At 43.6% G+C, this 57,671-nt stretch carries 63 protein-coding genes (2 of these 63 running past the window's edge); 56 read left to right on the top strand and 7 right to left on the bottom strand.

Features of this window, described 5'->3' with window-relative positions; genetic code table 11:
• A protein-coding gene (locus V6R21_RS07570; protein ID WP_334242338.1) for a helix-turn-helix domain-containing protein crosses the window boundary here: on the bottom strand, window positions 1-237 show its beginning. It extends 315 nt beyond the left edge of the window; 237 of the gene's 552 nt are visible here — the first part of the coding sequence; it begins with the start codon at window positions 235-237; its stop codon lies beyond the left edge, outside the window.
• A 166-nt stretch (window positions 238-403) separates the two neighbouring features.
• Between V6R21_RS07570 and V6R21_RS07575 the strand changes: the two genes are divergently transcribed.
• A complete protein-coding gene (locus V6R21_RS07575; protein WP_334242340.1) occupies window positions 404-709 on the top strand; it encodes a hypothetical protein in 306 nt (101 codons plus the stop codon).
• Window positions 710-1,088: 379 nt separating this feature from the next.
• The gene (locus V6R21_RS07580; RefSeq protein WP_334242342.1) at window positions 1,089-1,994 is read left to right on the top strand and encodes a hypothetical protein; all 906 of its coding nucleotides are present in this window, start codon (window positions 1,089-1,091) and stop codon (window positions 1,992-1,994) included.
• Here V6R21_RS07580 and V6R21_RS07585 read toward each other — a convergent pair.
• Complete coding sequence (locus V6R21_RS07585) at window positions 1,929-2,288, bottom strand: hypothetical protein (protein ID WP_334242343.1); 360 nt, start codon at window positions 2,286-2,288, stop codon at window positions 1,929-1,931. The two genes, V6R21_RS07580 and V6R21_RS07585, sit on opposite strands and share 66 nt — an antisense overlap.
• A gap of 120 nt (window positions 2,289-2,408) precedes the next feature.
• Between V6R21_RS07585 and V6R21_RS07590 the strand changes: the two genes are divergently transcribed.
• The 44 genes from V6R21_RS07590 (at window position 2,409) to V6R21_RS07805 (ending at window position 36,422) form a co-directional block, all read left to right on the top strand.
• Window positions 2,409-3,455: a nucleoid-associated protein gene (locus V6R21_RS07590; protein ID WP_334242345.1), complete on the top strand. Its 1,047-nt coding sequence runs from the start codon at window positions 2,409-2,411 to the stop codon at window positions 3,453-3,455.
• 265 nt (window positions 3,456-3,720) lie between these two features.
• Window positions 3,721-3,969, top strand: a complete 249-nt coding sequence (locus tag V6R21_RS07595; RefSeq protein ID WP_334241893.1) for a hypothetical protein — start codon at window positions 3,721-3,723, stop codon at window positions 3,967-3,969.
• On the top strand, window positions 3,966-5,426 hold the full coding sequence (locus V6R21_RS07600) for a hypothetical protein (RefSeq protein ID WP_334242347.1): 1,461 nt from the start codon (window positions 3,966-3,968) through the stop codon (window positions 5,424-5,426). The genes V6R21_RS07595 and V6R21_RS07600 overlap by 4 nt, the downstream gene beginning before the upstream one ends.
• A gap of 18 nt (window positions 5,427-5,444) precedes the next feature.
• Window positions 5,445-5,717, top strand: a complete 273-nt coding sequence (locus V6R21_RS07605; protein ID WP_334242349.1) for a hypothetical protein — start codon at window positions 5,445-5,447, stop codon at window positions 5,715-5,717.
• A 62-nt stretch (window positions 5,718-5,779) separates the two neighbouring features.
• Window positions 5,780-6,448 carry a winged helix-turn-helix domain-containing protein gene (locus V6R21_RS07610; RefSeq protein ID WP_334242351.1) on the top strand — a complete coding sequence of 223 codons (669 nt, stop codon included), beginning with the start codon at window positions 5,780-5,782 and terminating at the stop codon, window positions 6,446-6,448.
• A 207-nt stretch (window positions 6,449-6,655) separates the two neighbouring features.
• Entirely contained in the window at window positions 6,656-6,835 is a 180-nt protein-coding gene (locus tag V6R21_RS07615; RefSeq protein ID WP_334241885.1) for a hypothetical protein, read from the top strand.
• A gap of 116 nt (window positions 6,836-6,951) precedes the next feature.
• A complete protein-coding gene (locus V6R21_RS07620) occupies window positions 6,952-7,452 on the top strand; it encodes a hypothetical protein (protein ID WP_334241883.1) in 501 nt (166 codons plus the stop codon).
• 25 nt (window positions 7,453-7,477) lie between these two features.
• The gene (locus tag V6R21_RS07625) at window positions 7,478-7,870 is read left to right on the top strand and encodes a hypothetical protein (protein WP_334242353.1); all 393 of its coding nucleotides are present in this window, start codon (window positions 7,478-7,480) and stop codon (window positions 7,868-7,870) included.
• Window positions 7,867-8,163, top strand: a complete 297-nt coding sequence (locus V6R21_RS07630) for a hypothetical protein (protein WP_334242355.1) — start codon at window positions 7,867-7,869, stop codon at window positions 8,161-8,163. The genes V6R21_RS07625 and V6R21_RS07630 overlap by 4 nt, the downstream gene beginning before the upstream one ends.
• 3 nt (window positions 8,164-8,166) lie before the next feature.
• Complete coding sequence (locus tag V6R21_RS07635) at window positions 8,167-8,460, top strand: hypothetical protein (RefSeq protein ID WP_334242357.1); 294 nt, start codon at window positions 8,167-8,169, stop codon at window positions 8,458-8,460.
• A 25-nt stretch (window positions 8,461-8,485) separates the two neighbouring features.
• Entirely contained in the window at window positions 8,486-8,707 is a 222-nt protein-coding gene (locus tag V6R21_RS07640) for a hypothetical protein (RefSeq protein WP_334242359.1), read from the top strand.
• Window positions 8,708-8,720: 13 nt separating this feature from the next.
• Window positions 8,721-9,206 (top strand): hypothetical protein, encoded by a 486-nt coding sequence (locus tag V6R21_RS07645; protein ID WP_334242361.1) that lies wholly within the window; start codon window positions 8,721-8,723, stop codon window positions 9,204-9,206.
• Complete coding sequence (locus tag V6R21_RS07650; protein ID WP_334242363.1) at window positions 9,193-9,507, top strand: hypothetical protein; 315 nt, start codon at window positions 9,193-9,195, stop codon at window positions 9,505-9,507. Before V6R21_RS07645 ends, V6R21_RS07650 begins: the two co-directional genes overlap by 14 nt.
• Before the next feature lie 120 nt (window positions 9,508-9,627).
• Window positions 9,628-9,813, top strand: coding sequence for a hypothetical protein (locus V6R21_RS07655; protein WP_334242364.1), 186 nt, complete (start codon window positions 9,628-9,630; stop codon window positions 9,811-9,813).
• 32 nt (window positions 9,814-9,845) lie between these two features.
• A complete protein-coding gene (locus V6R21_RS07660; protein WP_334242366.1) occupies window positions 9,846-10,160 on the top strand; it encodes a Thoeris anti-defense Tad2 family protein in 315 nt (104 codons plus the stop codon).
• A gap of 64 nt (window positions 10,161-10,224) precedes the next feature.
• Complete coding sequence (locus tag V6R21_RS07665) at window positions 10,225-10,599, top strand: hypothetical protein (protein ID WP_334242368.1); 375 nt, start codon at window positions 10,225-10,227, stop codon at window positions 10,597-10,599.
• A 107-nt stretch (window positions 10,600-10,706) separates the two neighbouring features.
• Window positions 10,707-11,210 (top strand): hypothetical protein, encoded by a 504-nt coding sequence (locus tag V6R21_RS07670; protein WP_334242371.1) that lies wholly within the window; start codon window positions 10,707-10,709, stop codon window positions 11,208-11,210.
• 102 nt (window positions 11,211-11,312) lie between these two features.
• Window positions 11,313-12,524: a head maturation protease, ClpP-related gene (locus V6R21_RS07675; RefSeq protein ID WP_334242373.1), complete on the top strand. Its 1,212-nt coding sequence runs from the start codon at window positions 11,313-11,315 to the stop codon at window positions 12,522-12,524.
• Window positions 12,525-12,550: 26 nt separating this feature from the next.
• Entirely contained in the window at window positions 12,551-13,555 is a 1,005-nt protein-coding gene (locus V6R21_RS07680; protein WP_334242375.1) for a hypothetical protein, read from the top strand.
• A gap of 54 nt (window positions 13,556-13,609) precedes the next feature.
• Window positions 13,610-14,230, top strand: a complete 621-nt coding sequence (locus tag V6R21_RS07685) for a hypothetical protein (RefSeq protein WP_334242378.1) — start codon at window positions 13,610-13,612, stop codon at window positions 14,228-14,230.
• Window positions 14,230-16,746, top strand: a complete 2,517-nt coding sequence (locus V6R21_RS07690) for a phage tail protein (protein WP_334242380.1) — start codon at window positions 14,230-14,232, stop codon at window positions 16,744-16,746. The genes V6R21_RS07685 and V6R21_RS07690 overlap by 1 nt, the downstream gene beginning before the upstream one ends.
• A 13-nt stretch (window positions 16,747-16,759) precedes the next feature.
• Window positions 16,760-17,116 carry a hypothetical protein gene (locus V6R21_RS07695; RefSeq protein WP_334242382.1) on the top strand — a complete coding sequence of 119 codons (357 nt, stop codon included), beginning with the start codon at window positions 16,760-16,762 and terminating at the stop codon, window positions 17,114-17,116.
• A 76-nt stretch (window positions 17,117-17,192) separates the two neighbouring features.
• Complete coding sequence (locus tag V6R21_RS07700; RefSeq protein WP_334242384.1) at window positions 17,193-17,813, top strand: hypothetical protein; 621 nt, start codon at window positions 17,193-17,195, stop codon at window positions 17,811-17,813.
• A gap of 66 nt (window positions 17,814-17,879) precedes the next feature.
• Window positions 17,880-18,434 carry a hypothetical protein gene (locus V6R21_RS07705; RefSeq protein WP_334242386.1) on the top strand — a complete coding sequence of 185 codons (555 nt, stop codon included), beginning with the start codon at window positions 17,880-17,882 and terminating at the stop codon, window positions 18,432-18,434.
• Window positions 18,434-19,078, top strand: a complete 645-nt coding sequence (locus V6R21_RS07710) for a hypothetical protein (RefSeq protein WP_334242388.1) — start codon at window positions 18,434-18,436, stop codon at window positions 19,076-19,078. The genes V6R21_RS07705 and V6R21_RS07710 overlap by 1 nt, the downstream gene beginning before the upstream one ends.
• Entirely contained in the window at window positions 19,068-20,732 is a 1,665-nt protein-coding gene (locus V6R21_RS07715) for a hypothetical protein (protein ID WP_334242390.1), read from the top strand. The genes V6R21_RS07710 and V6R21_RS07715 overlap by 11 nt, the downstream gene beginning before the upstream one ends.
• A gap of 236 nt (window positions 20,733-20,968) precedes the next feature.
• The gene (locus V6R21_RS07720) at window positions 20,969-21,178 is read left to right on the top strand and encodes a hypothetical protein (protein WP_334242392.1); all 210 of its coding nucleotides are present in this window, start codon (window positions 20,969-20,971) and stop codon (window positions 21,176-21,178) included.
• Window positions 21,175-22,494 (top strand): hypothetical protein, encoded by a 1,320-nt coding sequence (locus V6R21_RS07725; protein ID WP_334242394.1) that lies wholly within the window; start codon window positions 21,175-21,177, stop codon window positions 22,492-22,494. The genes V6R21_RS07720 and V6R21_RS07725 overlap by 4 nt, the downstream gene beginning before the upstream one ends.
• Entirely contained in the window at window positions 22,481-23,470 is a 990-nt protein-coding gene (locus V6R21_RS07730; RefSeq protein ID WP_334242397.1) for a DUF6712 family protein, read from the top strand. Before V6R21_RS07725 ends, V6R21_RS07730 begins: the two co-directional genes overlap by 14 nt.
• Window positions 23,467-24,063 (top strand): N-acetylmuramoyl-L-alanine amidase family protein, encoded by a 597-nt coding sequence (locus V6R21_RS07735; RefSeq protein WP_334242399.1) that lies wholly within the window; start codon window positions 23,467-23,469, stop codon window positions 24,061-24,063. The genes V6R21_RS07730 and V6R21_RS07735 overlap by 4 nt, the downstream gene beginning before the upstream one ends.
• Window positions 24,064-24,094: 31 nt before the next feature.
• Window positions 24,095-24,769: a DUF6549 family protein gene (locus V6R21_RS07740; RefSeq protein WP_334242401.1), complete on the top strand. Its 675-nt coding sequence runs from the start codon at window positions 24,095-24,097 to the stop codon at window positions 24,767-24,769.
• A complete protein-coding gene (locus V6R21_RS07745; protein ID WP_334242403.1) occupies window positions 24,766-25,041 on the top strand; it encodes a hypothetical protein in 276 nt (91 codons plus the stop codon). The genes V6R21_RS07740 and V6R21_RS07745 overlap by 4 nt, the downstream gene beginning before the upstream one ends.
• Entirely contained in the window at window positions 24,995-25,324 is a 330-nt protein-coding gene (locus V6R21_RS07750) for a hypothetical protein (protein ID WP_334242405.1), read from the top strand. Before V6R21_RS07745 ends, V6R21_RS07750 begins: the two co-directional genes overlap by 47 nt.
• Before the next feature lie 144 nt (window positions 25,325-25,468).
• Complete coding sequence (locus V6R21_RS07755; RefSeq protein ID WP_334242407.1) at window positions 25,469-26,086, top strand: hypothetical protein; 618 nt, start codon at window positions 25,469-25,471, stop codon at window positions 26,084-26,086.
• The gene (locus tag V6R21_RS07760; RefSeq protein WP_334242410.1) at window positions 26,083-26,613 is read left to right on the top strand and encodes a hypothetical protein; all 531 of its coding nucleotides are present in this window, start codon (window positions 26,083-26,085) and stop codon (window positions 26,611-26,613) included. The genes V6R21_RS07755 and V6R21_RS07760 overlap by 4 nt, the downstream gene beginning before the upstream one ends.
• Window positions 26,610-28,736: a SprB repeat-containing protein gene (locus tag V6R21_RS07765; protein ID WP_334242411.1), complete on the top strand. Its 2,127-nt coding sequence runs from the start codon at window positions 26,610-26,612 to the stop codon at window positions 28,734-28,736. Before V6R21_RS07760 ends, V6R21_RS07765 begins: the two co-directional genes overlap by 4 nt.
• Window positions 28,733-29,701, top strand: a complete 969-nt coding sequence (locus V6R21_RS07770) for a hypothetical protein (protein ID WP_334242413.1) — start codon at window positions 28,733-28,735, stop codon at window positions 29,699-29,701. The genes V6R21_RS07765 and V6R21_RS07770 overlap by 4 nt, the downstream gene beginning before the upstream one ends.
• A 233-nt stretch (window positions 29,702-29,934) precedes the next feature.
• Complete coding sequence (locus tag V6R21_RS07775; RefSeq protein WP_334242415.1) at window positions 29,935-30,171, top strand: DUF5678 domain-containing protein; 237 nt, start codon at window positions 29,935-29,937, stop codon at window positions 30,169-30,171.
• Window positions 30,172-30,741 (top strand): retroviral-like aspartic protease family protein, encoded by a 570-nt coding sequence (locus tag V6R21_RS07780; RefSeq protein WP_334242418.1) that lies wholly within the window; start codon window positions 30,172-30,174, stop codon window positions 30,739-30,741.
• A 221-nt stretch (window positions 30,742-30,962) separates the two neighbouring features.
• The gene (locus V6R21_RS07785) at window positions 30,963-31,235 is read left to right on the top strand and encodes a hypothetical protein (RefSeq protein ID WP_334242420.1); all 273 of its coding nucleotides are present in this window, start codon (window positions 30,963-30,965) and stop codon (window positions 31,233-31,235) included.
• Entirely contained in the window at window positions 31,232-32,428 is a 1,197-nt protein-coding gene (locus tag V6R21_RS07790; RefSeq protein ID WP_334242422.1) for a hypothetical protein, read from the top strand. Before V6R21_RS07785 ends, V6R21_RS07790 begins: the two co-directional genes overlap by 4 nt.
• A gap of 91 nt (window positions 32,429-32,519) precedes the next feature.
• A complete protein-coding gene (locus tag V6R21_RS07795; RefSeq protein WP_334242424.1) occupies window positions 32,520-32,900 on the top strand; it encodes a hypothetical protein in 381 nt (126 codons plus the stop codon).
• Between the two features lie 6 nt (window positions 32,901-32,906).
• Window positions 32,907-35,927: a phage tail tape measure protein gene (locus tag V6R21_RS07800; protein ID WP_334242426.1), complete on the top strand. Its 3,021-nt coding sequence runs from the start codon at window positions 32,907-32,909 to the stop codon at window positions 35,925-35,927.
• Window positions 35,928-36,041: 114 nt separating this feature from the next.
• Window positions 36,042-36,422: a hypothetical protein gene (locus V6R21_RS07805; protein WP_334242428.1), complete on the top strand. Its 381-nt coding sequence runs from the start codon at window positions 36,042-36,044 to the stop codon at window positions 36,420-36,422.
• Between the two features lie 362 nt (window positions 36,423-36,784).
• On the opposite strand, the gene V6R21_RS07810 is transcribed toward V6R21_RS07805, so the two are convergent.
• The 5 genes from V6R21_RS07810 to V6R21_RS07830 all read right to left on the bottom strand — a co-directional run bounded on the left by V6R21_RS07810 (window position 36,785) and on the right by V6R21_RS07830 (window position 42,353).
• Window positions 36,785-37,945 carry a site-specific integrase gene (locus V6R21_RS07810; protein WP_334241681.1) on the bottom strand — a complete coding sequence of 387 codons (1,161 nt, stop codon included), beginning with the start codon at window positions 37,943-37,945 and terminating at the stop codon, window positions 36,785-36,787.
• 752 nt (window positions 37,946-38,697) lie between these two features.
• Complete coding sequence (locus V6R21_RS07815; RefSeq protein ID WP_334242429.1) at window positions 38,698-39,315, bottom strand: helix-turn-helix domain-containing protein; 618 nt, start codon at window positions 39,313-39,315, stop codon at window positions 38,698-38,700.
• 779 nt (window positions 39,316-40,094) lie between these two features.
• On the bottom strand, window positions 40,095-40,850 hold the full coding sequence (locus tag V6R21_RS07820) for a TIGR02757 family protein (RefSeq protein ID WP_334242431.1): 756 nt from the start codon (window positions 40,848-40,850) through the stop codon (window positions 40,095-40,097).
• A 55-nt stretch (window positions 40,851-40,905) separates the two neighbouring features.
• Entirely contained in the window at window positions 40,906-41,760 is an 855-nt protein-coding gene (locus tag V6R21_RS07825; RefSeq protein WP_334242434.1) for a lysophospholipid acyltransferase family protein, read from the bottom strand.
• A gap of 92 nt (window positions 41,761-41,852) precedes the next feature.
• Window positions 41,853-42,353, bottom strand: coding sequence for a tetratricopeptide repeat protein (locus V6R21_RS07830; protein ID WP_334242436.1), 501 nt, complete (start codon window positions 42,351-42,353; stop codon window positions 41,853-41,855).
• A gap of 637 nt (window positions 42,354-42,990) precedes the next feature.
• Between V6R21_RS07830 and V6R21_RS07835 the strand changes: the two genes are divergently transcribed.
• The 10 genes from V6R21_RS07835 to V6R21_RS07880 form a co-directional block, all read left to right on the top strand.
• Window positions 42,991-44,478, top strand: coding sequence for a Na+/H+ antiporter NhaC family protein (locus tag V6R21_RS07835; RefSeq protein WP_334242438.1), 1,488 nt, complete (start codon window positions 42,991-42,993; stop codon window positions 44,476-44,478).
• Between the two features lie 220 nt (window positions 44,479-44,698).
• Window positions 44,699-44,947, top strand: coding sequence for a GlsB/YeaQ/YmgE family stress response membrane protein (locus tag V6R21_RS07840; RefSeq protein ID WP_334242440.1), 249 nt, complete (start codon window positions 44,699-44,701; stop codon window positions 44,945-44,947).
• A 110-nt stretch (window positions 44,948-45,057) separates the two neighbouring features.
• A complete protein-coding gene (locus V6R21_RS07845; protein WP_334242442.1) occupies window positions 45,058-45,852 on the top strand; it encodes a class I SAM-dependent methyltransferase in 795 nt (264 codons plus the stop codon).
• Window positions 45,853-45,954: 102 nt separating this feature from the next.
• Window positions 45,955-46,395: an SRPBCC family protein gene (locus V6R21_RS07850; RefSeq protein ID WP_334242444.1), complete on the top strand. Its 441-nt coding sequence runs from the start codon at window positions 45,955-45,957 to the stop codon at window positions 46,393-46,395.
• An 11-nt stretch (window positions 46,396-46,406) separates the two neighbouring features.
• A complete protein-coding gene (locus V6R21_RS07855; RefSeq protein WP_334242446.1) occupies window positions 46,407-47,009 on the top strand; it encodes a hypothetical protein in 603 nt (200 codons plus the stop codon).
• Between the two features lie 251 nt (window positions 47,010-47,260).
• Complete coding sequence (locus V6R21_RS07860; protein WP_334242448.1) at window positions 47,261-47,605, top strand: hypothetical protein; 345 nt, start codon at window positions 47,261-47,263, stop codon at window positions 47,603-47,605.
• Between the two features lie 85 nt (window positions 47,606-47,690).
• Window positions 47,691-48,173, top strand: coding sequence for a GyrI-like domain-containing protein (locus tag V6R21_RS07865; RefSeq protein WP_334242450.1), 483 nt, complete (start codon window positions 47,691-47,693; stop codon window positions 48,171-48,173).
• A 333-nt stretch (window positions 48,174-48,506) separates the two neighbouring features.
• Window positions 48,507-50,159 carry a tetratricopeptide repeat protein gene (locus V6R21_RS07870; RefSeq protein ID WP_334242452.1) on the top strand — a complete coding sequence of 551 codons (1,653 nt, stop codon included), beginning with the start codon at window positions 48,507-48,509 and terminating at the stop codon, window positions 50,157-50,159.
• A gap of 493 nt (window positions 50,160-50,652) precedes the next feature.
• Window positions 50,653-50,778: a hypothetical protein gene (locus V6R21_RS07875; RefSeq protein WP_334242453.1), complete on the top strand. Its 126-nt coding sequence runs from the start codon at window positions 50,653-50,655 to the stop codon at window positions 50,776-50,778.
• A 38-nt stretch (window positions 50,779-50,816) separates the two neighbouring features.
• Window positions 50,817-57,671 carry the 5' portion of a S8 family serine peptidase gene (locus V6R21_RS07880; RefSeq protein ID WP_334242455.1) on the top strand. 657 nt of this gene lie beyond the right edge of the window, so 6,855 of the gene's 7,512 nt are visible here — the first part of the coding sequence; the start codon lies at window positions 50,817-50,819; its stop codon lies off the right edge, out of view.

Below are 57,671 nucleotides of genomic sequence, written 5' to 3' on the forward strand. Positions count from 1 at the left end.
TGTTACTTTTTCTGCTTTATTTGAATACATCATTTTCCCTCTCCCTGTAATTAACCAATCCATGTTTAATTCTGGATGAGCTTCTGAAATTTTCATCAAATAATTAGTATTAGGGACTTTTTTTCCATTTCTCCAATCATAAATAGCTGATAGAGAGGTTTCTGTTATTTTAGAAAGTTGATCTACAGATAGATCTTTTTCTAACATGAACAATGTTAATCGTTTACCAAATTCCATATGGATATTAGTTTTAAGACTAATTTTTAGTCTTTAGATTTGTGTATTATTATTCAGTTTAATATCATTGTACAACTTAAAACGAATAAAAACATATTTTCACATCGTTTTACATTGTAAAACAAAGATATACAATTTAAGCTGAATTTTCTAACCTACATCTATAATGACTAAACCACAAATACCAAAACCTAATAAGGTTCATACAGGATTTAAACTAGAGCTTCCATTAAAGATGTATGTAGAAGAAGCTTCAAGTGTATACGGGAAGGAGTCATTGACTGGATACATCAAATACCTAATTAAAAAAGACTTAGTGAAAAATAAGGATAAGCCTTTTGCTCAAGAGTTCTTCAAAGAAGCTCAAGAGTTCGGCCTACTTGGATTCGATGTATTTGATCCAGAAGAATCTGAAGAAATGGATGTAATCATTTCTTCACCCCCTAGAGATAGAGTTTACTCGGGATTTTAATATAAGCACAGCAAAGAGAGGAACCATGTTGTTCCGTGGGAGCGTTTCCTGCCTGTGCGCAAGCAATTGATAGGTTAATAAATTAGGTTAAACATATTACATACCCGGGCTTTTGCCCGGGGCTTGTTTCCTAATCAAGCCCACTCAGAAGAAATCAATTTAAGGTTCATAGTAGAAAGAAGACAGTCAGTTTTTTGGGTTACTGACTAATTCAACGAAAGCCAACGGCTCTGAAGTTCTGAGCCGCTGCTTCAGCACCGAACAGATCCCAGAGCTGGGGGCAGTACCCGGCTGGTGCTCATAAACTATACACTAAGATTGGATTGAGTTCCGCTACCCTCCCCCAGTTTTGGGGGAGGTTTCAAAAACTGATATAAGAATGAACCCTACAGAGTATAAAAGGACCACAAGGGCAGCAAATGCATTGGTACACAAACTCAACGAGTTTCTAAGCAGCTTCGATATTGAAAGTAGAGAGCATAATCAGGTTTTCAATGATAGGGTTATGTTCCCTGAAGAAGAGACATTCAATTGTACCCTGCAGGATAAGAACAGTTGGAAATTCCATATCCACCTTAAGCGGAATCAAGGTTACATCAGATTTAAGCTTTCAGTTTCAATCGGAAACGGAGACGTATTCAGCAAGACGCTGTTTATACAGAAGATCGAGACGGCTCAGGAGGCGATCAGCCTACTCCAAAACGAGAAGCTGTTTAATCAGCAGTTTATAAAGCAGGTACCGGTAATCACGAAGCCGAACCGCAAAAAGCTTAAGAAAGAGGTCTATCAGTACCTAAGAAAGCATTGGCAGAATAGGCACCTGATCAGCAAGGACAAGGACCAGGTAATGGGCACATTCAGGCTAGCGGAAGGGCAACTATATATCATAGCCAATTTCCCATCGATAGAATACCCAATATTGAAGGTAGTCCTATTATCCGGGAAATGCATGCTTGAGATTATCGAAGGCATTCGGTTCACAAGCCTTGAGGAGATGATCAAGCTGATCGAGACAAGCGAAGAAGTTTTCTCAAACCATCTACTGTCCTTTATGGATCCGGAGGCAACGGACTTCAGCCAAATGTCCAACCAGCAACTCGTTGATTATATATTCAAGCACAACAAGCGACTGGCGGACATTTGCTCTAAAGACCAGATAAATAACCGGATTTACGATGACCGGGCTGACCTGATCAGATTGGCTAAGTCAACAGAACACTCAATTAAGCCTAAACTGGTCGGTGATATCGACAACACGGTTAATGGAGCGAATAAGCCCTGCTGAATCCGTAGCTAAATCAATTTGCTGACGTTCTTCCTCAATAATAGCCCGTTCTTTATCGGTCAAATTAAACTTGAGGAATTTGTCAGCAGCCTGCAAGAGGTTCTTTTTAACATTGGCAAAAAGCACAGGAGTTGGTTTAAGAATTTTAGCAGCACTTTCTCCCTGCTCTGACCAAATAAGGTTTCTCATGGTAGACATATCCAATTTCAAATTGGAGCCATCATAACGTTTACGAAAAGCCCTGGTCATAAAGGCTTCATAGTTATAACAAGCTTGTTCTTCAAGTTCATTCATAGGTTATCTGTTTTGTGTGAAAAATGTGTTTTAAGTGGTTTTAAATTACACAATTACAGGATAATCTGAAACACGGAGCGGGGCGTTTGTCCTGCTCCATTTCAAACCCGAAAAATAGCAATGAACGATTTTAATTCTGTCAAACTCAAAAACCTGATCCTGCACATTGTAGGTAATAAGGTTCAGGAAGAGCCACTCTTTCTTCAAGAGGAATTGCCATTCAAGGAGTATGAGCTATTCTACAAGGAAATGCTCCATTACTTCCTAAGGCCAATCAACTCTAGTGCACGTTACCAGTTTTTTGATGAGTCTGGCGACCTCAAGTTAAACGAGATGTATGGCTTTGCTAAAAGGATTTTTGAAAACCCTGAAGAGTTTAAGGTGCAGTCAGAGAATATGGCCAAGCACCTCTATAATACTTCTACCCATCCCCGTATCAAAGGCGGTGAATTATATATCGTGTATCTGGAAGATTTCATCGTGGACGGCGATGTAGTGGATGGTATCGGGATTTTCAAGGCAGAGAAAAAAGATGGGTTTATGACAGTAAACCCTTGGACTGATGGCATAAAGCTACTCTATAGAAAAGGCAGCAGCAAAATTGATAGAGCCTGCATTATCCTAAATGACCGAAAAGAAACTGGATTTAAAATCCTGCTCAAGGAGGAAAGCAAAAAGTCAGTCGAATCGGGATACTGGAGTGAAAGCTTCCTACGGGTGGAGCAAATCGCTGATAGTCATTTGCACACAACCAACTACCTGCAGCTTTGCCGTGGTTTTGTAGCAGATGTTTTCAATGAGGATCATAATGTAGAGAAGCCAGAACAAATAGCTTTCCTGCAAAGAAGTTTGAACTACTTCGGTACTCGAGATGAGTTCAATGTAGTGGAGTTCGAAAATGAGGTACTGGAGGAGCCGGATGTGATCGATTCTTTCATAGAGTTTAGAAAGGACATCAGCGAAAAATACGATATCGAGGTATATCCCGAGTTCCATATATCAGCCGATGCAGTCCGAAAGGCAAGGAAAGACTTCAAGTGCCTGATCAAGCTGGACAGCGGCAAGGTGCAGATTGCAGTGAAAGGCAACGAGGAGTACATCGAGAAGGGCTTTGACAACGAGCGGAACATGAACTATTACACGGTGTATTTCCACGAAGAAGACTAGAAAAAAAGCCACCCCATGGTAGGAAGGTGGCTTATAGATCATCGTCTAGGTTACTAACTAAAAAGAAGAATTTCAAGATAAGAAACTGATAACCAAAAGGCAATAAAAAAGCCATCCAACAGATTTGGATGACCTTAGTAAGATAACAACGGTCAATATCAGTCGATATATTCATTAACCACTCAAAAGATAATAGTTTTCTTTTCCCACAAAAAAAGGCGACAGCCAATTTGGGAGTGCTGTCGCCTTAAAAGAATTTTGAACTATGCGCAATTTAGAACAAAACCAAGAAAACGCCAAAAACCTTACACTGATCAGGGAGCAATCCCGGTTAGGTGCCGTACAAAAGCTCCGGCAAGACCTAGGAGCCAGCATCAAGGAGAGTCAGGGGCTGGACATCCTCACCGGCAGGCAAACAGGGCAATACATAATGCCTAGCCTGCTGGCCAACAGCATCTACCACTTCCTTGGACAGATTGAATCAGATACCCAAAACCGACTAGAGAAACTATGAAACCAAATCAGTCAAGACATTTCATTACGCATGTAAGCGAAAACGATAAAGTGAACCTGATCAGGGAGCGTTCACTGGAGGCATTAAGAGCCCGACCAGATGCCCTGGTCTACAAGCCATTATACAACCTCGCAGGAGGCTTCTCATACCTGGTGCAAGGTATCAGTGCATTGCTGGCTGCCATATTTGTCTACTACCAAGTCTCGGAAGTCGTGGGCCAGCATTTGGATAGTGAGTACTTAACGCAAGCAATCGGGTATGCAGCCGCAGCGCTACTGGTATTCTTTATCGAATACATCAAACGTGAAAGTGCCCAGATCATTCAGGAAAAGCTTTTCAACGAAGGCATAGCGCCGATGTTTTTTTCTGTGTTACTATGTGGGTTTATTGTCCTAAGTATCTCCGCCTCTTTCCTAGGCGGAGATTACTGGGGAGAAAAGATCCAGAACCAAGCCGAGCAAATCGAAAGCGATTACCGCCGCCAGCGTTCGGAAGTCAACGGCATGTACCAACAGCTGATCGATGCAGAGCGCAAAGCTCTCGAGGACTTCAAGCAGTCAGTGTCCTATAAGGGTAAGATCAATATGTATAACAAGACGATCGCCCAGACTATCCGCAACCACGAGAACGAAATCATAAGACTCCGACAAAAACAGGATAAAGATTTGTCCTCCCTCAATTCAGAAGAAGCCACCACATTAGCAACGAATAGTTCTTCCGTTCGCAGCAATTCAAATAAAGCTGGAGCGGTAGCCATTATCTGCGACATCGTTTTCCTGATCTGCTTTTATGCCCGGTATCGCTACCAGACCAGCAGAGCACAGGAAGCCAAGGCAGAGCAGGTATTGCAAACAGGGTATTACGATAGCCGACCACTTGACACTTATACTTGGAATCAGTATCCGGTTTTCAGGCAGCCGCACCAGTTGACTGCTGAGAAGCAGACACAGGCTCCCGGACCGGAACCCTCCAAGTTGCCACCTCCACAAGAACAGGAGGAAAAAAGGCAAATCGGGTTTCATGCGAATCTGGAACGAATCATTTCAGAAAAGCAGCGACTGGAAGAAATGCTTGAAAAGTACAAAAGTGTAGAGTCAAACCCGTACCCGCAGCACCAACACGATGACACGGTAAATAACACGGTGACACGGTCTGATAATCAGCAAGTACACGGTAACTCGGTAAAGTTACACGGTAGTTTACACGGTGACACGGTAGGTTTACACGGTAACTCGGAAGCAGAAGACGGCGACGGAAAGTACAAAATACATTGCAAGTGCTGCGGCAAGGAAGCTTGGAAGCGCAGCCCCCGGGCAGAGTTCTGTACAGACAGTTGTCGCTTCAAGTACAACAACGAGCACCGACCTAGCAAGCGATACGGTGACACGACAGAAAACGGAAGAATCAACTTTGAATCAGCAACGAGTACACGGTCCATCAGGCCCGATACTCGGTAAGCAAGAAAGGTTTGAAAAATGGCATCACAATACAGAGCACCGCAAATATTAAGGGAAGGCAACTTCACCACAGCCAAGGTGGATCGCCCAACCTGCAAGGTTTACATCCTGACAGCAAAGCTGCTGCGTGGTATGTCAGCCTACCTGGACAAAAAGGTAGTTCGCAACCAGTTTGAGTCAAAACTTGAATACATGTCTGTACAGGAGATGGAGAAGGCCCTGGAGCTGATGCAACAAAGCGAAGAGGCTTGTCACAAGTTTGTCTCAAAGTATGGATTCAGTAAAAACTAATTGCATAAAAAAGACCTCCGTTCTCGCCGACCAAAGCAAACGGAGGTCATAAATAAACTCATATGAGCTTAGTAGTAAGAATTTTTACGCCCGGGGACGTCCCGCAAAATAAGAAAGGGAAGTATCAAAAGCCAAGAAATTTTCACCAAAACAGTTACCATATCTTCTATGGGTATGTCAACAAGCACAACGAGAAGTTTGATTACGAGACCCGCAAGCTCAAGATACGGGGCGGTCTGCTGGCTACACTCAGAGCCTTGAATCAGCGTTTCCTGACCATCTACGAGGCCAGTACCACGCATGGCAAAATGCGCTATAAAGAGCCTGAAATTGATCACGGTTGGTTCGAGACTTCCAATGCCTTGCTGGGCAATGCTACCCATCAGTCTCCCCGAACAGTTGCCCGCCATATCCAAAGGCTGGTAGAGATGGGTGTGATCGAAAAGAAAAGGATTGGCTGTGAACAATACCACAATTACTCCATCAAGCTTTGTGACGACCTGATCCGTGACGTGATCCAGTTTGCCGAAGCCGAGCTGGAGGTAAGACGTGAACTGGAGTTGGATGGACCTCTTAACAAGGAGCAGGAAGAACGCATCCTGGACAAGACCGAAACCAAGGCTAAAACGCATTTCCCTGAGCTAAACGAACACACCGAAAAGGATGAAAATACCATCGAAAATGTTGTGAATAAGTTGGCCAGTCGAATGTTGATAAACCGCCGGGAATGATGATTTTTTTACAACACTAGGACAAAATGACCTATAAAATCTATTTAGTCTCTTAAGAAACAGAAAAGACAGAAAAGACAGAAGAGGTCTCTAAAGGGCAAATGTGAATATGTGGATAACTCAAACCCCAGCAGGGCAGGCAACGATCAAATTGAAATGTTGCAATAACGCAATGGCCCACTCGCTCCGCTCGAAAAAAGGCTTTAAATGTGGCGTAGTGAGTCCCCAAAAGGGAAGAAGCCAACGCCCAGAGGTCAGCAAGGTCAAAAAGTTCCTACACGTGGCTACAACGGCAAGGACAAGGGTGATCTGACACAGCAGTGGTCGTCCAGCTATATGCACTGCCGTGGGTATCTGAGAATGGAAACGAGAGGGAATAGCCCGTGAACTAAAAACTTAGTTGATAAAGCAAAAAAAAAAGAGGGTCAAGCCTGCAAGCACCCCTCTAATTTCAAAACAATGATCCCGCCAAAGGATCAACAAACCAAAAATACAAAAAAACAATGAATATCGCCAAAACTCAAGCAGTTAGACAACAGGAGGTTCAGAGAATCCTGATGAAGAGAAGTAAAAGGGACAGCCTTTTCCGCATGTGGGTATTGAAAAGAAATGGAGAAAAACAGGTTTTCTACTCCTACGACTTCAACACCGAGCGCCGCAAGGCCCTCCATTCAGCCCATAGACCCAATGAATTCAATGGTTTCAACCAACTGATCAAGCTTGCTGAAAAGATCCACAACAAAGACGGCGTAGAGGTTGCCATCATCTACCACAACCAACACCCATCACGCCCGATGCTCGCCGATATCCGCAAGGATTTCTTCCAACCGAAGCTAAACGGGAACCAAAAGAAAGACCTGCTCGAACAGCTGGAGAAGCAGAAAGCCAAACTCTGGACAGACTACCAGCAGCTACTCGAGCACGGAGCCCCAGACGAGAAGCTCGACGCTTTGATGGAGGAATATGAGAAGATCAACCTCCAAATAGATGATATAACAGCTTAATACTCACCCAAAATAATCGCCGACCATGATTATCAACATCGAAAATAACCTGAATTACATCAAGCAACTGTCTGACGGAGTGAAACGCTTCGACAGTGTAAAACCCTTTGACAGTGCCTTCCATATGTCCATGTGGATGGAAGAAAATTGCCTCAAGTGCCAGAAGTGCTTTACGGCACACCACCCAGATCATGAGCTGCCGCAATTTGAGGAAAGTAAGGAGCTGGTCCGCAAAGGACAGGAGTGTATTGGAAAACTGGCCATGGATATGATGATCAATCAGCCAACCATTCCGGAGGAAATTGGGAAAATGATCGGTTACGAAAAGCACATACCCTCGAAGTGCGCCGCCTTCAAACAACTGGAGGAGGCCAAGGAGCAGACGGATAACCCTAACCAAATGACGCTTTTCGGATGAGCAAGTTAAGATTCCAACTCAAGCTAAAGTCTGGCGACATCATACTGATACGCCAGATGCTTTCCCCGTTAGCCACCATCTATATGTGGAACAAGCCGGAAAGTCTGGACGATGCCGTACTGCTGGAACTTTACCAGCAACTGGTTCGGGTTCCTGCAGAACAAAAGCAGGTAACCATCCGGCACAGCGAAGCCATAGTGCTCTATGAACATATGCGCTCTTACCGAATGACATCTGGGCCACTTAACCAGGTACGAAACGATATTATTAATCGAATTGACAAAACCCTTTAGAAAATGTACTACATCATATCCCTTTGCCATACCTCCAGACATGAGAAATTCCTTACACTTTGGAGACCAAATAATGCAGGTTATTGCTACTCCAAAGAACAAGCTGGAGTATATGAATCACCCGAAGAAGGCTATCACGATTCTGATAGCAACATGCCTATTAAAGTTGAAGATGCCGAAAAACTATTCCAACACTTGCCATACGATAATGTAATGAAATACATGATCCCGAATACAAGAGAGGTTTGGAAATCCCTCAATGTAAAAATGACCAAACACGGCCTTGTGAAATCTTAAACTAAACGAATAAACCCTTTAGAATATGGCTCAATACATTGATGAGCAAGGTACAATAGGAGACATTGAACATGAATTCACTGACAGTATTATCTGTCCATACTGTGGGTTTGAAGAGCAAGAATCATGGGAATATCATCATAATGAGGATGAAATTAATTGCCCAGACTGCAATAGAAAGTTCGCATATGAGCGAATCTTCTCTTATTCAACATACCGTATAGACGATACCAACGATGAGCAATAACACTAAGCACTATATGAAAATAGCAATCACTTCCGAGAAAGAAATCTTCACACTAAACGACTTCCTTACCGAACTAGAGAACTTAAAAGATGAGCTTTACTACCATGATTTTGATAGGTTAGAATTAGATGAATCCTTCAAGGTATTAAGTAAGATTAAAGCTAGTTCAGAAGATGCTGAAGAGTTCCTTAAAAAGATTTGTGACAAGATCGACGAGATCCCATTTACAAAAATTCTTTTCAACTGTGTAACCATGCTGCAGAACTGTGCAGACCTTACACAAACGACACTGGACTTCCACCCAAACATCAAAAAAGGTCTGGAGCTACTGGAAAGACAAACAGAACTGGAGCATTGGGAACAGAGATGTAAAGCTGCAGAAGCTTATTTAAATGAAATCCATCACGGTACTGGAGATAATAAATCAAAGCTATACAGTGAATGGGTACAACTTCGAGATCAAACCTTAAAAACCACCAATCAAAATGACAGCCATTGACATCATTCTTTCCGTAATCGTGATTGCGTTTTCAGTAAACACCTTGGTATTGACCTACAAGAACCAACAATATACCAGGCAACATAAACGGGAGGTACTTGAAAAGCTTAAAAGGGAACGGTTTAAACTGATGCTATTTGAAAATGGAGTGATCAAACTGATGCGTGCCGCCCCATACCAAACAAACTTTCAGGAAGTGGAAACTTTCAGCGACTTGAACACTGCACTGGAGGCTAAAGTACAAGCAGAAATGCAACGTGACCTTCGAGACGGCACCGGTGATATTTTCACTATCAACTAAACGGTGCTATGCTCCCCCACACCGCACCAATCATAAGGTGCGGTGTTAATACGCAAGTATAGCAGCCAATAACGTATCACTCAGTTAATTAATCATTTCACAAAACAAAGATCAATCAAAATGAACGAAACAACAGCCGAAGAACTAGGCATAATCACTGACGAGCTGGAGTCATTAGTGCATGCCACAAAATTGCCAATGCCCAGTGATTTCCACCTCGAGCAATTGAAGCAATTGCTACCTGAAAAAATCAAAGCAATCAGGGATATAATTGTGAAAGAGACTGGAGAGAATCCTTGGGAATAGGAACTGTAATTTTCACTAAATACAATACAATAATGAATATCAATCAAGTAATTGAAGCACTGAAAGAAGGTAAAATGCTGAGACGCCCACTTTGGGAAAAGGACTTTTTCATATTCAGACAAGTACCATCTGAAATCCCGCAAGAGATTGTACCCAAAATGACCTCACTACCACAACCTGTAAAGGATGAATTTGTAAGGAGGTTCAATGATTTGGATAACCACCAAATCAACTCTATTTCCTACAATGACCAAATCGCACATGTAGGTTTCAGTAACCTAATTACAGGTTACAATTTTAGCGTGGAAGACACATTTGCTGAAGACTGGACAACTTACCAGCCATAGACTGAATTATCTTCTGATTATTAACCGGGCGGTGTAAAGCCGCCCAGTTAAAAAACTAAAACTGATGAAAAGACCGAATATAAAAGAATACATAGATTCCCTAGAATCAAAGCAACCAAAATGCGTAGCTGGATGTACTCATTATACAGGTGGAGAAATCAAACATCATAAAGATTGCCCTTATTACCCAGACTCATTGAGTAGACTATATGATGAAGCTATAGCTAAAATTCAATCTCTCGAATCAGAGCAAAGTAAGTTCACCAATTCAAATGTATTCACCCATCATTGGTTCATTACAATAATGGGAGAACATAAAAGACTAGGAGAGTTTTTAATGAATTATGACTTAACAAATCATTTGGATGAGATAAAGAGATATGGAAAAGGGTTATTTGAGACTTCGGTTGAAATGATTGAAACCTATAAGAAAAAGTAAAATCAAAAGGGGGTTTTGTCCTTTTTGCGGGGGTTTTGTCCATCTACTATGGACAAAACTCCCTTCTCCGTAAATTGTAGACTAAGGGGTAAAAAAATCAACTTTATATGACAGCTGTAATGAGAAGTTTTGATGTGATCGAGCTGCCAGTCGAGAACTATCTGTACCGCTACTACTGCACCATTTACAATCTGGCAGATAATGAGTTTGTCAAGCTTTCGCCGACCATCGGGCTGACAAAGTTCTACAGTCAGGATAATTCCGCATACCAGAAGTATGTCAAAACCCTGACCAAGAAGCAGGACCAGTGGACTTACCTACGGGTACAGATACCGCAGGTAACCGAAAAACGCAAGTATGCCTTTATCCGCTTGCTCCGGGCCAAGTTCAACAAGTCGATGATGGCCTATGTAAAACAGCATGCCATCTATTCGTTAGGTGAAAATGTGAAATCTATTATTCTCTCGTTTCTTCACCACTATGGTATCTCCGAAGATGAGTTTAACCTGGAGAGAGCCGTCCGCCGATGGCACCGCAGCGATGAGTACCAGGAATACCTCCGGCACCTTTATATAGAGGAAGGCAAACTGGAGCTGCTAAAAGGCTCATAAATTACCGATAAAAAGCAATCAAACAGCGAAAAAGGGGCAAATAAGCCCCTTTTTTCGTCCTTCAACATCCCCTCCAAATGATACTCCTTTGAGTCCATTACAATGCTGAACAGCGAAGGCTTAACAACGAGACACAATGAGCATATGAACCAACCTTATAAAATATACTATGGTGTAAATGCGGCAGGCAAAAAAGCCCCAAAAGAAGCCACCATCAAAATCTATGGAGATATCGGTGGGTTTGATTGGGACACATGGCGAAGCACCAACACCTTCCAGCAGTTTACAAAAGAACTTGAAAGTCTTCCGGAAGATATCACCAGAATCAATGCGAGAATCCATTCTCTCGGAGGAAGTGTGTATCACGGTATTATGATCATTAACTCAATGCGTCAGCACAAGGCCGAGGTACACACCTATATCGATGGTGTGGCTATGTCAATGGGAGCATTTACAGCCTTCTCCGGAAATAAGGTTTATGCTGCAAATAATTCGGTGATCATGATTCACTCCGGCTCCACTAGCGCCTTTGGAAACGCAGTAAAAATGAGAGAAGTGGCAGATACGCTTGAAAAGTGGGACCGACAAATGGCGCAAACCATAGCCGACAAGACTGGTATGTCTGTCGATGAAGCCATGGCAAAATACATGGACGGCAATGACCACTATCTCACAGCTCAGGAAGCATTGGAATTAAAACTTATTGATGAGATCACCGACTTCAATAATGATGATATGCCAGAAGATGCTAAAGCACTTGGAGCCGAAGGTATTGCGGCACACTTCCAGAAACACGGCTGGAATGGTAAAATGGTAGCCACTGGCGGCAGTGAACAGGAACCAGGGCAAACGCCCGAATCCTTTGCCGACTTTATGGCACAAATGAAAGATTTCTTCTCAAGGCTGACGGGCAACATTTCGCCTGCTGCCTCATTGCAAACAACGGCTAAACATACAGATGATATGAATCTTGACAAATTGAATTTCCTGTTATCAGGAGACTTGAGCAAAGGGGTAAACCTTTCCAAAGAGCAGGCGGAAACGCTGAAGGACAGCCTAAACGGGTACTCAGGCGAGTTATTCTCCGCCGAGGAAAGAGACAGTGCGGTGACTGCTGCCACTGCAGAGAAAGACACGCAAATCACGGCACTGCAACAGGAAATCGCAGACCTGAAAGCGCAACTGGCAGATGAGCCGGCTACACGCCCAACAGTTCAGGTGGAAGACCCGGACAACGTTACAGCAGCTGGAGGCACTGAAAAGGTAGTGACTGCCGATGGCCATGAGCTGGCAGCAGCTCCTGACTTTATTTAAGTAATCACCAATAAAAGCGAAAGAAAATGGCAGTAGATGTTTCAAAATATGCATCCGAGCTGAATGCCGTTGTCAGGATGGACAAGGCGCAGATCTGGAACAAGATCTTTCAGAACTCGGTTTCCACTTCCCATTGCCGTACCGTTTCAGGTATCAAGGTAGGTCAGACGCACGTTGACCACTTTGCTGATGTGGATGAAGTGGTACAAGGATTTCAGGAGGGCTTTACCGGCAAAGGTACTGTTCGTTTTGAACCTTCTCCAACGGTACAGAGAGGTCATAAGATTGACTTCGACTTTAACCCGTACAAGTTCGTCAACAGCTGGCAAGGTGACTTGACTGTATTAGGCAGAGACCCGAAGTCTTGGCCACTTTCCCGTTATGTGATCTATGAGATCCTACTTCCGGCTATCTTACGTGACCGTGAGAACAAGCAGTTCTACAAAGGTAAGTATGTAGCGCCAGTTGCCGGCACCCCTACGACTGCAGCTGCAGCTGTGGACGGTATCGGTCAAAGACTGATTGAAGGTGCAGCCACCGGTCTATCGGCTGGCGTGAATGGCATTTCTGGTATTGGCCCATTGGCTGCAGGTACTGTGTATGATCAGTTAAATACTGCAGCAGCTCAATTACCTACAGAATACCGTTTCTCAACGCCATTGAAATTGTACCTAAGTGAGGATCACCTAAATGATTATTACACAGGAAGAGAAGAGGCGATCGGTACGCATGTCAACACCGATGATAAGAACCGCAATAAGCTGGTCAACACCATGATTGAGCTAGCTGGGTTACCATCCATGAACGGCTCAAACCGTTTCTTTATCACCACGCCTAAGAACCTGGTACGTACCATTGATGGACCAGACCCAAAAGCATTGCCGATGATTGTGGAGTTGGCAAAACGTGTGATTTCGGTGTACGGTGACTGGGCAGAGGCTTACGGCTTCGGCTCTAAGGAACTGGTATGGGCCAACTACATTGGTGCAGCTCAGAACGGTACAGATGACGAGACCGAGGTATTCGCATAATTGATTTCTCAATAAGGGACAAGGCTCTCCTTGTCCCTACAAAAGATATTGGATATGGCATTTGACCAAATTACAATCCCCACCGAACATATGGTGGATGACGATTTCGAGAATGTTGGTGGTATCGCCCGTGAGATCGCCTGGGCATTTCTGGCCAACGTCAATACGCTACCTAAACCGGTAGTGGATAAACTTTCGGATACAGGTAATCTGGAAGATATTGCAACGATTTCGGATGATATCGTGATGGAAACCGGGCAGGAATTCCAACGGCTGGAAATCACCGAAGACACAGGTAATATTGTAGCGGCTGGTGCGGGTGAAAAAGATGGAAAGGTAGCGGAAGAAACGTTAACCTTCTTTGTGCCAGGCAACCGAAAATACATCAAGGCGCTGTTCCGTATCTGGAAAAATGCAGATATGGTATTCCTGGTACCTGATAACGATCCGGAGGAAAACGTGCAGCTCTATGGTACAAAAAGATTTCCAGCAAGATTGGATACCTACGAGTACAACTCAGGTGCTGCTAAGACTGACAGAAAGGGTGCAACCTTTACGTTCAAGCGTACGGACGTAATGGAGTCCCCAATCTTTGAAGGCGGCGTAATAACCGACGAGACTGGGCCTACTTACCAAACCAATTTGGAATATCTGAAAGTAACTTCTGGTGTATAATGCTGAAATCGATCATAATTCAAGGGGGTGATCACCTTGGTGGCATAGACCGCTTCTGGTTTGCTGAGGCAGACAGCGTGATTTTTTCTGAGCCAAACGAGAGCGGGGTCTTAACGGACCCCGTTTCTTTTACTGGCACATCATGGCTGGAGATCCAGCTGCAGAAAGGTTCGGGCGGTTTTACAGCGCCCATGTCCCACACCAAGCATGGGGAAATCTACACCCATGCCATGGCGGGTATTGTTCCGGAAGTTTCAGAGGAAGTGGCGGCAGACCTTTCCTTGATGAAAAAGTACCGGTATATACTTTGTGTAAAAGACAATGATGGCAACTACTGGTTGGCGGGCACACCCGAACAGCCTCTGACTTTCTCCTACAAGAAGGACAGCCTTCGAGCACCTGGAGAGCTTGCCAACCACAGCATTGAGTTTGGCGGGAAGGTCTACCATAAGCCGATCAGCTACCAACCGGAAGAGAAATACCTGCCTGACTTTGAGACCGAAGCGGTAATCGAAAACCTGACGGCCATCAATGTACAGGGTGGCGTTCAGCTGGACTGGACACTGACACCGGCATCTGAGCCGGGCATACTGGAGATATACCGAAAGATGGACGGGGGCAATTACCAAAAAGTGGGAGAAGCGGCAGACTTTGCCACCACCTTCACGGACACCACCATCGCAGACAATACCCACTATACCTATGTGGTGAGCTGGCTGGCTGCAGTAGGCCTGAACTCCAACGAGGCAGACGTCACCACACTGGATGCTGATCTTTCTGCCAGTTTCTTGGGCGATACGGTCACGGTTACCTTTGGGGCAGCTAGCACACAAGAGATCCTCTATAAGATTGGTGCCGGGGAAGCGCAAAGCTTCAATACTGGAGCGGCAGAAGTCATTACTGGCGTTGCCGGCAAGCAGCTGCGGTTTTACGCCACCAATGCAGCACTAATCACCTCTGTGGTATTTGACGACACCGTCAATCCGCAGGCATTCGGTAACCTGCTGATCAAGGGCAGCTTTACGGCACTACAGATCTTCCAGCTAAAGGATGGTAACCTGACAGGTTTTGCCTTTGGTAGCTGGGTACAACAGGCTGGCTATACGCTGGACCTTACGAACTCCATTGTAAGTGTGGCAGATGCAGACAAGCTGGTCAATGCGTTGATAGAAGCCAATGGCGGAACGGTCACCGATGACGGCGCCGGCAACTATACCGGTGATCCGGGCATTGGTACCAGCGCCAATACTCGAAGCATTGATATCGGAAGCCTATCAGTAAACATTGCCGTTAGCCAGAGCCAGCCCGACAAGCTGCTGCTTAGCAAGATTCAGGCATTGGGTACACCAAGTATTGATGGTGTTGGTTTTGAGGTAACCACTATCCGGACGGTTTGCGACTCTGCCATGGATTTTGATTTTTCGGCCATCGGCTCCACTGACACCGTTTCACAGCTGAGTAACTGGATTGAGCAGGCTACTGAACTGAACCTCGAAAACATGAGTGTCTCAGACTTCCTGAACTTTACTTTTGAGTTGCGTTTTGATGATCCGAGTACAGGAATAGAAACCAAGGCTACAGGTTTGCAGAATATCGATACCTACCTGAAGGGATCGGAGTTTCAAAATTACTTCAATACCCTGTTTGACAATGGGCAGTATGAGGATGAGGTGGAAATGAAGCGCTATACAGTTGTAGCAAAGCGGGCACAGGAGTCTAATGATAGTCAATGCAGGTTAAGTTACCTGAAATACCCTACAACTTTGGAGGGCAGGACATGTGGAACTGTTGTGGATGTTACTAAAGTGGGTGCTTTTGCGCTTTACTCCATGACCAAAATGCAAAGCAACTACAACGGGCCTGTCTTTCAGGACACTGACTTGAATGATTACGACTTTGCCAATAAGCCTACAGTTGTTGTAACGATTGAGACGTTGTACAGCCAAACCAATAAATGTGACTTAGAACGCTTCAATTCAGTTGATCAATACATACCTGAAGAGGATGCAATACTGATAGGTTATGGCGGTGGAGATCCGCATTACCTATCCGACTTGACAGGGGTAAATGAAGATTTCTCAGATATCACAATTTGCTGTAACGTTAAGTCATTAGGGCAGTCCGGTACCCAAAGGGTTGTTGCCTTTTCATGGTATGACAATGATGGGAAATTGAATAATATTCAGATCCTAAAGAGTGGTCAAGGTCTCACTGGAAATGACCGCTATGACAATGGAACCATCAATGCCTTTTCTTTTACATCCAGCCTCAGCCAATCGGAATATTCCCTTGCCTTTTTGACTATCAATACGGTAACTGGAGAGATGAAAGGATATTTGAATGGGTATAATGAAGTTTTAAGTACCGTCTCGGTTGTAAAAAAATATGTCAGTGGCAAGAGTATATATGCAGGATATACTCAAAACAATGATACGCTATGTGATTTCATTGCTGTATATCCCAAGATATTGAACCAAGCTGAAATGGAGGACCTATATAACAGATTACAAAATTAAAATCAGTTGACTTATGAGCCTAACAGATCAAATCACGAATCTATCAGCATTGGAAGACACTACTGCTGATGTAAAAAAAGCGCAGGAAGCTACCAGTTTTATGACTGGAGCTACGACCTACAATATCCAGCTGTTTACTCAAGGGCCTTCAGGTCACGAGATGGTAATTGTACTGGAGAAAGGAGGCGTCAAGAAAACGCTAACACTCAAAAAGGATGATAACTCTGGAGCTTATGCAGCTGCTATAAAGGACGCATTGATGACGGCTATTGAGGATGCTTTTATGGCAGCGTTTGATGCGCAGTATATGACCTGCTCCAATGCTGGGTATATGGTACCGACTAAGGAGGAGATATTGGGACAGAGCTAACCAAAAATTTAATCTTGTAGATATAGGGCTGAGAGGTTATCTTTCAGCCCTAATTTTTTGACTAAAACCTGATTCTATGCTTTTTGAAACAATTGACTGGACAACTATTATCACATCTCTTGTTACTTCAGGAATCGTAACTTCGAGTGTTGGCTATTTTTTCAAGAGATATTTTGATTGGCAGTCTAAAAAATCTGAGTTAAGATTTAACTCCCAGCTTCAACAAGAAAATAAAAACCTTGAATTAAGGCTAAGTAATAAACTTCAAGTTGAGAAGTATAATTATGAGATACTTGTGGTTTCGATAAAAAAGATATGGAATAGCTTATGTAAAATAGAACATATATTAGCTCTCATGAAAGTTGAGAACTTGAACATGTCTGAAATACAAGAGCAGATAATTCTTGAGTTTGCTTCAATAGAGGAAGAAAAATTATTCCTACCAGATGAAATTCACGATAAATTAGATCAGTTTCTTTATGAGTTTGCAGGTAAAGAGTTTCCTAACTTCACAATTAGTGTTCATAAAATTATAACTGAAAATAAAATTGATGTAAAAAACATTACTACTGCTAATGAACACATACGTTTAATTTGGAGTGATTTCCAAAGAATTCGAAATTACTTTATTGAAAATAAAAAAGTGTTAAGGCCATTGATTAGGGAGAATATAAAAGAAGTAATCACCCAATCTTAGTGGTTTAATTTTGTCCTTCCAATTACCCACTTCCCATTGCAATTTCCCTGAAAAAGAAATTGCACCATGACAATTGAAAAGCTAGAAAAGGAATATGAGCGTCTTTCGGGACTGCCTGCAGATAAGTTTTATCCAAAAGTTACTCCTGAAAGACGGCTCAAAAAGTTGCAGTTTAAGGTTCGTTTTCTGACCCATACTGCAAAGGCGGCCACCACTGCAACTCTTGCAACCAAGCAGGCACCTACCACCTCCAAAAATCCCACACAGGAAAAACTGCTGAAGCTGTGGCGTGAACTCAAGGCGGAGTTTACGCACCTGCGCCACACTAAATTGATTTCTAAAAAAAAAGTTGAGCGGGAGTATGCGTCTTTGCGCATTCTTCAGATCCAGAAAGTGGAACTTCCCCGAATTTCTGAAAAACTGGATCGGGTAAAAGAAGGCAAGCCAGCCGAACCGGAGCGCCCAATCACGATGGTGGATATCTCCAGCAAGATTGAGGTCAAGAAACGGATCGATACGGTGGAGACTTACGTCAGCCGCTACCGTGGCAAGAAGGGAAAGGAGCAGCTTTTTGATAAGTACCTCAAGGAATTGGAATACCTGAAATCAACACTCAAGTAATGGGAAAGAACCTGATAGAACATAAGCAGATGCTGGCGAACATGTCGGATCATGGCACGTTAAGGGACAGGATTATGGCCAGCTATCTTGATCCGGATATGGTCAGTCTTACTGAACGGGAAGAGAGTGTACGGATGCGTTGGGAACAGGTCAATGCCTTGTTGCTTAAAGGACACTCAAAGGAGCAAGTCAGCATCAAGGTATCAAAGCTATACGGAATATCCCGCAGGATGGCTTACAATGATATCCGCAATGCCATGAGCATGTACGGGGATGTCACCAAAAGCACCCGTGATGGAGAGCGGGCCATACTGAAGGAACTATCCATGAGGGTGTACCGAAAGGCATGGAAAGATGGTGACCTGAAATCTGCCAACGTTGCCTTGAAGAACTATTACCTGTTTGCCGGACTGGATAAGGACGAAACCGATATGCCAAATGCTGAGACCATCGAGCCACACGAGTTTGTCTTCAAGCTTCCGACCAGTGACAAAGGAAAGCAACTGACCATTGACATTACGGACATTCAGAAGTTGCCAACTGAAATGCAGGAGAAGCTGATCAATGCGGTGGAAGATGAAACCATCACGGAAGAGATGCTAGATGAGATGTTGGACAAAGCGGAAAAAGAACATGAGCAATAAGCCGGTAAAGGAAATCAAGTTCAACAAGCCACAGATGCGACTGGTGGTACAACCCTGCAAAACCTCCACTGCCATTTGGGGACGTGGCACAGGAAAGTCTACCAATATCGCATGGCGCATAGACCGCATTGTCCGGGACATGCCCCGGTCGAAATGGGCATTGGTTGGTAACACCTACAAGCAGATGCTTACCCGTACATTGCCTTCCACCATTTCAGGTCTGGAAAAACTGGGTTATGTCAGGAACTACCACTTCTTTATTGGAAGGAAAGCTCCGGAAAAATGGAAGTGGCCTGAGCCTTACCAGCCACCACTTTCCTATGAGCACTGCCTGCACTTCTGGACAGGGGCTGCATTTGTACTGGTCAGCCTTGATGGGGGTGGTGGTTCCTCCCGAGGCCAGAACATTGACGGAGCCATTACGGATGAAACACTGCTGATCAACAAGGAAAGGTTCGATACGGATGTAGACACAGCAAACCGTGGCCATTTGGAGGAATTCAAGCACGTTCCGTATCACCATGGCATTTTCCATTTCTCCTCCATGCCTTATCCCGGGCAGGCGGATTGGCTACTGCAGGAAGGAGACTATTACAAGAAGGATTACAACCAGGATATTATCATCATTCGTGAGCAGCTGACCGAACTGCAACTCAAGTTTATTGACAACAGGGACAAGGCGACCAGGAAAGATATTTGGAAGGAAATGCAACTGCTGGAAAAGCAATTGAGATACAGGCCCAGCAAGAAAGGACACCTGTATACAGAAGCTAATGCTTTCAATAATCTGGAGAACTTGGGCATTTCCTATCTGGAGCAGCAGCGGGAAAGGGTAATCGACTACCTTTTCAAGGTGGAAGTCCTAAACAGGCGACCGATTGAGATTGAAGGTGGATTTTATCCACTCCTGAAGCTGGATTATCACGCAGAGCAAGACTCCAATGCACACATCAGCCTTGATGAGATCGGCTACGAGGCAAAGGAAACGCTGAAAGACTGCCGTATGGATGGTGACTTGCTTCCCAATGAACCAATTCGGGTGGCGGTGGACTGGGGAGACCGGATTTCCTGTCTCGTTGCTGGCCAGTACAACCAGGACAGGAACGAATACCGATTCCTGAAGAACTTCTGGGTAAAACACCCAAAGCTGGTGGATGACTTGGCGGACGAATTGCATGCCCATTACAAGTATCACCGCAGGAAAGACATCATTTTCATTATTGACAATGAGTATGGCAACCGGAAAGGTCCCAATTCCAACATCTCCTACAATGATGCATTTATGCAAAGGCTCCAGAAACAAGGCTGGAATGTCATCCAGTATGATCTTGGAAGGGTTCCCGACCATCAGGACCGTTACCTGCTTTGGTACAACCTACTCAAGGAGGAGAAAAAAGAGCTGCCGCTTGTCCGGTTTAACCTACTTAACTGCAGTGAACTACTCTTTTCCATGAAACAGGCGCCAGTGAAACAGGTAATGGGAAAGATCAAGAAAGACAAGAGCAGTGAGAAGTCCACAGGAGACCAGGTGAAAGCCACGCACCTCTCCGATGCTGCCGACTTGCACGCCATCCATCTCAAGCGGATAGCGTTTATTCCAAACATGAATTGGGTCGATAATGTGATGCCAAACCTCGGAAATAAGAAAAAGTAAAAAACGTCATTTCTGTATAGCTGGCGCCTGAAATCCCCTTCAGGCGCCTTTTGTATGGAAATAGAAATCCGACGATTAACCCCGCCGCGTACTGAGCTTGCAAACGCAATTCTGCCTCAAAAAAATGGATAAATCGGTCCCTATTTTTTGTCCTTCGATCCACGAGTGCAAGTCAGCTAATTGCACTCATGAAACAGACGACAGACACCATACACCTATCTAAAGCACTGGAACACATGGACACCGGGGCCGAAGTGGAACTGCAGTTCGTGACTGGAGACCTGAAGCGCAAGACTGGAGGAGACATCAAGACCATCAAGGGAGTGAAGGTCGGCATGGACTATGAGAATGCCACACGCCGCTTTGAGGTGGAAGGCCTACCCCATCCAGTAGAGGTAAGCGTATGGCTGATGCTATCCCTAAACGGCAAACAGATTATAGTATGAGTAAGATCAAGCGATCAGGTAGACATGCATACATGGCAGAGGTTGGTACATTGGTTACGCTCCCCTCTGCCGCTGTACCGGATGAACCAAAGAAATACATACCCAAGGTAGAGCGGGACGAGGATAGCCAATTCACCAACATATCCCCATGGGGTGAGGACAACCTATTCCCCCAAATGATTGAGGGAAAGATCAGGGCAAACACCATCCTGTCCAGCACATTGGACTTTATGGGCCGATTGCTATATGGGGGTGGTATCACCTATGGCAAGATAGAAGGCTATGATGCCGAGGGTAAGGAAATCTTTTCCCCAGTGGATAAGATAGAGGACATAGAGAAGCTGCTTAGGCGCATGCGCTACAGCAACTACCTACCCTATTCCTGCAGCTCCTTTTACCGCTTCTATAACATATTCCCATCCGTGGTCCTGAATAAGGACCGTTCCAAGGTCATCAACATTATCCCCAACAAGACAGGCTTCTGCAGGTGGGGCAAACAGAACAACAAGGGCATCATTGACAAGTGCTACATCAACTCAGATTGGGAAAAGAAAACCGAAGCAGAAGCAAAGGCCATCCCGGTAATTGACAAATGGATGGACCCCGTGGAGTTTGTCAAGGAAGGCAAAGACCCCGAATACATCTACCCAATCACCTACCCCTCTGAGAACTTCTTCTATGCTCAAGCTCCATGGCTGGCCGGCATTGAAAGCGGCTGGTACGATGTAGCCCAAGCCATCCCGGAGTTCAAGAAGATGATGTTCCAGAACCAGGTCACCATCAAGTACCATATCCAGATCCATGAGAAATGGTGGGAATGGAGATGGCCCGGCTTCAGCACCAAGCCGCAGGAAGAAAGGGACGCCATTGTAGCGGAAGTACTGGAGAGTTTCGAGGAGAAAATGAAGGGCAACGAAAACGCCGGCTCAGTCCTGATGAGTACCGACTTTATGGACCCAGCAACGGGCAAGACAGTCGAAGGCTGGAAGATCATTGCCATTGATGACAAGCTCAAGAACGGCACCTACATCGAGGACGGAAAAGAGGCAAACCAAAACCTGCTTTATGCCCTCGGAATTGACAGCGCCCTGGTAGGAGCAGCACCCGGCAACATGAACAGCAGCGGATCGGGCACCGACAAGGAAGCCGCCATCCGGATTTACCTCAAGTCCCAGCAACTGGCACAGGACATCGTGCTGGAGGTGGTCAAGTTCGCCTTCGATTTCAACGGGCATCAGGACATCGTGCCACGCTTCAAGCATACCATCAGTACCACTGTAAACAAAGGAAAGGAGGTTGAACATGACATTAATTAAGACCACACAGGAGATTCTCGACTACGTCCCAATCGATCGGACCATAGATTTCCCACGTCTAAAACCCTATGTGGAAGAGGCACAGGAAAACTGGATCAATGAGGCGTTAGGCGCTGATCAGTTAGCGGAACTGGAGACCCAGTACGAATCCGACACCCTAACCTCAGACAACCAGAAACTACTCAAGCAATGCCAACGGGTAATCGCTTGTATGGCGGTTCCCGAGTTTATGGACTTCAACCAAATTGAGGTATCCGATGCCGGCAACCAGATCCAGACCGACGACAACCACAAGACCGCTTTCCAATGGCAGAAGGACACCTCACAAGGATCACTCCGCCAGCGTGGTATGATAGCATTGGACAATATGCTGGCCACCTTGGAGAATTTCTTGGACCTGTATCCACTATGGAGAGATTCAGAAGCAGCCACCATCCAGTTGCAACACCTGATCACCAACACCACCGATTTCGATATGCAGGTGCGGATCGGCAAGTCAAGATCCATGTTCCTGGCATTGATGCCATTGATGAAAAAAGTGGAGTGGATGTACATCCGTGAGCATATCGGCGAGGCGCTGTATGACGAGATCAAGAACGAAATCCTGACAAGATCAGTGTCAGCAGATAACCAGTCACTGCTGGAAAATTACCTGATCCCGGCGACGGCTCACCTCACCGTTTTCAAGGCCATGATCCCGCTTTCCCTCAAGGTAAGTGATAGAGGTGTCCTGATCCATGAGATCATGAACTCCGGCGACAACGTCCGGAAGGAATCAGCCGCCAATACGCAGCTGATGCAAGGACTGATGGACCAATACGAGACAGAAGGCCGCTACTATCTGGAGGAGGCAAAGAAGTACCTGAACGTAAACGCCTCCGATACCAAGTACAACGCCTTCTTCAGCTCCAGCCTCTATCAGGGAACCACCAAGACACCATTCCAGAACCATAAAACAAAAATCTTCTTCGCATGAAAAAAGTCTATATCGATGCCGGCCATGGCGGGCTGACTGCCACCGGCTATTACTCGACCGCCCCAAACTGGAGACCGGGCAAACCCGAGACATGGAGGAAAATGTTCGTGCATGACCACTGGCCATTTTTCGAAGGGCAGTTCAACCGCATCATTGCCGAAAAGCTGGCCAGAAAGCTGGAGTCAAACTTCGAGGTAATAAAGGTCTATGATGCCGTACTGGATACCCCACTGGATGACCGTTGCCAAGCCACCCAAAACGATGGCGTACTGATTTCCATCCATGCCAATGCTGCACCTTCACACCTGCAGGGAAAAGTGAACGGACTGGAAACCTTCCATTTCAAAGGATCAACCAAAGGAAACAAGCTGGCAAGGTGCATCCATGACAATGTCGCTTACCAAACCAAGGCAAGGAACCGAGGCGTAAAGGAAGGCAACTTACAAATGCTCCGTGAAACACGCTGCCCTGCTGCACTGATTGAGTGCGGATTTTTTGATAACAAGGAGGAAGCCATCCGTCTGCTGGATGACGATTACCAGAACAGGATCGTCTCCGGAATTGCAAAAGGCATTCACCAGTATTTCAACTGATTTTTTGTCCTCCCATTTCAAAGCAGGCAAGATGATATTCACTCAAAAAAAGGACATGGCAACTTTCATTATCGCAATACAAAAAGTCTGGCAGTTCAGGAGCCTGATACTGCTGGGGCTACTCATCGCACTTGGCTCCTACGCCAGGCACCTCCATAATGGCAGGTCCCAACTCGGAAACCAACTCGAGGAAACCGTACAGCTGCTGGACGGGGCAAAACAGGAAGTACGCAAGTACGAAACAGACAACAGGCAACTGATCTGGAAAGCCCAGACACTGGAAGTAGACAAGAATACACTCGAGGACATTGCAGACACCAAGCAGTATGAGTGGCTCAAGAAATACGAAAAGCTCAAGCGTGACTACCGCAACCTACAAAGTGCCCTCGAGCTGCAAATGGAGGTCAAGAAAGTCATTGATACTGTCATCCATGACACGACCATTATCCTGATGCACGACACGGCATACGAGGAAAAGCAGTTCAGCAAGATCTCCTATAGCGACGAATGGGCAAATATTGAGTTTGTCTTCGACAGTACAGGAGCCGTCACCGGCACCATCACGGAAGACATTCCACTCGAGGTCGTGGTCTATTGGGACCGCAAATGGTTCCTGGGCAAGAAAACCTATTTCGTGGAAGCACACAGTCCCAATCCCAACGCCAATATCAATACACTGGACAACATACAAGTAAGACGAAAATGAGTCAGCTATTGGAAAAGGTTCAAAAGGAAAGCAAGTCCATCACCGTGACCTTGCTGGTGATAGGCATTAGCAGTCTCGGCACATTCACTTACAAGATGGTAGATAAGCTATTCGTAGTGGTGGAAAACAATACAAAGGTCATCGAGCGCAACAACCTCATCATTGAGAACTCAAACAAGATCATCTTGGATAAACTGTCAAACATCAAAGACAAAGTAGAAGACAATGGAAACAAAATCGACAAACTCATCGACCGCCACTCAGGTAACTGAGAAAAAGGAAACTAAAAAGAAGGTCATTGCTATGGTAGGCTATACAGCTGTAGAATCCCTGAAGAAGTTGGCAAAACGGGAAGTGATGGAGCTAACAGTTACCGCCAATGAAGACCTCAAAACGGAACTGGCAGAAAAGAAAAAGATCGGGAATGCGACCATTACGCTGAAGCCAGACCCATTTTCCACACAACTGGTAAAGCTTCGTGGCACAGCAGAACCAGTAAAAGATGACCAGGTCAAAGTCACGGTAAGTAAATTGCTCGCAATTCGCAACATCTAAAGCATGAAGCCAATCAAGGTAACCATTCCCGAAAAATGGGACGACATACCGGCAAGCAAACTTCCACAAGTGCTGCAGCTGCTTTCCCGATCTGACCTTACGGACGTGGACAAGAAGCTGCAGCTTTTTTTGCTGCTGTCCGATATGCCCAGAAAGAAATTCTTCAGGCTCACCACCGAACAGCAGGCAATCCTGATCCAGAGCAGCAATTTCCTGCTCAACTCCCCAAGGCTCTACCAGAACCCTCACCCCGAACTCTCTGGGCTAAAAGGTCCTGCAGACAACTTCGGGAACATGAGCTTTATGGAGTTTATGCACGCCGATACTTACTTCAATGCCTTTCGCCGCAACAAGCGTCCGGAAGCGCTGACCTCATTCCTTGCTGCCATGTACCGCAGCGACCGGGACTTCAACGCCGAAGACTGGCAATCAAGCAAGGTAATGGAGCGCAGCCGAAAGCTTAGGAAAGTGCCCAATATGCACAAGCAATCGCTGGTGGTATGGTTCTCTTCCTGCAAGCGTCAGCTCTCCAGCCGTAACCCAAATGTTTTCTCTGGAGGTAACCAGGAGGAAAGCAACAAGAAGCCAACCTCACCCAACTGGCACAACATCCTGTTTGAGGTGGCAGGCCCCAAGATGGGCGACATCCATCAGGTAGCCAAGCAAAACATCCACACCGTTTTTGCCTACCTCGATAGGGAAATCAAGGATGCAAAACGGAAAGCAAAAGAGCTAGAAAAAATCAGATCAAAATCCAGATGACACACAGCGAATACGTAGCATTTTTCCGAACCATAGCCCAGCAGCATGTGGACATTAGGCACTCCGAAACAGAGATGCACTTTGTCCGGACGGTCGTCAGCGCCGAGCCATTCCGCCAATTGCATATGGAGGAACTGCTCAAGTCGCTAAGTAGCAAGATCAGGACACCATTTATGATACTGGAGACCTACGATGCCCAGTACCTTGACAATGGAGCCGATGCAATATTCAAGCATACGGACGCCGCATTTATCATTGTAGACATAGCAGGGAAAGATGATTTTGATAGTGAGGAGCAGATTCTGGACAAGACCGAACGCATCGGGGAAGAAGTGCTCGGTTATATCCGCCACCATTACCGTGATCCGGCCAACAAGAAACGGGGCACCTTCAAGCTGACACAGGCAGCCTCCGAAAAAGTTGGGCCATTCAGGGATAAGTATTTCGGCACCCGGTTCGACCTGCGCTTTACGCCAATTGTTAGCAAAAATCTAAAATACAATCCTGACAAGTTCATTCAGCCATGACCTACTACTACCTTTCCTACTTCAGGACCTTTATAGCACCATCCACTGAATTCTGGACGGTAAAGCGTTACAACTACGTAACCCGTACCATGCAGTCAGTGACCTATTACCCATCTGACCGGAATGTGGACACCAACGGTTCCTTTGACTTTTTTGAGTTTTACGAGGAGCAGTCAAACCCAAACAACTACACCGTAGCAGATGGGATCGCCATTGATATGTATGAGGATGGCGGGCAGTCTTACAAGGTGCTTACCCAAGTGGAAGACGGCATCGCCAATATCGAGACAGTAGACCTGACCGAAGATCTGGCCAACTCCGTCACCTTTACAAAGCAGGATGTCAGCACCAACGGCGGCAGTGACGGCAGCGTAGCGTTTAGCTCCCAGTACAAGATCTCCAGCATTTCTTGGGTACAAAACAGTTTACCGCAATCTGCTACAGGCGCAGTTGCCACTGGACTTTCGGCAAACACCTATACCTTTACCATCTATATTTGGTCGGTAAGCACCACCAAGGAAGTCACCATCAACGAGCCGGCGGACTTCTCCGTGTCTGGCCTTGTAACCAACAACCTATGCCATGGCGCCAGCAACGGAGCCATTACCCTATCCATTTCCGGAGGTACTGCACCATTCACTTACCTATGGTCAGACGGGGACACCAACAAGGATCGCTCCGGGCTAAAAGCAGGAGTCTATTCCGTTACGGTTACAGATGATACCGACAACGAAAAGACCATTGTATTCCAACTGGTAGACCCGCCAATACTGGAGCTGCAGATCCGCAGGGAAAGCAACGAGCTGATTGCCTCCGTTACGGGCGGCACACAGCCATACGGTTATACCTGGAATACCGGCGAAACCACCAGCCGCATTACCATCGATACGCAGGTAACGGAATACACCCTAATCGTAACCGATGGCAACGGTTGCCAGATTACAGGTTCCTTTACCATAGAGCAAGCCAAGTTTTACTTCAGCCGCAACCCGCTGCCTTGGCAAGTGCAGACCGATCCAACCGGCAAGCTGGACCTGCAATTCCAGCTAGACCTCTATGTGGAGACTGAGTACCTGACCAACCAGTATGAGAAAATCATCACACTCATACAGCCGGCAGACTCGGACGGTTCCTCTGTATTTGACCTTTCCCGACTGGTGGACCGCTATATCGAGGCACAGCCACCAAGCCTGGAGCAAACGGAAGTCAACCGGGAAGACCAGAACTTCCTGCGCTTTTACGTAGAGCAGCGGGAACGGTACGGCACCCCGACCGTGGAAGGCGTGATCACCAAGTCCACTGTATTTTATGTACTGCAGGGAGGCGGAAGCTTTGAGGCAGTGGCAGCGCAGCGTTTTCAGGACTATATCAACAGCACCGACCGTTTCTTCACATGGGACATCAACCCACGAAAGACAACGCCAACCACCCCGCAATGGCTCTACTATATGAGCAAATCAAAAAGCGGTTTTGAGGTACACGTCGAGCTGTTCTATACCGATGGCAGCAGCAGCACACAGAAGGTACTTTCACAAGGCAATACCCGGGTGTTTGAGTTGCACAGCATCCCATCCGGATACCAGCAGCTCAACATCGACACCCTGATCCAGAGCGGAAAGACCCTGAAAGCCTATGAGGTATTGGTCAAGAACACCCAAGGCATTACCGTATCGGAGCGGTACCGCTATGTGATGGACAACAATCACCAGCAATTCGAGCTAACCATGGTCTACCAGAACAGCCTAGGAGGGTTCAACGCACTGCGCTGTACAGGTAAGTCAGCCTACAAGGTCCGCACCCAAACCGATGAGATCGAGCGCAACCTTAACTATGACTACAAGGTAATCGACGGGGAAACAGAAGTGGTCCAAAAGATGGGCGAAAGGTCCATCACCTTTTCAACAGGCTACCTGACCAAGGCAGAAGCTGACAGCCTGCAGGACTTTATGCTCAGCAGGAAAGTATACCTGATCCGAGACGGGGAACTGCTGCCAGTCACCATCAAGGACAGCACCTACAAGGTGGCCGAAGATGACGACTATGAGTTCTATATCGCCGGCACAATGGAGCTACCGAAGATGTACCACTACACCCCATCGGGTTTATTCAATTCAGAGATATGATCAGCATCAAGATAGGAGACCAATACCTCGACCTAGCCAAGTCCGGCACCGTCAGCATGGATATCAATAACCCGATGTTTGGAGCGGGAACCATACCAGGTTCCCTTTCCTATCCTTTTTCACTGCCAGCCAACAGCCCAACAAACGCAAAGGTGCTGGGTTTTCCGGAACATCTGGCACGATCCGAAAAACCAAAAACCATTGAAGGGGCACAACTCTTTATTGAAGGGGTACTCTACAAGACAGGCAGGTTAATTTACAGGGGCTTTGATGGCAAAAACTACAAGTACAACCTCAGTACAGACACCGGAAGCATCAAGGAGCAGATCGAAAGCATGACCCTTGGCGATACCGGCATACTGACCACAGGCGTACTGCTCAAGGACGTAATTCAGGAAGGGTTCAAGCTGATTGGCTACAACGTCACCAACCAGTTGGTGGTGTATGGGCTATCTAATGCCACCATTCTGGATACCGCCAATGCAGGCGATATTCCATTTACCGATGCCCTAAAAGCCATGCAGGATATCTACAACGCTGCACTATTTATCAACACCACCACCAAGACTGGAGAGATAATCCACCGAAACACCATACTGAGCTATAACCGAGCGGCGCAGGACATCTCCAGCAAACTCCAGAGCGGATGGACAGAAAGCGAGGTCAATACCATTCCTGATGAACCTACCCAACTGAAACAAGGCGAACTGCAACTGGGCAATGGAAACCTGTTAAGCCTGCAATTGGAATGGGCCAACTGGCGCAACCTTTTCAGAAACACCCGGGAAGTGACACGAAAGGCCAACCTCTCAATTGCAGACCTGGTAAACCTAGACCTCTCATACCCGGTATGGATCAAAGACGAAATAGCCGGCACAAGCAAATGGCTAATACAGCAAATCAAGATACAGGCCTCCGTACGTGATGGACTAAAGCCGGCAACTTTGACACTTTACAAACTCTGATCAACATTGGTCAGAGTTTTTCGTTTATATCAATAAATTTTCATTCGTTTGATTTAACTCATTTGCGTTAAATGGATTTTAATTTATTTTTACCGACCTCAAAAGTAAGCTTGAACGAGCTTTACTGATTTTTTAGTATAATATACTTAACCTTATCAATCGTTGAATGTATCTAGGATAGATCCAATTTTTATAACTATAGATAAACTGTTCCCTTAAAAACTATTATTACCATGTTAGAGAAAGAGTTTCAATTCTACCTTAACAACCAAAAAGAATTGGTTGAAAAGTTCGAAGGAAAACACATTGTCATCATCGGTGAAGAAGTTATAGGTGTTTATGACACAGAAGAAGACGCCTTCAATGATGCCAGTAGCAAACACGAACTCGGTACTTTTTTAATCCAGCTATGTGAAGCTGGAGATGATTCTTATACCCAAGTTTTTCACACTAGAGTAGCATTCGTATAAATGTTAAAATACAAAGCATTCACACTTAAAAGCACAAAAGGCCTTGTAAGAGAATTAAAATCTCACTGTCATGTAAGTCCTGGATTTGATCCAAAATTAATTGACCCTAAAACAGTTCGATTTCAAGAGTTTACAGCATTATGGGATACAGGTGCATCAGGCACTGTAATATCAAAAAGAGCCGCTCAAATGCTTAATCTTAAACCTGTAGGAAGAATACAAGTAAATCATGCAAATGGGACAGACATCAAAAACCGATACTTAGTTAACTTATTTTTACCCAATGAGATAGGATTCAGTTTAGTTAGTGTTACAGAAGGTGTTTTACAAGGGTTTGACTTACTAATAGGAATGGATGTAATCACAAGAGGTGATTTTTCAATAACTAATTACGAAGGTAAAACTACATTCTCATTCCGAATACCATCCATGAATGAAGTGGATTATGTTCAAGAACATGAAGACCTAGTAAAGAAAAGCTTAAAGCATGTAAAAAGAAATGACCCATGTATATGTAAAAGTGGTAAAAAATTCAAGGCTTGTTGTGCTCCGAAGTACGGACTAAATTAATCCTACTCAATAAAGCAAAACACTTATCCTTTACTAGATTATATCTAGTAAAGGCGTTGTCTTTCTTGATAGAGCGGTAACAGTAGGGCTTAAGATGTCGTTAAATAGAGAGTATTTGCAACGAAATTCAAGACCAAATAGACATGTATCTCAAAAGCAATTTGTAATACACTATTATTATTTACAGATTACCATAACCCAATAACAAAACAACACCTTTTATGAAAGCCAAGGATTTTTTATCAATACCAAAAGCAGCATTTGAAAATGCTACTAGTCCTTTACGGACCTTTTACCATAATGTGGTTCAACCATCAGTAGAGGATTACATGTACAGAGATAGTCTGATTAGTAAGGAAGGCAAAGAAATTCTTTCCAATAAGGAAGACATGGAGTATCTCAATAAATTAATGGATATGTGTATCCAAGAAGGACGAAGAGGTAGATTTCAAACAACATTACCATCTGGTAAAAAGATTATTTTCACAGTATGAATATAGGACTTAATTCAGTTCTGATTTTTTTGATATTAGCATTACCTGGCATTGTTGCTAGACGATTTTATTACATTGGCCAATTCTCTAATCAATTCAATGCTAAAACATGGTTAAATGGTATCCTAACTTCCATTATAGTTGGGATTCCAATTCAATTCCTAGCATTACAACTAACTCAAAGGGCATATTGGTTCTTTTCAGGAAAGGATGAGTATCTGCTCACAAAAGTACACGAGCATTTTACTCTATTTTCAGATGGCAAGTATACAAAACTTAATCACCTTCTTTTTTCATCTGACTTTCTTTATATAGCCGCACATATAGTATTTTGTTTAGTGCTTGCTAGCCTAGGAGGTTCGCTTTTTTTCTTTATTGTAAGAAAGCTAAAGTTAGACAGAAAATTCACAATCTTCCGATTTGCAAATCATTGGCACTACTACTTCAGAGGTGAGTATCAAGATTTTAGTGATTTTGAGCGCTTTTCTGAATCCAACAAAACACTTTTTCCTATAGCTGATATTTTGACGACAGTAGGTGGCTCTTCACCTAAATTGTATTCTGGAGAGCTTAGGCACCACACTCTTAATTCAAAGGGAGAATTGGAAAGCTTGTTTATTACAAATATCAAAAGGTATAAGCATAAATCTCTAGTAGAAGGTCAATATACGTATACTGTATCTGTACCTGGACAAGGTATGGTTATACCTTATAATACAGTCAAAAATATCAATCTAAAGTTCACAGAAAAGCCATCTGGGAATGAAAATGTTAAAGAGCTTGTTATTGACGCTAAGTCTAACAAGACTGCTGAAGTTCCAAAAGCAGATAATCAAGACAACAAAAATAAGACTGAGGTAAATGAAAAGATTCTTATGTCTTTTTTCTTTGGCATATTGATTACAACATTTTTCCTAATGTATGGAAACTATTTAGGCTACGAAGGAATTGGGTTATATGAATTCATATCAGGCATTAAAATAAAGTTACTTTTAGGAGGTAGCACACTTTGCTTATCCTTAATTTTTGAACTTGTAGTTTATTTAATAAAAGAGTATAAGGGAAAGGATACCCAATTTTTAAAGCTTTTAAAATCATTTATCCTATACCTTTTATCTCCTTTGGTATTGGCACTATTCTTAAATTTAATTGTAGGTGTTTTTATAGATATAATAGCTCTTATAGCACAATAAAAAAATATCCTTTATTAAGCCCCAACCCCTCAAAAGGTTGGGGCTTTTTTTTGTCCTTCCTCACCTCCCCCAATTCCTCCACCTTGCCCATATGCTGACAGAACACCAGATAGCCGAGTACCTCGTCGAGGACATCCAGAAGCGATTTGATGCCGCCTTCAAGAAATACAAGATCGGGGCAGCCAAAAGGGGAAAGAAAAAATCCACTGGAAAGCTGCTGAAGTCCACGCAGGAAGTCACCATTGATATGAGCGGTGACAAGCTCCAGCGCATCATACTGCAGTATCTCCACTACGGTGATTTTGTCAACTACGGGGATGCACCATTTGCCGCCCGAAAGCCCAAGCCATGGAAAAGCAAAAACGTCGCATGGCTGACCAACAGGGTAACCGAAAGGCTGGCTGAGCGCTATGGTCTCAAGGGAGAAGAAATACTCAAAGCCATACCGCAAGTGATTACCGCTAAACTCTAACAAACGATGGCAGACGAAAAACGAACCACCGAGATTATTGTCAACGGTAAGAAAGCCGAGGCAAGCATCAAGGATATAGAGGCAGCCGTAAAGGTTTTGAACAACCAGGTAAGAAAGCTGCCCAAAAACACGCAGGACTTTGCCGACAAGAGAAAGGAACTGCAGGAAATGCGTAAGACGCTAAAGGGAGTCAAGGATGATGTGTACAAGATTCCGGACGCTACCCAAAAGGCCAGCAAGGGATTTGATCAGGTCAAAGTTGCGATCAAGGCAGCCTTTACCGCCACCGTTATACTGGAGGCGATCAACAAGGTGGTGGAGTTTGGCAAGATGCTACTCGAGACCGAAAGCAAGGTAACCAAACTGAAAGGTTCCATCCAGCAGCTGACTGGCGTTACGGAAGAAGAGCTGGACAAGGCAACTGTCAAGGCTCAAGCATTGGGCAACACTTTCGGGGATGAAGCACAGGACATTGTCAAATCTGCCAATGATATGGCAAAGGCAATGGACATCTCCCTGATTGATGCATTGGGCCAGCTGGAACAAGGTTACCTCGCAGGCGCCAACGCTGGAGGCGACTTTCTGGCACAGGTTTCCGAGTACTCCACCCAGTTTAAGGCTGCCGGAGCCAGCGCAGGCGAACTGGTGGCCATCATAGCCAAGTCCAACAAGGAAGGCATATTCTCAGACAAGGGAGCTGACACCGTCAAGGAGTTTGGCTTGCGAATCCGTGAGCAAACCAAGACCACCTCCGAAGCACTGGAGGCAGCATTCGGCAAGGAGTTTACCACAAAACTATTCCAGGGAATTAACGACGGCAGCGTCAGTACAGTGGATGCCCTCAAGCAGGTATCCGCCCAGATGAACAATGCCCAAATACCAGCCAACCAACTCCAGACCGTTATTGCGGACGTATTCGGTGGTCCCGGTGAGGATGCCGGTCTCGCTTTCCTGCAAAGCCTCAAGGACATTGACGGGGAGGTCAGCAACCTGATTGATACCAACAGCGAGTATATCCAGATGCAGCAAACCCAGCTGCAGCTGGAGGAAGAACTGGCAGAGGCGCAAGGCATGTTTGCCGAATCCATAGAGGGATCATCCAGTGGCATTGGCAACCTGATGACCATCCTCCAAACCTTCCTGTACAAGGGGCTGGCAGTAGCTGTAAACTTTATCCGTCAGGACGTGGTACCGGTCATGGAAAGCATCGGCAAAGCCGTCTATGACTTTCTGGAACCAGCCCTCACCATTGTTGGTGAATACATCAGCAATGTACTGGTGCCTATCATGAAAGTCTGGTTTGCCTTACTCGAACCCATCGCCACCCTGATCTGGGAGTTAGGTAAAACCTACTTTACCTCACTGGTCATCGGGTTCCAGATGCTCGGGGATACCCTGGGCAAATTCCTGCCAGACTTTGGCGCCGCAAGTGACGGCATGCAGACCTTTGCCGACAATATCAACAACAAGGTACTGCCCGCCCTCGCAGGTGTTACGGCAGGTATCGGTCAGTTTGGCGAGCTGGTCAGAACCTTCTTAAAGAACCTGACTTCCGGCAATTTCTCCGATGCCTTTGATGTAGACATTTCCAGCATTGGCAAAGCCTATGAAGAAGGCGTCAAAGACTACAAGCAGCGTGGCGCCCAAATCGCTGCAGAGGAAGACCAGAAAGCAGCAGAAGAAGAGCAAGCCCGAATCGATGAGCAGGAAAAAGCCAAACGTCAGCAGCGGATTATCCACCAGCGAAAGTCAGCCGAAGAACTGGCCAAGGCACGTGAAGAAGCACGCAAGAAAGAACTGGCAGCAGCCCGGGCACTGGAAGACCTCAAGATCCAGCTGATCGAAAACACCACCCAGCGGGAAATCGAAAAGACCAAGCTGGACACCCAGCGCAAGATCGAGGCACTGGTCGGAAGTGAAGAGCAGATCACCGAACAGAAGCTATTGCTGGAGCAACTCCGAGACCAGCGTCTGGAAGAACTCAAGCTCCAGCTGGAGGAAGAGAAAAAGGCCAAGCAGGAAGAAGAGGATGCACTCAAGGCCGAAGAGCTGGCACTGAAGGAGGAAGAGGAAAAGCTGGTACTGGAGGAAAAGTTCTACAACGCACTGGCCACCGAAGAGCAGCACGAAATGGCCATGTTCGACCTGAAGAAAAAATACCTTCAGGAAAGGCTAAAACTCCTCACCGATAGCGGAAAGGCAGAATCGATCGAGGCACAGCGGATCAACAACGAGCTGCTTAAACTGGAGAAGGAGAAAAGCGACAAGTCCATCGAAAACGAGAAAAGGACGAAGGCCATGAAAGACGGCATGCAGAAAGACTCCTTTGATCTGGCCAAGAACATGCTAGGGTTAGGCATTGAACTGTTGGGGCAAGATGAAGAAGCACGCAAAAAGCATGGACAGGCAATCAAGGCATTCTCCACTGCCCAAACCCTGATCCGTGGTTATGAAGAGGTACAGGCTATCTGGGCCAACTCCGCACAGTTCGGACCATTCGGTTATGCAATGGCCATTACCCAAACCGCAGCGGCAGCCCTCCGTACTGCCGGTGCTATCAAAAACATCAATGCCAAGCAGTTCTATGATGGTGGTGTAACGGTGCTAGACCAGGGACAAAGAAAAAGGGCAGCCAATATCGGCAGCTTTGCCGGCGGAGGACATATCGACAGCACCAGCATTGGTGTAATCGGAGAACGCGGTCCCGAGTGGGTAGCACCCAACTGGATGCTCAACACCCCCACATACGCCAATATCATCGGGCAACTGGAACAGGCACGAGTACGGGGATTTGCAGAAGGCGGAGCCACCACCACTGCACCACCATCAACAGTGGCAGTAGCACAATCCGGCAACCAGACAGCGAACCAGGTAGACACCTTCAATGTAATGATGGAACGCCTAGATATGCTCATTATGGCAGTAGGCACTTGGCAAGCCAACCTGCAGGTAAACAACAACCTTCAGGAAGTTAGGGACGGACTGCAAGTCCTGAATGATATACAATCAGACGCAGAGATACAGTAGGGGTTTTTCTTAATGTTTTGGATACCTTACACCCAAGGGGCTTTGCCTTTTGGGTGTTTTTCTTATATTAACATCCGTTTAAATCTGTTTTTCAACTTTTTAAAACCAAAACCAATGAGAAAACTAATCGCCTTAATCGCATTTTTATCCTTTGCTTCTATAGCTTCCGCACAAGTGGTCATTCAGGAGCAAGACATCAACAAAATGGAAGAAGTGAAATACGTAAAACTTCTAGGCATCCAAAAAGCATTCAGCTCCAAGATCATTATCAATATTGACTATGGCCAAAAGTTCCAGATGTTCAAGCCACAGATGATCCAAGGACCAGACGGTAAAAACAAAGACTTCAACTCCCTGATAGAAGCCCTTAACTTTATGGATGCAAATGGATGGGAATATGTGAACTCCTATCCATTAAGTACTGGAAACTCTGGAACGGTGTACCACTACCTACTAAAGCGAAAAGATGAAAACACAAAGGTAGCTTCCAACTAAAAAAACACCACAAAAAAGCCCCGTTTGGAAATAGTCTAAGCGGGGCTTTTTTTCAATCTAAAATTTTAACAATTTTCGAAAAAGGGTTTTCCAAAGCGTTAAAAGTGCCCACTTTTAACTAAAAAAATATTCCACTTTTTAAGGGCAAAATATTCCGTTACCCAAAAGCTGCCCACTTTTATACAAAAAGCGAAAAACAGATACCCTAAACTGCCCAAAACAGGCAAAAAGGTTGTATAAAATTATACAATTAAGGAGAGTAGAAGAGGATAGGCTTGTAAAAAGTTCGGCTAGCAACCGAACTTTTTTGTGTTCAATTATTACGTTGGTCTTGTTGATATTCTTGCAGGTAGGATTATAATTTAGGCACTCAAGATCAAATCAAGTTCAGCCTCGATACTGATCTGTAGCATGTCTAGGTAATAGGTATCAGTTGTTCGTTCAGACTTGTGTCCAAGCATTCGGGCAATGGTCTGCCTTCTTACCCCTTGCTGGTATTGTACCATGGAGAAAGTACGCCTTCCCACATGGGTAGTCAAATTCTTTCGAATACCCATTACCTCAGCCAGAATCTTAAGGTTCATATTATAGCCACTATTACCAATCTTAGGGAGCTTGTAATCGTAGCTGTTCAGGATTTTCATCGCAACCGAATCAATCGGGACGATAAACTCAACCTTTGACTTGACACGCTTCTTCTTGATGCAAGCCTGATTGCCGATATAGTGCAGATGCTTCTCATAGTCAAAGTCCATCAGGTCCGCATAGCTCAGCCCCGTACGGCAAGAAAACACCAGCAGGTCGGCAGTTCGCTGCAATCGCTTCCTGAAAAACTTCATCTTCGTGATCGCCTCCAGCTCATCGCTGCTTATGTACACCCGTTCAGCGTCTGTAGTTCTGGAATACTTAAGACCCAGAAGTGGATTAACATACAAGTACCCCTTATCCACCGAAAAGGCAACCACCGCTTTCAGCTCCTCCACCAACTTTGCTATATAGTTGACACTATACTTATGCTTTCGCATCCAGTTGATAAAGGTATCAGCCCAAGGCCTTGTTACCTTGTTCACATCCATATCAGATGCGCCAGTTTCCTTCAAAAACTCCTGAAACCGCAAGCACCTCCGTTCAATATTGTAGAGGGTGTTCGCCTTAAGCACCTTGCCCTTCATCTTGATCCATTCTTTCCAGACACCTAGCAGACTTATGGACTTTATCTCTACAAACTTCTCCCAACGTTCACGCAATGTTACAGGCGTGATAGACATTCTAAATTTGCGCATCTCCAGATACACCATCTTGACCTCATTCCGGATAATAGCAAGTTCCTCGTTGTCCGCACTGGCGTGTTTGTGGTTGATCATATCCCCATTCCAATGCTTTTCCAAACAGCGGATACCTGTACTGAACGGTGTACCCCGATCACCATTCACTTCGATACGGGCATAGATCGTAACATAACCATTTGATGCTTTGCGTGCCAGGTACTGCACACTCATGGATCTTGAATTGTTTTTAATCATGGTTGAAACAAAAAAATTGAGTTATTAAAAAAATAAATCTCAATCTATCCTAAAATGAAATCGCAAGTGTTACCAAGACTACCTCAAGTGTTACCGGGAGTGTTACCAAAACATGCAATAAATCCCTGTTACCACTAGTGTTACCAAAATTGTAAGGCATTGAATATCAAAAACATGGGAATAAAAAAACCGTAAAACACTGTACTTGCGTTTTACGGTAACTCCCTGATCATCAGTAATATTGCGTTTTTTAATTAATCCCGAAGGGATTGAACAATAGTAGCCGTAGGCAAAAGCCTGCGGTATAAGTAAATCACATTTATCCAACTCCAAAGGAGTTGAACCTATAAATCATTGAAGCATTTATAATCTCTGATTTCAATGATACATCTGCTTAATTTTTAGTTAGGGGATCGATAATTGGTAAGGTCGCTTCGTTCTACAAGCAGTGATGTCTAAAAAATTTTCAAAGCCACACTGCTTGCAAAAAAATGCTGCTTGGGTAACTATTTTGAGATGGCTTAAACATTTTTTAGCACCCACTCTATAGAATTGGTAAAGAGGAGGCTTCAAAAAAGTCGGCGACCTCTTATCAAAAAAATAGAAGACACTCCCTGCAATCCGGCATAAAACAAAAAGCAACACTGTGGGGTGTTGCTTTCATTTTTTCGGGAACATTACGGAAGATTTAACCATTGGCATTTCTAAATTTTGTAGAGCAGGGCTGTAAAATAAAAATCCTGGCTGTTTTTTCAGGCAATAGCCTTACTGGTTATATGCCAATGCTTACTATTCATAGACAGATGAACATGCTTTTGCTTTTGTGACACACCTGAAGCTGCCTGATCAAGCATGGCTTCACTTGATTGGGCAATGATACCCTTTGAAATTTTTTCAGCCATGTAAGTTTGTAACAGAAACAGTTGTGTCACAAAACTTCGCCACACATACTTTCTGCGTCTTGCCCAACGGTTGTCCGTCTTGTTCCAACGCCACACCGGACCACACCAAGCTTGTCCATACCTTGAAATTTTTTCGTCCTGCTTACGACAAATCCTTCTGCGACTGTCGTATTGGTAATAACTTTTGACTGTTGCAACAACACTCCCTCTGTATCTAAAAATCGTTCGTTGCTTCCTTCCTTTTCCTTTCGAGTTACGCAACATTCGGCTTGCATAGCGTTGCTCAAACCTTGCCATCCTTTCGGCTTGCTTATAATCATACTGCTCTCTGCTGCCGCCATTGCGCTTGATCTCCCTGCCGACTGTACAGCGGTGCACACCTAGCTCACGGGCAATTGCTGCATTGCTTTTGCCATGCTCAATGCCTTCGTAAATTTTTTTCCTTTGTGAAAGATTAAGGTGAGACATAATGTGTGTTGGTTGCGATAAGTGGCTCAACATTTCTGATGCAAGTACAGCTGAGTCTGATAACTTTTTGCATGGTAAAAAAATTTATTGGCAGCCTAAAAAATAGGAAGACACAGGTGTGTAAGTTTTGCCTATCGGCGAGGTCAAAAACAAAACCCCATCAAACTTTTACCTGATGGGGCTTTATAAATTTTTAATTCTTTGAACTGAATGGTAATGTGAGTTATGCGTTAGAGAATCTCTTTAACATTAAAATTATTTCCTACCTCGGTCGGTTGAAAAAAATATCCTCTCCTTTACGACAAAATAATCGCGCGTGCGACAGCCATCGCTGACATATTTAGTCCCTTCTTTGGTTGGTTATTTCAAGATGTCGCTCCTAACGGAGCTTTAAGCAGAGGTATAATTGAAATCGGAAGTTTTAAACTCATCAATGGTTTATAGGTTCAACTCCTTTGGAGTTGGATAAATGTAATTTACTTATACCTCAGGCTTACGCCTAAGGCTACTATTGTTCAATCCCTTCGGGATTATTTTTTCATACAGAAAACACCGTTTCCGAAGGAAACAAACCATATTAGCTCCGGATGGTAATCCGGATTTTACAGCGTTTATTATCTTATAACCCTGAAAGGGTTGAACAGGGTAACAGCATCATTTAGTAGCTCATAATATGTGAAAGGAGTAGCGTAGAAAATCTCTATTCCAGTTTTTGCTTAAACCAAATATACCTAGACATTAGCTGCACCAATGTTGGTTAACCCATCAAGTAAAAAATATTAGAACCCTTCCAGTCCCAAGCCAAACAGCGCGAAGTCATACTTGACAGGGTCGTTGGCGTCCAGTTGCTTGAGCTTCTTTGTAAGTTCTACCGCAGCTTGCCAGTCAGATTGTTTTCTTTCGATCAGGTTCAGTTTTCTGGCGACCCTATCCACATGAACATCCAAAGGACAAACCAGTTGTGATGGCATAATCGTCTCCCAAAGACCGAAGTCAACACCATTGTTATCTTTTCTGACCATCCACCTCAAGAACATATTGATTCGTTTGCAGGCAGATTTTCGCGCAGGAGTTGCGATATGTTTCTTTGTGCGCTCAGGAAAATCCTCCAGACTGAAAAAATAATCACGGAAGCCAATCAAAGCATTTTCCACTGTCTCATCATGTTCATTCATATGCTTTGTGAAAGCACTTTCCAGAGAGTCGGACTGACTGTAATGGTGCTTGAAGAATGAAATAAAGTACAGCGTATCAGTATCATTGAAAGTTCTGTGTTTAAAGCCAATCATCCTTTCAAGGTCACTGTCCGTATGGTTGAGGATAAAGTCAAAAGGAGCGTTATCCATTCTTTCCAGCAGTTCATTACACTTGTTGATGATGGTTTTCCGCTGTCCCCAAGCCAAAAGTGAAGCCCAGAGCGCCATGATTTCTATATCCTGCTTTTGAGTAAAACGGTGCGGAATAGAAATGGGATCATCTTTGATGAAACCTTCCTGATTATATTCGAGTACTTTGCTGTCAAGTAACGCTTTCATTGGATTTTTGAATAATAAGAGTGTGCGTGTTTAGATACTTAGGTGCCTGATTTTATTAATCACCAGCTTGCTCTCGTGTATATTTCCAGCGTTTGTGGGACCACAACCAATCAGATGGGTAATCTCGGATCAGTCGCTCACATTCCGCAGCGTACTTCTCTACAATGTCAAAGCTCTCTTTATTGTAAGGCGGCTCCGAAATGTTGACAAATTCCAGTTCATAGTATCCGCGTTTAGGGCGGTGTACCCTGATAAAGAGTACGGGATATTTGGTGAGCTGTGCAATTTTTTCTGCACCTATAAAGAAAGGTGTCTCCTGCCCAAGAAATGTCACCCAATGTTTTTTCTCTTCTTTAACCGGAACCTGATCGGCCACCATACCGAATGCCCTGACCACACTCCTGCGTTTCAGGATTTCTCTTACCGTTTGGTTCGATGGAATTGGCTTGCCACCAAACTTACTACGAATGCCAAGCATCAGTTGCTCTGAGAAATTTTCTGTAAGTGGCTTGTAAACGGCATCCATTGGGAAATTGAAGTGTGCTCCAGCACCTAGTAATACCCATTCCCAGTTACACTGATGTGATGCCAACACTAAAACAGGTTTACCATCATCTATATAGCCTTGTAAAACTTCTGGGTTTTTGATCGAAACCCTTTGCTGCATCTCTTTGCGTGAAATGGTTACAGCTTTTACAATTTCTACGACCACATAGGCAAGGTTATGATAGAACCCTTTTGTGATATGCTCGATTTCTTTGTCGCTTTTGTCAGGAAAGGAGCGTCTAAGGTTTTGTGTTACGACCTTTTTCCTGTAACCGACTATTCTATACGCTAACAACACCAAAAAATCTGCAAACAGATACAGTATAGGCAACGGTAGCCTTGATAGTAACCTTAGAAAAAACATGGTAAGTGATATGTTAATTTAGTTTGTAATGGACTAGCTGAAAATTGTGTCCGCAAAAATAGTGTTTTATCATGGAAGGAAAAAAAGACAAATCAGGAAGGGAGTTTTCGAAGCAGTTCGGAAGCACGCTCTTGATAGACACCTTCTTCCTTTGCAATCTCCTGACATAGTGTTCTCGCTGAATCCAATTCTTCTTTTTTCAAATAAACCAAAGTCTTGAACCAGCGGGCATCTTGTTGGAACATGCCTTCTTTTTGCCCAATCTTGTTAAAGTAATCAAGCGCAAGGCTAATATTTCCCTCAATCATATAGCTGATGCCTCCATACATTAGAGCGGTTTCATTGTCTGGCTCATCCTTGAGTACTATACCAAAAATGGTTGCCGCCTTATCGTAGTCACGCATATCGTAAAAATAGAGTGCCTTTTCCAAGTCAGAAGAAGCTCCACCATCCCAACGAGCCAGTTCCATATTAGGCAATGGCTTGAAGTATCGGTTATACAGCCTTTCTGTCCGGTGAGTATATTCCCACAGGCTTAAGACAATAGCCAATACAACAATAATGGTCAGGTAAAGTTTGGGGTTTTTCATCATAACAGTCCAAAATACTTAAGAATGGTCTAATAAGTATAAATAAGTAGAGGTATAATTGAAAATCGGAAGTTTTAAACGCTTCAATGATTTATAGGTTCAACTCCTTTGGGGTTGAATAAATGGATTTATCGTAGGCTTTAGCCTACAGCTACTATTACCCTTTGGAATTTTTTCTCTTACAGCAAACACTGTGTCCGAAGGAAACAAACCATATTAGTTTCGAATGGGCATCCGGAGTTGACAGTGTTCATTATATCATCACCCTGAAAGGGTTGAACAGGATAACATCATCATTTAGTAGATCATAATATGTGAAAGGGTTAGCACAGAAAATCTTTATTCCAATTCAACGCTATACTTAAAAGTGTTTTAAATATAACCGACCGTTTGATTTTTGTATTAAATAGCTGAAAATATCTTTCTCATATGTGGAATTGATACTTTCGCACTCGGGTTAGCTTTCGGAGGATAGCTCGCAGCAATTTGTTTCGGCACGCTGCGGGCTATTTCATTTATAAGCAACTGCTAACCTGATCTCAAACAAACTTCAAAGCAAGACAAAGTCTGATCCCGAAGCTAACACGATGGGGAATGTCAGTCTAATGTCTCAAACCAGATATTACAAGTCGTAACGAACATGAATGCTATCCTAAAGATCAGTCCTGTTTTTGTACTGGCCTCACTAATGGTATCCGGAATGGATGTACTGCTGGCAGGACCAATCGCTACCATATTCGCCGCAATAATCGCATCCATTACAGAAAAACTTAAATTTAATGATATCGTAAATGCAGCTGTTGACAACGTCAAGGAGATGCAATTGGTATTTTTTATCCTGATGGCAGCTTATGCCATGGCTGAAGCCTTTATGGCGACAGGAGTAGGCGCCTCGATTATCAATATTGCCTTGGACCTTGGACTTACTGCCAAGACTGTAGCAGTAGCAGGAGTAATCGTTACCTCAATCTTATCGATAGCAACAGGTACTAGCTGGGGTACTTTTGCAGCTTGTGCACCCGTATTCCTTTGGCTGAACCATATTTTGGGTGGCAATGTCGCCCTGACAGTGGCAGCCGTAGCAGGAGGAGCGTGTTTTGGCGATAACATAGGGTTGATCTCAGATACAACTGTTGTCAGCTCGGGCATACAGCAAGTAGAAGTCATTGACCGTATCCGCCATCAGGGAGTTTGGTCAGGCTTGGTATTGGTACTAGGTGCTGTTACATTTTATATAGCAGGAAATGTTTTAGGATTACCAGATACTACCGCAGATGCACACCAAGCCATTTCACAGATTCCGAAAGAAGCTTGGGAAGGGCTGGCAGCCAAAAGGGCTTCAGCCGTGACACTTCTTGAACAAGTGAAAACGGGAATGTCTTGGTACATGGTGATTCCGCTGGTGTTGGTTTTGGGTGCTGCCATTAAAGGACTGCCAACACTCGCATGCCTTTTTATTGGCATTATCTCCGCAATGTGTTTCGGTTTGTTTGAAGGTACAGTGACCTCTGTCAAAACATTTCTGGACTTGATATACAGTGGATTTTCCAATGCTGGTTCATGGGTGATCGTCATGATGATGTGGGTCGCTGCATTTGGCGGTATTATGCGAAAGATTAATGCCTTTGAACCAATTTCGCAGTTAGTGGCTAAAGTTTCAGGAAGTGTCAGACAGCTGATGTTCTGGAACGGGACTTTGTCGGTGTTGGGTAATGCAGCATTGGCAGATGAGATGGCTCAGATTGTAACAGTAGGTCCCGTTATCAAGAACCTGGTGGAGGATAATGTGGAAGCATCCGAAGAAGATATGTATAAGTTGCGCCTCAGAAATGCGACCTTCAGTGATGCTTTGGGTGTGTTTGGGTCACAGTTGATTCCTTGGCATGTTTATATCGGTTTTTATGTAGGAATTGCCAGTGCGGTGTATCCGCTGCATGAGTTCAATGTATTGGATATCATTCAATATAATTTCATGGCAATGATTGCTGTGTTTAGTATTCTAATATTGACCTTAACAGGGTTGGATAGGTTGGTGCCTATGTTTGGGTTGCCTTCAGAGCCTCAAGTAAGGTTGAAGAAACAGGTTGCTAAACAGGCTGAGAAGCAGGAAGAGCATTCTTTAGCTTGATTGTTAAAACATATAGTACTATTCAAAGGAGATCGTATGATTAAAATACGGTCTCTTTTTTTGTTTTAACATACGGAATGGAGAGGATTTAGAGACATCAGCGAATGATTCATTTTTGAATACAAGTGTAAAAATAATTATTTGAAGGTGATGCTATGAAATGAACCATGTACTTGGCTTAAGATGTTAAGAGGTTAAATAAACCTTAACTATATCAATTATGGGCATTCTTTCTTGGATTATTTTTGGATTGATCGCTGGAGCATTAGCGAAATGGATTATGCCGGGGAACGATCCGGGAGGTATTATCATTACCATTATTATTGGTATTGTCGGAGCCATTGTCGGTGGTTACATAGGTACCATGATTGGTTTTGGTGATGTAAGCGGGTTCAATATCAAGAGTTTTTTGATTGCCATTGCAGGAGCATTGCTGCTTTTATTTGTCTATCGGCAAATCAAGAAGTAGCCAAATCAAAACCAAATACTATTGATTTTTATATACCCGGCAACAAAAATGTCGGGTATCTTCATGTTAGAAATATTTAATCCAATCATCAACTAAAACAGGATAATCTAATGAATAAGGAACAGATGTATCAGTTGGAGGTTGAGAGTGCTAGATTCTATGAGCAGAACTTTGTTCCGGCTGTGTTCAGCAGTTGGGCTCAAAAAGTAATAAACTACTTAGATTTAAGACCTTCAGAAGACTTCTTGGACGTTGCCTGTGGAACAGGGATCGTTGCAAGAACTGCAAAATGTAGACAAAACAAGAGGGTGCATATAACAGGCTGTGATATCAATAAAGGGATGTTGCAGGTAGCACAAGAAATGGAACCCAATATTGAATGGGTAGTTGGAGATGCAGAGAAGCTTCCATTTGAAAGCAGAACATTTGATAAGATAGCTTGCCAGTTTGCCCTGATGTTTTTCTCAAACAAAGTGAAAGCCATCAATGAGATGGTGAGATTGAAAAGAAATGGCGGTAAGGTCGTTATCAGTACTTGGGATATTTTAGAAGCAAATGAGGGATATTATGACTTTCATCGGCTATTGGAGGAAGTTGGAGGTAAAGCCTTGGGAGATATTTTAATGGCGCCTTTTTCATTGGGCAAGATTTCTAATATCAACCTGATAATGTCTGAAAGTAGGGTGTCCAGCTACAGGATTGAGAACGTGAGGGAAGAGGTAGTTTTTCCATCTATAAAGTATTGGATAGACTGTGATATACATGGCTCCCCAATTGCTGAAAAAATTACAGAACCCCAGTATCATCAGTTATTGGGTTTGGCAGAAGAGCAGTTAGAAAAGTATATCAGTGAAGAAGGAGATGTCAGGTTCAATATGTCAGCTCATATGATCATTATAGAATAGTCAACTGAAAATAGAGGTATAGGAATGTACCTCTATTTTTTTGAATTATGTATTTTGGACAATCATCAATATTAAAAACTAAACCTTTAAACTAACACTAACATGAAGGACGAAGCACAGCCAATAACAGTCAAGCAAACGTTTAAGGCTCCAATCAAGACTGTTTGGAAAGCGATTACTGAAGTGGAACAAATGAGACTGTGGTTCTTTGAAGATATCAAAGCTTTTGAACCTGAAGTAGGCTTTGAAACACAGTTTGATGTGGCAGTAGAGGATAAAGTGTTTCCACACCTTTGGAAGATTATGGAAGTAGTGCCTGAGCAGAAGATCACCTACAATTGGAAATACAAAGGATTTAAGGGAGACTCATGGGTAACGTTTGAGTTGTCTGAGTTTGACTCAGGAACGCAAGTGTTGTTAACCCATATCGGAATGGAAAGCTTTCCACAAGAGATACCTGAGTTTTCAAGAGAAAGTTGTCAGGGAGGTTGGGAGTATTTTATCCAGCAGCAACTGAAAGCGTATTTGAATCAAAAAGCATAATTTCCTGATAGATGAATAGTAGCAAAGAAATGCGGTGGTTTTCGACAAAAGCTATTCAACCAATCATCAGATGGTTTGAGGAGAAAGAACTGACTTTCTCCTCATCTTCTGTAAGAACGGATTTTTACTTGCCTTTACAAAACAAGGCAGATTTAGGAATCAAAACCCGTGAAGGGAAAGTTGAAATCAAGCAACGGATGACAGCGCCTGTTTCTAAAAAGCTAAGCGAAAATGTTGAAGGTTATTTGGAGGAATGGGTAAAGTGGAGCTTTAAAACTGCCAATGACGACAAGCTGCTTAAAGAAATTGTGGAAGAGAGGCAACACGATTGGGTTGAAGTTCAGAAAGAACGTATGGTAGCGATCTTAACTAAAGACTTAAATGGTCAGCTTATTTTAGTCAATGCAAATTGCTGGGTTGACTATGGTTGTCAAATAGAATACACTCGACTAAAAATAAATGGAAAGCAGTGGTTTACTTTCGCATTTGACTGGTTCGGGAATCAACAGATAAAACTAGAAGTTGATTTTATAAATGAAATCTTAGAAGACGATTTTTTGAAATTAAATACTTCATTGAGTTACGCTGGGTTTCTGGGTGAAATTCATAAATAGAAATTTATTTGTTATAATAGAGGGTCTTATTTTTTAAATCATTGCTAAAAATGGATCCCGTAAAACATTGCATATTATGTGATAATAGACAATTTGATATTATCACAGGCTCCAAATGTAAACTAACAAATGAGCGTCCTACCTTTATGAGTCGGTGTTCTAAAATTGTTTTTGAAAATCGCTATAAGAAAGTGATTAGTGAGATCAATGTAGAACATCACCTTATCAAAATAACCAAACCAAGCGTCATCTTGAATTTTGTCGTTTTTATGTCAATAGGAGTGGGCGTAATAGCATTTGGTTACCTCTTTGGGGAGTACCTGTGGGACGCTGGGTGGATTTCTACTGTACCTTTGTTTATTATGTTTGTGGGTTTATCTATAATTCCATTTGGCGCAAATCCATTAAGGCAATATATCCAATCTATCAGAGTAGCTAATTTGAAAAAGCAAGAACTGGATGAAGTACTGAAGCTGTACAATATCGAATATGCAATTGATATTACTGTCAAAAAGGACTTTCATGGCAATCAGGATATCTCCTCTGTGATTCACTTTCAACGAAGTGGTAAGTCTGATTTCCTGAAACAAGTATAAATGGATATTTAAAAAGAAGCATCTTGGATAAAGAGGCTTTTTTTGTGTCTTAAAACTTTTGAACAAAAACTTGACTGATCAAAAAATGAAACCAAGAATTGAAATGCTTTCTGAAAAGCAAATAGTTGGAAATAAGATAAGTATGTCATTTGCCGATAACAAAACCTACAAGCTTTGGAGTGGCTTTATGCCTAGGCGCAAGGAGATTACTAATTCAGTAAACGCACTTCTGTTTTCTGTAGAGGTTTATGATCCTACTTACTTCAATGAGTTTGATCCAACGAAGGAATTTGAGAAATGGGCAGCTGTGGAAGTTTCTGATACCTCTGATATTCCTGAAGGAATGGAGACGTTGACATTACCGGCGGGAAAGTATGCTGTTTTTATCCATAAGGGACCTGCAAGTGAAGGACCTCGTACTTATCAGTATATTTTTCAAACGTGGTTACCCAATTCAGAGTACTTGCTGGATGATAGACCCCACTTTGCTTTGATGGGAGAAAAGTACAAAAACGAAGACCCTTCTTCAGAAGAGGAGATATGGGTACCGATCAGAGAAAAAGTTTAGTTGAGGAGGATTATATTCTAGTAGTTGGGTATATAATGTTGTGGGCTTGTGTATAAGGGGTGATTTTTTATTGTTCATTATTGTGATAAATGAATATTGTTAGGATAAATTTTACTATAATTGAATTATTCAGATAAAATATTTGAAAAATTTCAAGTTTAGCTCCAACCTTTACGGTTGTATTGTGTGTCTATTATTAGATTAGCTGAGAACTTTCGTCAGATTAATCAGGAACCCTTTTCTTTTGATGCCTAGCCTGGGCAAGAAAACTATTTATGTATGCACTTTTATGTACTTGAGACATTAAAGGGTACTACTGTTATAACTGATGCTATGATAAGATTTGTACTTCTACTACTATTAACGTTTTTGGCATTTAGTGTCAATGCTGCTAATGATTCTAAATTAGATAGCCTGAAAATGGAACTTACCGTAGCGACGGAGGATACCTTGAAGGCTCGAATACTCAGTGATATTGTGAGTCAGTATATGGAAAATGATACTGATTCAGCTGAGATCTATTCAGATCAGGCTATTAAGCTGCTGGAAAGCATATCCCCCTCCATTTACTTGGCTAAAGCTTATTCTGCTCGAGGTACTTTGCTTATTCATAAAGGCTATTACTTTCAGGCAGTTGATTACCTGATGAAAAGTCTGCAACTTTTTGAAGAACTGGGGCATGACAAGTACCAGATTGCTGCAACCCGAAATAATATTGGGGTTGTTTATGAGCGAGTAAAGGACTTCGAAAGTGCAGCTGACTACTTTTCTACAGCAGTGGAGGTAGCTGAGCAAGTAGAAGACGATAAAAGAAGGGGAGTTATACTGTGCAACTTGTACCTGAACCTTGGTTCATCGAGTGATGGGATTGGAAAAAAGGAGGATGCTTTACACTATTTCCAGAAGGCAAGGCAACTAGCCGAGAAGCATGACCAGAAACTTGTAAAAGCCAAGGCATTAAATAATCTGGGAAACTTCTACGCCAAAGAGGGTGAAACAGAAGAAGCTTTTAAGTACCATAGTGAGGCACTTAAGCTTAAACGGGAATTGATGGATTACTCCAGTCTTCCTTCCAGTATGTTTGCAGTTGCCAATTATCATATTGAGCATGGGGAGTTTGCTATAGCAGAAAAATATCTGGAAGAGGCGTTGGATTTTGCAACTAAGTACAACTCTGTCTATAACCTGCGTGAAGCACACCAATTTCTTTTTGAGCTTTATAACCATATGGGTAACCTTGAAAAGGCTTTGGAACACCACATACTTTTCAAGCAGTACACGGATGAAATCAGGGGAGATGAAAACTCAAAAAAGATCAATAACCTGATACAGAAATACGAGTTTGAGAAATTGCAGCGCGAAGCTGAGAAAAGACAACAGGCAAAGGAGCAAAGAATCTATGCCGGAGCAGTACTGGCTGCGCTGCTGATTCTGATCATTTATTTCCTGTATATGTTACAACGATCGAAAACAAAGGCAGCCCTTTTGGAGATGCAACGTTCTGAGCTAGAACAGGCGCAGCTACAGCTTTCCAATAATAACCTTGAACAGCAATTAAGCTTCAAGAATAAGGAGCTAACGACTAATGTGATGCACCTGCTGCAAAAGAATGAGTTGATCAACAAGGTTTCTGAAGAGCTGATGACTGCCCAGCGAAATATGAAAAGGGATAATCAGAAGTTGGTTCGTCAGGTTGTGTTTGAGTTACAATCTGCTTCCAATGAGGAAATGTGGAAGGAGTTTGAAATGCATTTTCAACAGGTTCATAGTGGCTTTTATGAAAGCCTGAATGAAAAATACCCAGACCTTACACCCAACGAACGAAAGCTATGTGCATTTCTACGGTTAAATATGAGTACCAAGGATATTTCAGCCATTACACACCAATCTCCCAAGTCAATAGATATGGCACGTTTCCGATTAAGGAAGAAGCTTAATTTGAATGGAGCAGATCAGGATCTATATACTTTCGTGGCTACTATATAAGGTTAGCTACTATTTATAAAAAGGCGTTGTTGCTTAAAGGCAGCAACGCCTTTTTTGCTTTTAAGCGTCTTACCAAAAATTAACCATTCCAGAAGTAGGCATCTCTTGGTGATTCATTTGCTTGAAGTGTTTCAAGTTTATAGGAACTACTGATTTAGGTGTATAAGAAAGTGTGTTTTTTAGGTGCAAAATAAGGGTGTTTTTAATGTTGGTTTAATAATGAGTTTATGGTTGTAAGTATTTGATTTGTAGGTTTTTGATGTGTTGTGTAGGTCGATTGTAGATATGGTTTTTTCAGTTTGTAGATAATTTGTTCCGTCCAATTTTGTATTACTTATTTCATATTCCTCTAATATGCTTGAAAATACTTAACAAAGGCTTTTTGACAGAATAAAGTTCTTGTGTGCAAAGGGTTGGTGTGTTTAAAGTTTGACAGTTGGTCTTGCTCCGGAATATAATGTGAAGGAGTAGTCCTGAAGAGGAAATGCTAATCATGGAGGAGAAAAAAAGGAACAGTGAAGACAAGTCAATTGACCAGTTGATAAAGAAAAGAGAAGCTGAAAACGCTGCACTTCAAAAGTTGCTGAAAGCTTTACGTGAAAAGCTGAAGCTGCGCTAATTCTAATACAATTCAATTATTTAAACTTTCATTTTTTTATGAAACAACTTTTATCGAGAACCTTAAGGGGCTGGCTGACCATAATAGCTTTGCTATTATCGTTAGGTGCTATTGCACAAAAGCCAGTAACTTACAGTAATGGGGTCGCCAAAGGCGTGATCCGGGTCAAGTTCAAAGAAGATCCAGGGCTTGCTGCCAAAGGCTTTAGCATTGGTGGCGCAGTACAATTGGGAGTCACTGCCTTTGATGCAAAAGCAGCGAAGTATGAGGCCCGAAATATGAAAAGGGTATTCCCTTATGATCCGAAGACTGAAGGTAAAGCACGTAAACATGGCTTGCACCTTTGGTATGAGATGGAGATTGATGGGTCAATCAGTGCAAAGGCATCTTCTCAAGACTTTTCAAGTCTGGCTTCTGTAGAACGTGCTGAGCCTATCTATGAGAAAAAAATGATCGGTAATGGCACAATGCGTCCATTGACTATGGAGGAAGTTGCTGCTATGGCTGCTGAAGAGGAACTGCCAACAGATGACCCTTATCTGGAGAAACAGTGGCACTACCATAATAGTGCTCAGGCTTCAGGATGGGTAGAAGGTGCAGATATCAACCTTTTCGAAGCTTGGAAGAAAACAGCAGGTGCTTCTAACATTATAGTTTCGATTCACGACGAAGGTGTTGATGTTAACCATGAGGACTTGGCTGCCAACATGTGGGTGAACGAGGGTGAGATCGCTGGTAACGGCATTGATGATGACGGAAACGGTTACATCGATGATGCTCACGGTTATAGCTTCTCTTATGACCAAGGTGAGATCGTGGCACAGGATCACGGTACACACGTAGCGGGTACTGTAGCGGCCGTTAATAACAACGGTATTGGTGTTGCAGGTGTAGCTGGTGGTACAGGTAACAATGATGGTGTAAGACTGATGTCTTGCCAGATCCTGAGTGGTACTGTAAATAATGTGGCTGCTTCTTACAAGTATGCAGCTGATAATGGCGCTGTTATCTCTCAAAACAGCTGGGGTTATACCAACCCTGATGTTTATGAGCAGTCTGTATTGGATGCAATCGACTATTTCATTGATGAGGCAGGTGACTATGAGGGAAGCCCAATGAAAGGCGGTATCGTGATCTTTGCTGCAGGTAACAGCAATGATAGTGGTGCTTGGTACCCAGGTTACTATGATAGAATTCTTACTGTAGCATCAACTGGTCCAAGTAACCAGAAAGCTTACTATTCAAACTATGGTAGCTGGGTAGATATCACAGCGCCAGGTGGTGATACTAGCCTGAAGACGGAGGATGGTGTTTTGAGTACTACTCCAAACAACACTTATGCTTATATGCAAGGTACATCAATGGCATGTCCTCACGTATCAGGTATTGCAGCATTGGTAGTTGCACAGCTTGGAGGCCCTGATTTTACAGCGGAGCAGCTGTGGAACCAGCTGGTAGTTTCTACGCACTCATTGGATGACTACAACCCTTCTTATGTTGGTAAACTAGGGGCAGGTCTGGTAGATGCAGCAATGGCTATTGAGGCGAATGAGGGTATTGCACCAGATGCAGTAGCTGATTTGGCAGTATCAAGCATTGCACATGACTTTGCTATCTTGAATTGGACAACCCCTGCTGATGAAGATGATGAGCAGGCTACTTCATTCCAGATACTTTATTCAACTTCTCCAATTACAGCTGAAAATGCTGCTGCTGCTCAAAAGGTGTTGATGACAGATGTGTCGGCACTTGGTGAGTTGAATACATTTGAAGTAACAGGACTGAATCCTGAAACAACTTACTACTTTGCTGTAAGAGGTCAGGACCGTTGGGGTAATGTGGCAGCACTGTCAAATGTGTTGGAAGCAAGTACCAATAAAGGTCCTTTGTTTGTAGCTGACAAGACGGATTTTACTGCTGTAATTGACGCTTCGGTTTCAACAGAAGCTTCAGATATGGTGACTATCTCAAATGAAGGTGAAGGTCTTTTGAGATGGAGTTATGAAAACAAGCAGGTCGATTTCAACTTTAGCACTTCAAGTGTAAAAAGGGCAGATTTCCCTCAAGTTGCAACACGTTCACTGGAGGCGTCAAATATTGGTAGAACACCTACTAATAGAGTCCCATTGGCTACACTTTCAGAGGAAGAACTGAATGAGTTTACCAGCAGTGAGAAATACTACGCTTCTCTGTATGCTTGGTACAATATCGGTGATGAGGATACATCATTGCCAAACTCTTCTGCAACCTTGTATGAGGTTAATGAGGAAGAGGGCTTCAACCTGACAGATATCAGGGTTTGGTTAGCGAATGATGACAGCAACGGTGCCGTGGTGGTGGAAATCTACAAAGGCGCTGTAAAGCCTGAAAACCTGGTACACACGCAGGAGCACCATACACCATCTGAAGGAGTGCAGTATATCACATTGGATGAGCATATCTACTTCCCTCAAGGAAGCTCTTTCTATGTTATTATCCATGCGCCTGTTGGTAACAAGTATCCATTGGGTATGAGCCCTGTCGATGACTGGGAAGTGGCATACAATAAAATGTATATGAGCTTTGACTTCGGTCAGTCATGGTACCGCATGCAGGATGCAGTAGGTGAAGAAGGTTGGGGATGGAGTATGAGTGTAGCGAGTTATAAGCCATACTTGGGTACTTACGTAACCTTGGATCCAGCTACAGGCGAAGTGAATGAAATGGAGTCTCAGGAAGTAGCGGTGAATGTAGATGCAAGCAAGCTGATCAATGGTGATTATACATCTAACGTCCTATTCAAGACAAATGACTTGGAGAATGGAAATGTAAGGTTACCGTTAAGCTTGACAGTGTCAGGACATCAGCCGGAACTACGTTCTCAGAGCGTCGTTGATTTCGGTAGTGTGTTTGTTGGAGCTGAAAAGGAGATGGAAATTGAAATCCTGAACTTTGGTTACGGTAACTTCAATGTAGAGAGTGTAGAAGTGTCAGGAGACCAGTTCGAATGGACACAAGAAACATGGGATTTCACTCAGGTAGCAGCAAGAGCAAGGAAGAGTCTGAAAATTGCTTACAAGCCAACAGTAGCAGGTAATGCCAACTCAGTAGTGACATTGACTGATGCAAATGGAAATGTATACAATTTCAACCTATTTGGAGTAGCTGCTGTACCATCAGAAATTACATTATCTCCGGCTACACAATCATTTGACTTGGCAGCAGGTGAAACAACGACAGGTACAGTAACGGTTGAGAACACTGGGGCTTACCCACTGTCTTTCACATTGCCTAAGTTTGCAGAAACAGAAGAGGGTGTACACAAACACGGTTACTCATGGTCTACCAATATGCATGACGCATCTATAGAGTGGAACTGGACAGAGCTGGATGGCGATGCTGATGCAATTGATATCTCAGCTTACTTTGAGGATGCTGATTCTGAGTATCACCTGATTGATTTGGGCTTTGAGTTCCCATTCTATAACCAGCGTATCAACCAGATTTATGTGAGTAAGCATGGCGCATTGACATTGGATACGCACAGTACTTTCAATATCTCGCCACCGCCATTGGGACGTGATGACATGCCTTATGGCTTTATCTTCGGAACAGGTTATAGGATTGACCTGAGCCAAGGAGGTAAAGTATTGTACAAGCAACTTGGAGACAGTACAATTATAGAGTTTAAGGATGTGGTGAGCTTTAGCGAAGCGGAATCTTATCAGTTTGTATTGCATGCTAATGGGGATTTTGATATTAAGTATGATCATCTAAGCGCCTCTGAAGCGCCATACTATACAATCAGCTTTGAAGATCCTGACAAGCTCGATGGTATAATGATCAAGAACTCCGTTATGACTGAAGAAGCACGTAACTTCTTTACGCAAACTGATGATATCGTTGTTAGGGTTAAATCTCCAGGTGAGAACATTGTATCTGCTCCTTCGGCAACGCAAGGTGCTGTACAGCCAGGTGAGAGCATGGATATTGACTTTACAGTCAATACAGAAGATTTGCTGGAAGGTGCCAATACACAGCGTGTAACTGTATTCAGCAATGACCCTAACCAACCATATGCTTCATTTGAAGTAGTAGTAAACATGACTGGCGGCGTAGCTGATTTGCAAATCAGTGAAGATAGCCTAGGTTATGGAGAAGTGTTCCAAGGTGATGTGGACTTCAGAATCTTGGAGTTGAGAAATGCAGGCAGCAAGTCTATATCGATTACTTCTTCAGTATTTGCAAATGATTATTTCACACTGGATACCGCTACTTACGAGCTAAAACCTAGACGTTCACAGGTAGTGAAAGTAAATCTGGTAACAGATGCACAAGGTGTATTTGAAGATGTATTGACACTGACTGACAGCGAAGGTGATACTTATGAGGTCAAATTGACTGCTGAGGTGGTAGCAGCTCCAGCAATTGCAGTTGACACAACTCCAATTGTGGAAACGCTGAATGCAGGAGAAAAGGCGACACACACCATCACGATAGACAATACAGCAGGTGAGGCAACACTTGAAGTACTGCCAATGGGTAACAGCTGGTTGTATGCAGGTGAAGAGGCAACAACAGCAGCAGCTGGTATTCAGATCGATGAGTTCACTTATGCCATGAAGGACAACAAGGCTTTACTGGCAGGAGGCACTGCTGAAGACGCACCTGTTTACCGTTGGTATGATTTGCCAAACGATGGCGGAACGCATGTAGAGATTGGTTCTACATTCTGGGAAGAAGTAAGCATGCCATTTGCCTTTAACTTCTATGGCAAAGAGTATGACAAGCTGTATCTGACATACAACGGCTTGATCTCTTTGGAGCCACAGACATATATCTTTATTACAGGTGGCAGAATTCCTGACGAGACTATTCCAAACAACATCATTGCGCCAATTTGGATGATGGGGGATACAGATTATTTTGACCTGGATGAAACTAAAGGTATCTGGTACAAAGAATATGACGATAAAGTGGTGATCACTTATCATCGTATGCAGCATTCTTGGGCATTCCTTGGTGGTTATGTATCTGCACAGGTAATCATCTATAACAATGGTGTAATCAAGATGCAATACAAGGCGGATGCAACTTCTGCTACATGGTCATCAAGAGCGACAGTTGGTATAGAGAACGAGGATGGAACCAATGGTGTAGAAACCGCATTTGGCGTACCATATATCGAGGATGGGTTGGCTGTGACTTATACGCCAGCTAAGAAAATCACTGTTGCTGCTGGTGAAACTAAGGACATCACGCTGACAGTAGATGCAGCAGGTCTATTAGGAGGTAGCTATGAAGGAGGTCTGTTGTTGAAAAACAATACACCACAAAACAATGATGTAACGATTCCTGTAAGCCTGACAGTAAATGGCACAAGTGAAGTGATTGCTTCAGAAGAGTCATTTGAGTTTGGTGAGGTGATGCAGTACACAACTACTGATGAGTGGGGTACTTCTGCTCCTGTAGCATACGAACTGCCATTCTCCCTACAGAATGATGGAACAGCACTGGCATCATTGACAGAAATGATCTTGACTAACAGCTCAGCAGATATTGCTGTTTACCAAAAGAGCATTAACCCATTCTGGGGTAATGTTGAATGGGTAGATATCAATTGGTTAGTATGGCCAATGGAGCTGAATGCAGGAGACCGTGAAGAGTTTAAGGTAGTACTTACACCGACAGCTGCTAACGCTGCATTTGCTGATACACTGAACGTTACAACAGACGGTGGACAGTTGATTAGAATGCCTATCTCAGCTGTGATCCAGTTGCCGCCTGTATTGGCTGTGGATACTGATTCTATGTCAGTGATTGCAAATTCTGATGACCATACAGAAACACAATCATTCGTGATTGACAACACGGCTGGTGAGTCTGCACTGAAATATGAACTGCAAATTGATTACAACCGTATTCAGGATGCTAGTGTAAGTGCTTACAATCAGACATATGTTGCATCAGCTACTGCTTCATTAGGTAAAGTAGAGCTTGCATCAGTAGCAAAAGCAAGCGTACAGGCTACCAATGAGACATACAACAATATCTTGGAGTATGATCAGAATGAGTCAGCTTCAAACGCCTTGGGTTATGGTGGTAACTCCTTTACTTCAGTGACAGGATTTACAGCACCTCAAGCTGGTTTTAACTTATCACATGTGAAGACTTGGTACAGAGCAGAAGGTATGGCTAATGCTCCAATCACAGTGGAGGTGAGAGCTGGTAACCTAGACCCTGAGAAAGCTGTAGTGGTAGGTGTTGAAACATTTGAAACAGAAACAGAAGGTAGTGTAGGTTCATTCTTGACTTTGGCACTTTCTGAGCCAGTTAAAATCCTGCCAGGTGAGCGTTTCTTTATCTTGCTTCACTATAGCTTGGGTGTAACATATCCGCAAGGTGTGGTAGAACTTGAAGAGAGCCTGCCAGGTACATTCTATGTTCCTTCTGAAGAAGGATGGTTTGACCTGTCAACAGATGCATCATTTGCTACAACTGCTTATGTAGTGAAAGCAATGGAGGCTACTGCTGATACATCAGATATCTGGTTTACATTGGATGCATCAGCTGGTGAGGTTCCTGCAGGTAGCTCGGCTACAGTAACAGCTACTTTTACAGCAGCGAATGCAATTGCAGCAGATAACATTGCTACGATTAATGTAGTGAGCAATGACCCAATGAATGAAGTAGAAGATGTGGTAGCAACAATGCGTATCAATCAGGCTCCTGTATTTACTTTGGGTGAGTTGTCAACACATAGTGTTGCAGAAATGGATACGTTAACTGTAGCGTTAACAGCAGCAGATGTTGAAGGTAATGCATTTACTTTTGCATTGGCAGATACTAATGATCAAGTAACATTAGCTGCTGATGGAGCAACTGCAACGTTTACTTACGCACCTGATTACGAG

The organism is Limibacter armeniacum, assembly GCF_036880985.1.
GTDB lineage: Bacteria > Bacteroidota > Bacteroidia > Cytophagales > Flammeovirgaceae > Limibacter > Limibacter armeniacum.

Excerpts from the sequence above, each read along its gene's own strand:
- V6R21_RS07830 (WP_334242436.1), bottom strand. The coding sequence starts at position 42,353 with ATGATGAAAAACCCCAAACTTTACCTGACCATTATTGTTGTATTGGCT.
- V6R21_RS07745 (WP_334242403.1), top strand. The coding sequence starts at position 24,766 with ATGAGTCAGCTATTGGAAAAGGTTCAAAAGGAAAGCAAGTCCATCACC.
- V6R21_RS07825 (WP_334242434.1), bottom strand. The coding sequence starts at position 41,760 with ATGTTTTTTCTAAGGTTACTATCAAGGCTACCGTTGCCTATACTGTAT.
- V6R21_RS07815 (WP_334242429.1), bottom strand. The coding sequence starts at position 39,315 with ATGTCTCACCTTAATCTTTCACAAAGGAAAAAAATTTACGAAGGCATT.
- V6R21_RS07585 (WP_334242343.1), bottom strand. The coding sequence starts at position 2,288 with ATGAATGAACTTGAAGAACAAGCTTGTTATAACTATGAAGCCTTTATG.
- V6R21_RS07575 (WP_334242340.1), top strand. The coding sequence starts at position 404 with ATGACTAAACCACAAATACCAAAACCTAATAAGGTTCATACAGGATTT.
- V6R21_RS07740 (WP_334242401.1), top strand. The coding sequence starts at position 24,095 with ATGATATTCACTCAAAAAAAGGACATGGCAACTTTCATTATCGCAATA.
- V6R21_RS07725 (WP_334242394.1), top strand. The coding sequence starts at position 21,175 with ATGAGTAAGATCAAGCGATCAGGTAGACATGCATACATGGCAGAGGTT.
- V6R21_RS07805 (WP_334242428.1), top strand. The coding sequence starts at position 36,042 with ATGAGAAAACTAATCGCCTTAATCGCATTTTTATCCTTTGCTTCTATA.
- V6R21_RS07675 (WP_334242373.1), top strand. The coding sequence starts at position 11,313 with ATGCTGAACAGCGAAGGCTTAACAACGAGACACAATGAGCATATGAAC.
- V6R21_RS07650 (WP_334242363.1), top strand. The coding sequence starts at position 9,193 with ATGACAGCCATTGACATCATTCTTTCCGTAATCGTGATTGCGTTTTCA.
- V6R21_RS07680 (WP_334242375.1), top strand. The coding sequence starts at position 12,551 with ATGGCAGTAGATGTTTCAAAATATGCATCCGAGCTGAATGCCGTTGTC.
- V6R21_RS07635 (WP_334242357.1), top strand. The coding sequence starts at position 8,167 with ATGTACTACATCATATCCCTTTGCCATACCTCCAGACATGAGAAATTC.
- V6R21_RS07610 (WP_334242351.1), top strand. The coding sequence starts at position 5,780 with ATGAGCTTAGTAGTAAGAATTTTTACGCCCGGGGACGTCCCGCAAAAT.
- V6R21_RS07760 (WP_334242410.1), top strand. The coding sequence starts at position 26,083 with ATGACACACAGCGAATACGTAGCATTTTTCCGAACCATAGCCCAGCAG.
- V6R21_RS07770 (WP_334242413.1), top strand. The coding sequence starts at position 28,733 with ATGATCAGCATCAAGATAGGAGACCAATACCTCGACCTAGCCAAGTCC.
- V6R21_RS07755 (WP_334242407.1), top strand. The coding sequence starts at position 25,469 with ATGCCCAGAAAGAAATTCTTCAGGCTCACCACCGAACAGCAGGCAATC.
- V6R21_RS07595 (WP_334241893.1), top strand. The coding sequence starts at position 3,721 with ATGCGCAATTTAGAACAAAACCAAGAAAACGCCAAAAACCTTACACTG.
- V6R21_RS07715 (WP_334242390.1), top strand. The coding sequence starts at position 19,068 with ATGAGCAATAAGCCGGTAAAGGAAATCAAGTTCAACAAGCCACAGATG.
- V6R21_RS07705 (WP_334242386.1), top strand. The coding sequence starts at position 17,880 with ATGACAATTGAAAAGCTAGAAAAGGAATATGAGCGTCTTTCGGGACTG.
- V6R21_RS07765 (WP_334242411.1), top strand. The coding sequence starts at position 26,610 with ATGACCTACTACTACCTTTCCTACTTCAGGACCTTTATAGCACCATCC.
- V6R21_RS07750 (WP_334242405.1), top strand. The coding sequence starts at position 24,995 with ATGGAAACAAAATCGACAAACTCATCGACCGCCACTCAGGTAACTGAG.
- V6R21_RS07870 (WP_334242452.1), top strand. The coding sequence starts at position 48,507 with ATGATAAGATTTGTACTTCTACTACTATTAACGTTTTTGGCATTTAGT.
- V6R21_RS07620 (WP_334241883.1), top strand. The coding sequence starts at position 6,952 with ATGAATATCGCCAAAACTCAAGCAGTTAGACAACAGGAGGTTCAGAGA.
- V6R21_RS07780 (WP_334242418.1), top strand. The coding sequence starts at position 30,172 with ATGTTAAAATACAAAGCATTCACACTTAAAAGCACAAAAGGCCTTGTA.
- V6R21_RS07660 (WP_334242366.1), top strand. The coding sequence starts at position 9,846 with ATGAATATCAATCAAGTAATTGAAGCACTGAAAGAAGGTAAAATGCTG.
- V6R21_RS07735 (WP_334242399.1), top strand. The coding sequence starts at position 23,467 with ATGAAAAAAGTCTATATCGATGCCGGCCATGGCGGGCTGACTGCCACC.
- V6R21_RS07810 (WP_334241681.1), bottom strand. The coding sequence starts at position 37,945 with ATGATTAAAAACAATTCAAGATCCATGAGTGTGCAGTACCTGGCACGC.
- V6R21_RS07850 (WP_334242444.1), top strand. The coding sequence starts at position 45,955 with ATGAAGGACGAAGCACAGCCAATAACAGTCAAGCAAACGTTTAAGGCT.
- V6R21_RS07730 (WP_334242397.1), top strand. The coding sequence starts at position 22,481 with ATGACATTAATTAAGACCACACAGGAGATTCTCGACTACGTCCCAATC.
- V6R21_RS07605 (WP_334242349.1), top strand. The coding sequence starts at position 5,445 with ATGGCATCACAATACAGAGCACCGCAAATATTAAGGGAAGGCAACTTC.
- V6R21_RS07820 (WP_334242431.1), bottom strand. The coding sequence starts at position 40,850 with ATGAAAGCGTTACTTGACAGCAAAGTACTCGAATATAATCAGGAAGGT.
- V6R21_RS07835 (WP_334242438.1), top strand. The coding sequence starts at position 42,991 with ATGAATGCTATCCTAAAGATCAGTCCTGTTTTTGTACTGGCCTCACTA.
- V6R21_RS07695 (WP_334242382.1), top strand. The coding sequence starts at position 16,760 with ATGAGCCTAACAGATCAAATCACGAATCTATCAGCATTGGAAGACACT.
- V6R21_RS07790 (WP_334242422.1), top strand. The coding sequence starts at position 31,232 with ATGAATATAGGACTTAATTCAGTTCTGATTTTTTTGATATTAGCATTA.
- V6R21_RS07875 (WP_334242453.1), top strand. The coding sequence starts at position 50,653 with ATGGAGGAGAAAAAAAGGAACAGTGAAGACAAGTCAATTGACCAGTTG.
- V6R21_RS07665 (WP_334242368.1), top strand. The coding sequence starts at position 10,225 with ATGAAAAGACCGAATATAAAAGAATACATAGATTCCCTAGAATCAAAG.
- V6R21_RS07700 (WP_334242384.1), top strand. The coding sequence starts at position 17,193 with ATGCTTTTTGAAACAATTGACTGGACAACTATTATCACATCTCTTGTT.
- V6R21_RS07690 (WP_334242380.1), top strand. The coding sequence starts at position 14,230 with ATGCTGAAATCGATCATAATTCAAGGGGGTGATCACCTTGGTGGCATA.
- V6R21_RS07670 (WP_334242371.1), top strand. The coding sequence starts at position 10,707 with ATGACAGCTGTAATGAGAAGTTTTGATGTGATCGAGCTGCCAGTCGAG.
- V6R21_RS07855 (WP_334242446.1), top strand. The coding sequence starts at position 46,407 with ATGAATAGTAGCAAAGAAATGCGGTGGTTTTCGACAAAAGCTATTCAA.
- V6R21_RS07615 (WP_334241885.1), top strand. The coding sequence starts at position 6,656 with ATGTGGCGTAGTGAGTCCCCAAAAGGGAAGAAGCCAACGCCCAGAGGT.
- V6R21_RS07800 (WP_334242426.1), top strand. The coding sequence starts at position 32,907 with ATGGCAGACGAAAAACGAACCACCGAGATTATTGTCAACGGTAAGAAA.
- V6R21_RS07710 (WP_334242388.1), top strand. The coding sequence starts at position 18,434 with ATGGGAAAGAACCTGATAGAACATAAGCAGATGCTGGCGAACATGTCG.
- V6R21_RS07685 (WP_334242378.1), top strand. The coding sequence starts at position 13,610 with ATGGCATTTGACCAAATTACAATCCCCACCGAACATATGGTGGATGAC.
- V6R21_RS07775 (WP_334242415.1), top strand. The coding sequence starts at position 29,935 with ATGTTAGAGAAAGAGTTTCAATTCTACCTTAACAACCAAAAAGAATTG.
- V6R21_RS07640 (WP_334242359.1), top strand. The coding sequence starts at position 8,486 with ATGGCTCAATACATTGATGAGCAAGGTACAATAGGAGACATTGAACAT.
- V6R21_RS07580 (WP_334242342.1), top strand. The coding sequence starts at position 1,089 with ATGAACCCTACAGAGTATAAAAGGACCACAAGGGCAGCAAATGCATTG.
- V6R21_RS07845 (WP_334242442.1), top strand. The coding sequence starts at position 45,058 with ATGAATAAGGAACAGATGTATCAGTTGGAGGTTGAGAGTGCTAGATTC.
- V6R21_RS07840 (WP_334242440.1), top strand. The coding sequence starts at position 44,699 with ATGGGCATTCTTTCTTGGATTATTTTTGGATTGATCGCTGGAGCATTA.
- V6R21_RS07590 (WP_334242345.1), top strand. The coding sequence starts at position 2,409 with ATGAACGATTTTAATTCTGTCAAACTCAAAAACCTGATCCTGCACATT.
- V6R21_RS07795 (WP_334242424.1), top strand. The coding sequence starts at position 32,520 with ATGCTGACAGAACACCAGATAGCCGAGTACCTCGTCGAGGACATCCAG.
- V6R21_RS07785 (WP_334242420.1), top strand. The coding sequence starts at position 30,963 with ATGAAAGCCAAGGATTTTTTATCAATACCAAAAGCAGCATTTGAAAAT.
- V6R21_RS07600 (WP_334242347.1), top strand. The coding sequence starts at position 3,966 with ATGAAACCAAATCAGTCAAGACATTTCATTACGCATGTAAGCGAAAAC.
- V6R21_RS07625 (WP_334242353.1), top strand. The coding sequence starts at position 7,478 with ATGATTATCAACATCGAAAATAACCTGAATTACATCAAGCAACTGTCT.
- V6R21_RS07645 (WP_334242361.1), top strand. The coding sequence starts at position 8,721 with ATGAAAATAGCAATCACTTCCGAGAAAGAAATCTTCACACTAAACGAC.
- V6R21_RS07655 (WP_334242364.1), top strand. The coding sequence starts at position 9,628 with ATGAACGAAACAACAGCCGAAGAACTAGGCATAATCACTGACGAGCTG.
- V6R21_RS07865 (WP_334242450.1), top strand. The coding sequence starts at position 47,691 with ATGAAACCAAGAATTGAAATGCTTTCTGAAAAGCAAATAGTTGGAAAT.
- V6R21_RS07630 (WP_334242355.1), top strand. The coding sequence starts at position 7,867 with ATGAGCAAGTTAAGATTCCAACTCAAGCTAAAGTCTGGCGACATCATA.
- V6R21_RS07720 (WP_334242392.1), top strand. The coding sequence starts at position 20,969 with ATGGACACCGGGGCCGAAGTGGAACTGCAGTTCGTGACTGGAGACCTG.